Annotated in this window: 67 protein-coding genes and 1 riboswitch (2 of these 68 only partly in view); of the genes, 63 read left to right on the top strand and 4 right to left on the bottom strand. The window is 50.4% G+C overall.

Annotated elements, in window-relative coordinates:
* From ald to sigF, 11 genes are all read left to right on the top strand, one after another.
* A protein-coding gene (gene ald, locus WFJ73_RS03935; RefSeq protein WP_336771793.1) for an alanine dehydrogenase crosses the window boundary here: on the top strand, positions 1 to 38 show its 3' portion. 1,105 nt of this gene lie to the left of the window's left edge; 38 of the gene's 1,143 nt are visible here — the last part of the coding sequence; its start codon lies off the left edge, out of view; its stop codon occupies positions 36 to 38.
* Positions 39 to 134: 96 nt separating this feature from the next.
* A complete protein-coding gene (locus WFJ73_RS03940) occupies positions 135 to 359 on the top strand; it encodes a YqzK family protein (protein ID WP_015843931.1) in 225 nt (74 codons plus the stop codon).
* A gap of 142 nt (positions 360 to 501) precedes the next feature.
* Positions 502 to 1,392: a site-specific tyrosine recombinase XerD gene (xerD, locus tag WFJ73_RS03945; RefSeq protein WP_336771794.1), complete on the top strand. Its 891-nt coding sequence runs from the start codon at positions 502 to 504 to the stop codon at positions 1,390 to 1,392.
* Between the two features lie 106 nt (positions 1,393 to 1,498).
* Entirely contained in the window at positions 1,499 to 2,683 is a 1,185-nt protein-coding gene (gene deoB / locus WFJ73_RS03950) for a phosphopentomutase (protein WP_336771795.1), read from the top strand.
* 25 nt (positions 2,684 to 2,708) lie between these two features.
* Positions 2,709 to 3,539: a purine-nucleoside phosphorylase gene (locus WFJ73_RS03955; RefSeq protein ID WP_336771796.1), complete on the top strand. Its 831-nt coding sequence runs from the start codon at positions 2,709 to 2,711 to the stop codon at positions 3,537 to 3,539.
* Positions 3,540 to 3,649: 110 nt separating this feature from the next.
* Entirely contained in the window at positions 3,650 to 3,814 is a 165-nt protein-coding gene (locus tag WFJ73_RS03960) for an aspartyl-phosphate phosphatase Spo0E family protein (RefSeq protein WP_336771797.1), read from the top strand.
* 27 nt (positions 3,815 to 3,841) lie between these two features.
* Positions 3,842 to 5,170 (top strand): pyrimidine-nucleoside phosphorylase, encoded by a 1,329-nt coding sequence (locus WFJ73_RS03965; protein ID WP_336771798.1) that lies wholly within the window; start codon positions 3,842 to 3,844, stop codon positions 5,168 to 5,170.
* 187 nt (positions 5,171 to 5,357) lie between these two features.
* Positions 5,358 to 6,575 (top strand): D-alanyl-D-alanine carboxypeptidase family protein, encoded by a 1,218-nt coding sequence (locus WFJ73_RS03970; RefSeq protein WP_336771799.1) that lies wholly within the window; start codon positions 5,358 to 5,360, stop codon positions 6,573 to 6,575.
* 121 nt (positions 6,576 to 6,696) lie between these two features.
* A complete protein-coding gene (spoIIAA, locus tag WFJ73_RS03975; RefSeq protein ID WP_015843938.1) occupies positions 6,697 to 7,050 on the top strand; it encodes an anti-sigma F factor antagonist in 354 nt (117 codons plus the stop codon).
* Entirely contained in the window at positions 7,050 to 7,493 is a 444-nt protein-coding gene (gene spoIIAB, locus WFJ73_RS03980) for an anti-sigma F factor (RefSeq protein WP_127494291.1), read from the top strand. Before spoIIAA ends, spoIIAB begins: the two co-directional genes overlap by 1 nt.
* 19 nt (positions 7,494 to 7,512) lie before the next feature.
* Positions 7,513 to 8,268, top strand: a complete 756-nt coding sequence (sigF, locus tag WFJ73_RS03985; RefSeq protein ID WP_015843940.1) for an RNA polymerase sporulation sigma factor SigF — start codon at positions 7,513 to 7,515, stop codon at positions 8,266 to 8,268.
* Between the two features lie 75 nt (positions 8,269 to 8,343).
* Here the strand turns inward: sigF and WFJ73_RS03990 are convergent, their stop codons facing one another.
* The gene (locus WFJ73_RS03990) at positions 8,344 to 8,847 is read right to left on the bottom strand and encodes a hypothetical protein (protein ID WP_336771800.1); all 504 of its coding nucleotides are present in this window, start codon (positions 8,845 to 8,847) and stop codon (positions 8,344 to 8,346) included.
* A gap of 187 nt (positions 8,848 to 9,034) precedes the next feature.
* Here WFJ73_RS03990 and WFJ73_RS03995 point away from each other — a divergent pair, with 187 nt between their 5' ends.
* The 26 genes from WFJ73_RS03995 to WFJ73_RS04120 all read left to right on the top strand — a co-directional run bounded on the left by WFJ73_RS03995 (position 9,035) and on the right by WFJ73_RS04120 (position 34,728).
* On the top strand, positions 9,035 to 9,685 hold the full coding sequence (locus WFJ73_RS03995) for a stage V sporulation protein AA (protein WP_336771801.1): 651 nt from the start codon (positions 9,035 to 9,037) through the stop codon (positions 9,683 to 9,685).
* Positions 9,672 to 10,106 (top strand): stage V sporulation protein AB, encoded by a 435-nt coding sequence (locus WFJ73_RS04000; protein WP_336771802.1) that lies wholly within the window; start codon positions 9,672 to 9,674, stop codon positions 10,104 to 10,106. Before WFJ73_RS03995 ends, WFJ73_RS04000 begins: the two co-directional genes overlap by 14 nt.
* Before the next feature lie 25 nt (positions 10,107 to 10,131).
* The gene (locus WFJ73_RS04005) at positions 10,132 to 11,790 is read left to right on the top strand and encodes a spore germination protein (protein WP_336772125.1); all 1,659 of its coding nucleotides are present in this window, start codon (positions 10,132 to 10,134) and stop codon (positions 11,788 to 11,790) included.
* A 138-nt stretch (positions 11,791 to 11,928) separates the two neighbouring features.
* The gene (lysA, locus tag WFJ73_RS04010; protein WP_336771803.1) at positions 11,929 to 13,257 is read left to right on the top strand and encodes a diaminopimelate decarboxylase; all 1,329 of its coding nucleotides are present in this window, start codon (positions 11,929 to 11,931) and stop codon (positions 13,255 to 13,257) included.
* Positions 13,258 to 13,310: 53 nt separating this feature from the next.
* On the top strand, positions 13,311 to 13,742 hold the full coding sequence (locus WFJ73_RS04015) for a peptidylprolyl isomerase (RefSeq protein WP_127494281.1): 432 nt from the start codon (positions 13,311 to 13,313) through the stop codon (positions 13,740 to 13,742).
* 31 nt (positions 13,743 to 13,773) lie between these two features.
* Positions 13,774 to 13,981: riboswitch (FMN riboswitch) on the top strand.
* A 264-nt stretch (positions 13,982 to 14,245) separates the two neighbouring features.
* Positions 14,246 to 15,352, top strand: coding sequence for a bifunctional diaminohydroxyphosphoribosylaminopyrimidine deaminase/5-amino-6-(5-phosphoribosylamino)uracil reductase RibD (gene ribD, locus WFJ73_RS04020; protein WP_336771804.1), 1,107 nt, complete (start codon positions 14,246 to 14,248; stop codon positions 15,350 to 15,352).
* A 15-nt stretch (positions 15,353 to 15,367) separates the two neighbouring features.
* Positions 15,368 to 16,039: a riboflavin synthase gene (gene ribE / locus WFJ73_RS04025; protein WP_336771805.1), complete on the top strand. Its 672-nt coding sequence runs from the start codon at positions 15,368 to 15,370 to the stop codon at positions 16,037 to 16,039.
* A gap of 38 nt (positions 16,040 to 16,077) precedes the next feature.
* Positions 16,078 to 17,235 (top strand): 3,4-dihydroxy-2-butanone-4-phosphate synthase, encoded by a 1,158-nt coding sequence (ribB, locus tag WFJ73_RS04030; RefSeq protein ID WP_336771806.1) that lies wholly within the window; start codon positions 16,078 to 16,080, stop codon positions 17,233 to 17,235.
* 42 nt (positions 17,236 to 17,277) lie between these two features.
* A complete protein-coding gene (gene ribH, locus WFJ73_RS04035) occupies positions 17,278 to 17,748 on the top strand; it encodes a 6,7-dimethyl-8-ribityllumazine synthase (RefSeq protein ID WP_015843951.1) in 471 nt (156 codons plus the stop codon).
* Positions 17,749 to 17,824: 76 nt separating this feature from the next.
* Positions 17,825 to 18,604, top strand: coding sequence for a segregation and condensation protein A (locus WFJ73_RS04040; protein WP_336771807.1), 780 nt, complete (start codon positions 17,825 to 17,827; stop codon positions 18,602 to 18,604).
* The gene (gene scpB / locus WFJ73_RS04045) at positions 18,573 to 19,193 is read left to right on the top strand and encodes an SMC-Scp complex subunit ScpB (RefSeq protein WP_336771808.1); all 621 of its coding nucleotides are present in this window, start codon (positions 18,573 to 18,575) and stop codon (positions 19,191 to 19,193) included. Before WFJ73_RS04040 ends, scpB begins: the two co-directional genes overlap by 32 nt.
* Before the next feature lie 225 nt (positions 19,194 to 19,418).
* The gene (locus tag WFJ73_RS04050; RefSeq protein ID WP_336772126.1) at positions 19,419 to 20,414 is read left to right on the top strand and encodes a methionine ABC transporter ATP-binding protein; all 996 of its coding nucleotides are present in this window, start codon (positions 19,419 to 19,421) and stop codon (positions 20,412 to 20,414) included.
* A complete protein-coding gene (locus WFJ73_RS04055; RefSeq protein WP_336771809.1) occupies positions 20,411 to 21,088 on the top strand; it encodes a methionine ABC transporter permease in 678 nt (225 codons plus the stop codon). Before WFJ73_RS04050 ends, WFJ73_RS04055 begins: the two co-directional genes overlap by 4 nt.
* 45 nt (positions 21,089 to 21,133) lie before the next feature.
* Positions 21,134 to 21,982 (top strand): MetQ/NlpA family ABC transporter substrate-binding protein, encoded by an 849-nt coding sequence (locus tag WFJ73_RS04060; RefSeq protein WP_336771810.1) that lies wholly within the window; start codon positions 21,134 to 21,136, stop codon positions 21,980 to 21,982.
* Positions 21,983 to 22,189: 207 nt separating this feature from the next.
* Positions 22,190 to 22,879: a DUF2953 domain-containing protein gene (locus WFJ73_RS04065; RefSeq protein WP_336771811.1), complete on the top strand. Its 690-nt coding sequence runs from the start codon at positions 22,190 to 22,192 to the stop codon at positions 22,877 to 22,879.
* Positions 22,880 to 23,013: 134 nt separating this feature from the next.
* Positions 23,014 to 23,490: a GerW family sporulation protein gene (gene ytfJ / locus WFJ73_RS04070; protein WP_336771812.1), complete on the top strand. Its 477-nt coding sequence runs from the start codon at positions 23,014 to 23,016 to the stop codon at positions 23,488 to 23,490.
* Positions 23,491 to 23,656: 166 nt separating this feature from the next.
* Positions 23,657 to 24,784 carry a D-alanyl-D-alanine carboxypeptidase family protein gene (locus WFJ73_RS04075; protein WP_442955923.1) on the top strand — a complete coding sequence of 376 codons (1,128 nt, stop codon included), beginning with the start codon at positions 23,657 to 23,659 and terminating at the stop codon, positions 24,782 to 24,784.
* A 98-nt stretch (positions 24,785 to 24,882) separates the two neighbouring features.
* A complete protein-coding gene (locus WFJ73_RS04080; protein ID WP_336771813.1) occupies positions 24,883 to 25,581 on the top strand; it encodes a nucleoside recognition domain-containing protein in 699 nt (232 codons plus the stop codon).
* The gene (locus WFJ73_RS04085) at positions 25,574 to 26,107 is read left to right on the top strand and encodes a spore maturation protein (RefSeq protein ID WP_336771814.1); all 534 of its coding nucleotides are present in this window, start codon (positions 25,574 to 25,576) and stop codon (positions 26,105 to 26,107) included. The genes WFJ73_RS04080 and WFJ73_RS04085 overlap by 8 nt, the downstream gene beginning before the upstream one ends.
* Positions 26,108 to 26,162: 55 nt before the next feature.
* Complete coding sequence (locus WFJ73_RS04090; RefSeq protein ID WP_336772128.1) at positions 26,163 to 26,906, top strand: pseudouridine synthase; 744 nt, start codon at positions 26,163 to 26,165, stop codon at positions 26,904 to 26,906.
* 91 nt (positions 26,907 to 26,997) lie between these two features.
* Entirely contained in the window at positions 26,998 to 27,525 is a 528-nt protein-coding gene (locus tag WFJ73_RS04095; protein WP_127494251.1) for a redoxin domain-containing protein, read from the top strand.
* 21 nt (positions 27,526 to 27,546) lie between these two features.
* Positions 27,547 to 29,214, top strand: a complete 1,668-nt coding sequence (resB, locus tag WFJ73_RS04100) for a cytochrome c biogenesis protein ResB (RefSeq protein ID WP_336771815.1) — start codon at positions 27,547 to 27,549, stop codon at positions 29,212 to 29,214.
* Positions 29,211 to 30,470 (top strand): cytochrome c biogenesis protein CcsA, encoded by a 1,260-nt coding sequence (gene ccsA / locus WFJ73_RS04105; protein ID WP_336771816.1) that lies wholly within the window; start codon positions 29,211 to 29,213, stop codon positions 30,468 to 30,470. Before resB ends, ccsA begins: the two co-directional genes overlap by 4 nt.
* A 38-nt stretch (positions 30,471 to 30,508) precedes the next feature.
* Entirely contained in the window at positions 30,509 to 31,225 is a 717-nt protein-coding gene (locus tag WFJ73_RS04110) for a response regulator transcription factor (RefSeq protein WP_336771817.1), read from the top strand.
* Positions 31,225 to 32,685, top strand: coding sequence for a HAMP domain-containing sensor histidine kinase (locus tag WFJ73_RS04115; protein WP_336771818.1), 1,461 nt, complete (start codon positions 31,225 to 31,227; stop codon positions 32,683 to 32,685). The genes WFJ73_RS04110 and WFJ73_RS04115 overlap by 1 nt, the downstream gene beginning before the upstream one ends.
* A 705-nt stretch (positions 32,686 to 33,390) precedes the next feature.
* Complete coding sequence (locus WFJ73_RS04120) at positions 33,391 to 34,728, top strand: arsenic transporter (RefSeq protein WP_336771819.1); 1,338 nt, start codon at positions 33,391 to 33,393, stop codon at positions 34,726 to 34,728.
* 201 nt (positions 34,729 to 34,929) lie between these two features.
* Here WFJ73_RS04120 and serA read toward each other — a convergent pair whose 3' ends face one another.
* Entirely contained in the window at positions 34,930 to 36,522 is a 1,593-nt protein-coding gene (gene serA / locus WFJ73_RS04125) for a phosphoglycerate dehydrogenase (protein ID WP_336771820.1), read from the bottom strand.
* Positions 36,523 to 36,911: 389 nt separating this feature from the next.
* On the opposite strand from serA, the gene WFJ73_RS04130 reads away from it, so the two are divergent.
* Positions 36,912 to 37,238 carry a rhodanese-like domain-containing protein gene (locus WFJ73_RS04130; protein WP_336771821.1) on the top strand — a complete coding sequence of 109 codons (327 nt, stop codon included), beginning with the start codon at positions 36,912 to 36,914 and terminating at the stop codon, positions 37,236 to 37,238.
* A gap of 11 nt (positions 37,239 to 37,249) precedes the next feature.
* Here the strand turns inward: WFJ73_RS04130 and WFJ73_RS04135 are convergent, their stop codons facing one another.
* Positions 37,250 to 38,155, bottom strand: a complete 906-nt coding sequence (locus WFJ73_RS04135) for a hypothetical protein (protein WP_336771822.1) — start codon at positions 38,153 to 38,155, stop codon at positions 37,250 to 37,252.
* 105 nt (positions 38,156 to 38,260) lie between these two features.
* Here WFJ73_RS04135 and WFJ73_RS04140 point away from each other — a divergent pair, with 105 nt between their 5' ends.
* Both WFJ73_RS04140 and WFJ73_RS04145 read left to right on the top strand, forming a co-directional pair.
* Positions 38,261 to 38,863, top strand: coding sequence for a CPBP family intramembrane glutamic endopeptidase (locus WFJ73_RS04140; RefSeq protein ID WP_336771823.1), 603 nt, complete (start codon positions 38,261 to 38,263; stop codon positions 38,861 to 38,863).
* Entirely contained in the window at positions 38,860 to 39,093 is a 234-nt protein-coding gene (locus WFJ73_RS04145) for a hypothetical protein (protein WP_336771824.1), read from the top strand. Before WFJ73_RS04140 ends, WFJ73_RS04145 begins: the two co-directional genes overlap by 4 nt.
* On the opposite strand, the gene WFJ73_RS04150 is transcribed toward WFJ73_RS04145, so the two are convergent.
* A complete protein-coding gene (locus WFJ73_RS04150) occupies positions 39,083 to 39,949 on the bottom strand; it encodes a polysaccharide deacetylase family protein (RefSeq protein WP_336771825.1) in 867 nt (288 codons plus the stop codon). The genes WFJ73_RS04145 and WFJ73_RS04150 overlap by 11 nt on opposite strands.
* A gap of 128 nt (positions 39,950 to 40,077) precedes the next feature.
* Here WFJ73_RS04150 and WFJ73_RS04155 point away from each other — a divergent pair, with 128 nt between their 5' ends.
* From WFJ73_RS04155 to WFJ73_RS04265, 23 genes are all read left to right on the top strand, one after another.
* A complete protein-coding gene (locus WFJ73_RS04155) occupies positions 40,078 to 40,443 on the top strand; it encodes a hypothetical protein (RefSeq protein WP_336771826.1) in 366 nt (121 codons plus the stop codon).
* 202 nt (positions 40,444 to 40,645) lie between these two features.
* Complete coding sequence (locus tag WFJ73_RS04160) at positions 40,646 to 41,260, top strand: genetic competence negative regulator (RefSeq protein WP_015843976.1); 615 nt, start codon at positions 40,646 to 40,648, stop codon at positions 41,258 to 41,260.
* Positions 41,261 to 41,397: 137 nt separating this feature from the next.
* Positions 41,398 to 42,642 carry a Glu/Leu/Phe/Val family dehydrogenase gene (locus tag WFJ73_RS04165; protein WP_336771827.1) on the top strand — a complete coding sequence of 415 codons (1,245 nt, stop codon included), beginning with the start codon at positions 41,398 to 41,400 and terminating at the stop codon, positions 42,640 to 42,642.
* Positions 42,643 to 42,688: 46 nt separating this feature from the next.
* Entirely contained in the window at positions 42,689 to 43,387 is a 699-nt protein-coding gene (gene prsW / locus WFJ73_RS04170) for a glutamic-type intramembrane protease PrsW (protein WP_336771828.1), read from the top strand.
* Positions 43,388 to 43,439: 52 nt separating this feature from the next.
* The gene (locus tag WFJ73_RS04175; RefSeq protein ID WP_336771829.1) at positions 43,440 to 43,595 is read left to right on the top strand and encodes a hypothetical protein; all 156 of its coding nucleotides are present in this window, start codon (positions 43,440 to 43,442) and stop codon (positions 43,593 to 43,595) included.
* A gap of 73 nt (positions 43,596 to 43,668) precedes the next feature.
* Positions 43,669 to 45,027 (top strand): germination protein YpeB, encoded by a 1,359-nt coding sequence (gene ypeB / locus WFJ73_RS04180; protein ID WP_336771830.1) that lies wholly within the window; start codon positions 43,669 to 43,671, stop codon positions 45,025 to 45,027.
* Between the two features lie 60 nt (positions 45,028 to 45,087).
* Positions 45,088 to 45,741 (top strand): flagellar brake protein, encoded by a 654-nt coding sequence (locus WFJ73_RS04185; protein WP_336771831.1) that lies wholly within the window; start codon positions 45,088 to 45,090, stop codon positions 45,739 to 45,741.
* Positions 45,742 to 45,808: 67 nt separating this feature from the next.
* A complete protein-coding gene (locus WFJ73_RS04190; protein WP_336771832.1) occupies positions 45,809 to 45,991 on the top strand; it encodes a hypothetical protein in 183 nt (60 codons plus the stop codon).
* A gap of 334 nt (positions 45,992 to 46,325) precedes the next feature.
* Positions 46,326 to 47,030, top strand: a complete 705-nt coding sequence (gene cmk, locus WFJ73_RS04195) for a (d)CMP kinase (protein WP_336771833.1) — start codon at positions 46,326 to 46,328, stop codon at positions 47,028 to 47,030.
* A gap of 4 nt (positions 47,031 to 47,034) precedes the next feature.
* Entirely contained in the window at positions 47,035 to 47,610 is a 576-nt protein-coding gene (locus WFJ73_RS04200; RefSeq protein ID WP_336771834.1) for a lysophospholipid acyltransferase family protein, read from the top strand.
* Positions 47,611 to 47,688: 78 nt separating this feature from the next.
* The gene (gene rpsA / locus WFJ73_RS04205) at positions 47,689 to 48,927 is read left to right on the top strand and encodes a 30S ribosomal protein S1 (protein WP_336771835.1); all 1,239 of its coding nucleotides are present in this window, start codon (positions 47,689 to 47,691) and stop codon (positions 48,925 to 48,927) included.
* Positions 48,928 to 49,104: 177 nt separating this feature from the next.
* A complete protein-coding gene (locus tag WFJ73_RS04210) occupies positions 49,105 to 49,713 on the top strand; it encodes a YphA family membrane protein (protein ID WP_336771836.1) in 609 nt (202 codons plus the stop codon).
* Complete coding sequence (locus WFJ73_RS04215; RefSeq protein WP_336771837.1) at positions 49,710 to 50,624, top strand: YIEGIA family protein; 915 nt, start codon at positions 49,710 to 49,712, stop codon at positions 50,622 to 50,624. Before WFJ73_RS04210 ends, WFJ73_RS04215 begins: the two co-directional genes overlap by 4 nt.
* Complete coding sequence (locus tag WFJ73_RS04220; RefSeq protein ID WP_127494205.1) at positions 50,617 to 50,796, top strand: capping complex subunit for YIEGIA; 180 nt, start codon at positions 50,617 to 50,619, stop codon at positions 50,794 to 50,796. Before WFJ73_RS04215 ends, WFJ73_RS04220 begins: the two co-directional genes overlap by 8 nt.
* An 80-nt stretch (positions 50,797 to 50,876) precedes the next feature.
* Positions 50,877 to 52,199: a ribosome biogenesis GTPase Der gene (gene der, locus WFJ73_RS04225; protein WP_336771838.1), complete on the top strand. Its 1,323-nt coding sequence runs from the start codon at positions 50,877 to 50,879 to the stop codon at positions 52,197 to 52,199.
* A gap of 12 nt (positions 52,200 to 52,211) precedes the next feature.
* Complete coding sequence (gene plsY, locus WFJ73_RS04230; RefSeq protein WP_127494200.1) at positions 52,212 to 52,817, top strand: glycerol-3-phosphate 1-O-acyltransferase PlsY; 606 nt, start codon at positions 52,212 to 52,214, stop codon at positions 52,815 to 52,817.
* 8 nt (positions 52,818 to 52,825) lie between these two features.
* A complete protein-coding gene (locus WFJ73_RS04235; protein WP_336771839.1) occupies positions 52,826 to 53,860 on the top strand; it encodes an NAD(P)H-dependent glycerol-3-phosphate dehydrogenase in 1,035 nt (344 codons plus the stop codon).
* A gap of 94 nt (positions 53,861 to 53,954) precedes the next feature.
* Positions 53,955 to 54,227: a stage VI sporulation protein F gene (locus WFJ73_RS04240; RefSeq protein WP_336771840.1), complete on the top strand. Its 273-nt coding sequence runs from the start codon at positions 53,955 to 53,957 to the stop codon at positions 54,225 to 54,227.
* A 132-nt stretch (positions 54,228 to 54,359) separates the two neighbouring features.
* Positions 54,360 to 54,539: a DUF2768 family protein gene (locus WFJ73_RS04245; RefSeq protein ID WP_015843993.1), complete on the top strand. Its 180-nt coding sequence runs from the start codon at positions 54,360 to 54,362 to the stop codon at positions 54,537 to 54,539.
* Between the two features lie 45 nt (positions 54,540 to 54,584).
* Positions 54,585 to 54,881 (top strand): 2Fe-2S iron-sulfur cluster-binding protein, encoded by a 297-nt coding sequence (locus WFJ73_RS04250; RefSeq protein WP_336771841.1) that lies wholly within the window; start codon positions 54,585 to 54,587, stop codon positions 54,879 to 54,881.
* Between the two features lie 28 nt (positions 54,882 to 54,909).
* Complete coding sequence (locus WFJ73_RS04255) at positions 54,910 to 55,521, top strand: hypothetical protein (protein ID WP_336771842.1); 612 nt, start codon at positions 54,910 to 54,912, stop codon at positions 55,519 to 55,521.
* A complete protein-coding gene (locus WFJ73_RS04260) occupies positions 55,518 to 55,865 on the top strand; it encodes a 2Fe-2S iron-sulfur cluster-binding protein (protein ID WP_336771843.1) in 348 nt (115 codons plus the stop codon). The genes WFJ73_RS04255 and WFJ73_RS04260 overlap by 4 nt, the downstream gene beginning before the upstream one ends.
* Positions 55,866 to 55,931: 66 nt before the next feature.
* Positions 55,932 to 56,375: the 5' portion of a hypothetical protein gene (locus WFJ73_RS04265; RefSeq protein ID WP_336771844.1), read on the top strand. Its footprint extends 276 nt past the window's final position; the window shows 444 of its 720 coding nt (coding positions 1-444); the start codon lies at positions 55,932 to 55,934; its stop codon lies beyond the right edge, outside the window.

The raw sequence follows: 56,375 nt of genomic DNA on the forward strand, positions 1-56,375 counted from the left end.
GGCTGGACAGCATCGCTTTCGACAATCTGGAGCCCTGACTTTAGGCGAGCTAGGCGTGATTAAAGGCATAACCACAATTCCTCCTTCATAAATTGTTACGGATGGACAACCGTAAAAATAAAGGAGGAAGGCAGATGGTCCTCTCCCTGCGCAGATGGTTAAGCCGTATCTTGTTTGTTGTGATATTCACCTTGTTGCTTCTGATCGTGACGGGCAGCTATCGCTGGCTGGTTGACGTGATTGCGCCCGTCCACCCTTATAGAGAGCCTAAAGGGGCTGCGTTGAAGGTTTTTCAGGCTGATGCGGAGAAAGGGAGCATTACGGATCGGCTGAGATGGTTTTATTGGTATGGGGAATGATATAACCTGTTATAAAATAAAAGCGAAAAAGCAGGATTTGAACGGCCGGTTGTGGAATAGTTGTTTAGCAGGATAACTTGCCCGCAGACAAGGGCCATAGTCCTATGGCCTTGATCATCCTTCTGGAACGAAAGGAACCGGCATGAAAGCTCAAGTAGAATCCTTTATACAATATTTAATGAACGAGCGCGCCTTATCCAGCAGTACGCTGGAGTCTTACGGACGCGACTTGCAAGGCTTGCTCGACTATCTGGAACAGCAATCGATTGCGAATGTGGCCGACGTAGGGCGTCACCATTTGTCGCATTATTTACTGCGTCTGAAAGAAAGCGGACGCAAGGCTTCGACGGTATCGCGGCATATCGCGTCCATACGCGCCTTTTTTCATTATTTGGCGGTAAACGGTTATATTCAGCTTAATCCCGCCATCTACATAGAGTCCCCCAAGCAGGAAAAGAAAGAACCAAGCGTGCTGTCGATGGAGAACGCCGGCCAACTGCTTGAAACGCCTCAGTCGGTTACGGCTGCCGGGAAGCGGGACAAAGCGATGCTGGAGCTCCTGTATGCTACCGGGATTCGGGTGTCCGAGCTGATTTCGCTAAATGTGGACAGCGTAAATTCGCAATTAAACATCATTCGGTGCGTAGGCAGCGGCATGAAAGAACGGATCATCCCGTTTGGGCGAATGGCGGCAGCTGCCCTTGACGATTATTTGGCGAATGGCAGAGCGGAGCTGCTCCGGCAATCGGAGGACGAGCCCGCTTTGTTCCTCAATCAGCTTGGTACCCGGATGACGAGGCAGGGCTTCTGGAAGATGGTTAAGAAATACGCGAAGGAAGCCGGAATTTCCGAAGAGATTACACCGCATACCCTTCGCCATTCGTTTGCTGCGCATCTGCTGGAGAACGGGGCTGATCTCCGGGCCGTCCAGGAGCTGCTTGGCCATGCGGACATTTCGACCACCCAGCGTTACACGAAGGTCTCCAAGGTGAAAATGAAGGATATCTATTCGAATGCCCATCCCCGGGCTTGATTTACAAGAATTGCAACCAAAAGCGTGTTGCAATTCTTTAGGTTTACGCTTACGAAGCAAGAATTGCAACCAAAAGCGTGTTGCAATTCTTTTTAGGAGGATACCCATGAAATTTGATCGTATTGCAGTAATCGTATTAGACAGCGTCGGCATCGGCGAATTGCCGGATGCGCCGTCCTTCGGAGACAGCGGTTCCCATACGCTAGGCCATATTATCGAACGCGTGCCTTCCATTCAGCTTCCGAACCTGCGCCGCTGGGGACTTGACCGGATTGCCGATCTGGCGGACTGGAAGCCGGAAGGGAAAGCAGCCGCTTATTATGGCAAAATGGCTGAAGTCTCGGTTGGCAAAGACACCATGACCGGTCATTGGGAACTGATGGGGCTTAATATTACCGTACCGTTCCAGACGTTTCCGGAAGGCTTTCCGGCCGAATTGATTCAGGCGTTCGAAGAACGTACCGGCCGCAAGGTGATTGGCAACAAGCCGGCCAGCGGCACCGAGATCCTGGATGAGCTAGGCGCCGAGCAGATGGAGACAGGGGCATGGATCGTTTATACGTCCGCCGACAGCGTGTTCCAGATTGCGGCTCACGAGGACGTTATTCCGCTCGAGGAGCTGTACCGCGGCTGCGAGATCGCCCGTGAATTAACGATGGACGAGCGGTTTGCCGTGGGACGGGTTATCGCCAGGCCGTATCTCGGTTCACCCGGCGCCTTCAAGCGTACGCCTAACCGTCACGATTATGCGGTAAAACCGCCCGAGCCTACCGTCCTGAACCTGCTGAAGGATAACGGGCTCGACACCATCGCCATCGGCAAGATTAACGATATCTTTGACGGCGAAGGCATTGCGGCAACAACGTCGACCAAAAGCAATGCCGACGGAATTGCACGTACGGTTGAAGCGTTGAAAAGGCCGTTCAAAGGCTTGTTGTTCACCAATCTTGTGGATTTTGATTCTTTGTACGGACACCGGCGCGATCCGGAAGGGTACGCGAAAGCTCTGGAGGAGTTCGACCGTGCGGTTCCGGAGCTCGAAAGCACGCTTGGAGAACGGGACCTATTGATCGTTACAGCCGATCACGGCAATGATCCAACCCATCCCGGAACCGATCATACACGCGAATACGTACCGATTCTGCTATACAGCCCTGCATTCGCAAATCCGGAGCGGCTTGACACAAGAGCAACCTTCTCGGATCTAGGCGCTACAATTGCCGGCAATTTCGGCGTGCCGACACCGCCAAACGGCGCAAGCTTCTTAAGCTTGCTGAAGACAAAAGAGTAATAAGGATTAAGAGGAGGAACTAACGATGAGTTTAACTACAATGACAGCAGCGCAGATTAAAGAGGCTGCTTCCTTTATCGCCGGCAAAGTACAGGTGAAGCCGGAGATTGGCTTGATTATGGGCTCCGGCCTTGGCGTGCTTGGCGATCATATCGAAAACCCGGTTACGATCGACTACAGCGAGATTCCGCATTTCCCGGTTTCTACGGTTGAAGGCCATGCGGGAGAGCTGGTAGTCGGAACCTTATCCGGCAGAGCGGTAGTGCTTATGCGCGGCAGATTCCATATGTACGAAGGATACGGACCGGAGCTGACGGCATTTCCTGTTCGCGTCATGAAGGCGCTTGGCGTGTCGTCCTTGCTGGTAACAAATGCTGCAGGCGGCGTGAATCTCGGTTATGAGGCAGGCAACCTGATGTTGATCTCCGACCATCTGAACATGACGGGTAAAAACCCGCTGATCGGTCCTAACGATAATGAGCTAGGCGTAAGATTTCCCGACATGTCCGAGGCCTACAGCAAGCGTCTGCGCGCGATTGCCCGCGAAACGGCGGCTAAACAAGGCCTTAAGCTGCAAGAAGGCGTTTACGCAGGCCTGCTTGGGCCAACGTACGAGACGCCTGCCGAAATTCGCATGCTGCGCGTATTAGGTGCGGATGCTGTCGGCATGTCGACTGTTGCTGAAGTCATTGCTGCCCGCCATTCCGGCATTGAAGTTCTCGGTATTTCCTGTATCAGCAATATGGCGGCAGGGGTGCTTGACCAGCCATTGTCGCATGCCGAGGTTATGGAAACGACGGAACGCGTAAAAACTGAATTTTTGGCGCTGGTGAAGGAAGTTATCCGACTTTTTTAGTAGATCTTTGTAATAAAAATGTAACAATTGACTCGACGGAATATGACAGTATTTGATGGCGAGCTCGTCGTATAATGTCCATGATTATGCGATGATGGAGTGGAGATAAAGTGGACAAGCTATTACTCGTCGAAATCGAGCAACTTAGAGGGAAAATGGTTGAAAAAGCAATGAAAAAGAAAACATTTGTACATCGTGAGGTGCTCCAGCTGAGCCAAATGCTGGACGAACTGATCGTTCGGCAACAAATGCTGCGAGCGCATTCTAATAAATGACTGCGCGGCAGAAACGGAGTGAATAACATGCGAGCAGTAGATCTAATACAAAAGAAGCGGGACGGCGGAGAGCTGACTGCAAAAGAATTGACGTTTCTGGTGGATGGCTATTGCGATGGGGACATTCCGGATTATCAGATGTCGGCTTGGGCTATGGCGGTACTCTTTCGGGGGATGACCCCGGCCGAGACGGCGGCACTTACGCTTGCCATGGCGAATTCGGGAGACCAGGTAGATCTGGCTCCGATTGCGGGAGTAAAGGTGGACAAGCATAGCACGGGCGGTGTAGGCGACAAAACAACGCTGATTATTGCCCCGCTTGTCGCATCCGTTGGTGTTCCGGTTGCCAAAATGTCCGGCAGAGGACTTGGCCATACCGGAGGAACTATTGATAAATTGGAATCGATTGCAGGCTTCCAGACAGAGCTGACGAGGGAGAAATTCCTAGAACAAGTGAATGAGCTTGGATTGTCGGTTATCGGACAAAGCGGAAATCTGGCACCGGCGGACAAAAAGCTGTACGCGCTGCGGGATGTGACGGCTACCGTCGAATCCATTCCGTTAATAGCGAGCTCTGTCATGAGCAAGAAGATCGCGGCCGGTGCCGATGCCATCGTGCTGGATGTGAAGACGGGAAGCGGCGCTTTTATGAAGACCGTGGATGATTCCGAGAAGCTGGCCCAGGCTATGGTAGAGATCGGTACCCAGGTCGGCCGGCAGACGGCTGCCGTCATCAGCGATATGGATCAGCCCCTTGGCTTCGCTATCGGCAATGCGCTGGAAGTCCGGGAGGCTATTGAAACGCTGCAGGGCAACGGTCCCGCCGATCTTACCGAATTATGTCTTACCTTGGGCGCGCATATGGTTGTTCTTGGCGGAAAAGCTTCGACGGTTGCAGAAGCGAGAGGGCTCCTTCAAAGCAAGCTTGATAATGGTGAGGCCCTCGCCAAATTCAAGCAGTTTGTTGCCGCTCAGGGCGGGGATGTATCGGTCGTAGATGACGTTAATCGGTTACCGCAGGCTGCGGAGCTAGTAGAGGTAAAAGCCTCTTCCGCAGGGTTTATCGCCGCGATCGATGCGGAAGAGCTTGGAATCGCAGCGATGCTGCTGGGTGCCGGACGGGCAACGAAGGATGCGTCTATAGACTATTCCGTCGGCATCACGATCCGCAAGAAAGTTGGAGATTCGGTAAGCGAAGGCGACACGCTTGCCGTGCTTCATACGCGCGCCCAGGATTCTACCGTGGAGGAAGTAATAGATAAAGTCCGCGAAGCTTACACGGTAGCGGCTGATAAGCCTGAGGAACGTCCGCTTCTCTTGTCCGTTGTTACGGCAGAAGGAACGGAGCGCTACTAGTCCCATTTCATATACCGCCGTACTCCCTTAAGGAGTACGGCGTTTTTTGTTGTGTTTGCAATTTCGCAATCGATTTCCGTGGAATAATTTTCATGAAAGAGGTCAAGACTGGAGAAGACAATATAGCCCAATTGCGGTGTAAAACTTATGCGACAAAAACCGCATCATCTTTGAAGGAGACCTGCACATGAAAAAAGTTTGTACGAAGCTGTTCATTCTATTCGCTGCATTTGCCCTAACCGCAATGCCAGCTGCTGCTAATGCCAATGCCGTAACTAGCGCGAAAGAGCCCGTTCCCGGTGCTCAAGGCCAACAGCAGCAGACCGCATCGCTTGATCTAGCACCTTCAGCTCGTTCCGCGGTCCTGATGGACGCGGACAGCGGAACCGTTATTTACGAGAAGGACAGCAACGTCAAGCTTCCTCCGGCGAGCATTACGAAGGTCATGACGATGCTGCTGATCATGGAAGCATTGGACGACGGGAAGATCAAATTGACCGACAAGGTGCCAACTAGCGAATACGCGGCATCTATGGGCGGTTCTCAAATTTTCCTGGAACCCGGTGAAGAAATGACGGTTGACGAAATGCTGAAAGGGATCGCGATGGCTTCCGGCAACGATGCCTCTGTTGCCATGGCGGAAAAGCTCGCGGGAACCGAGCAGCAGTTTGTTGTGATGATGAATGAGAAAGCGCAGCAGCTTGGCTTGCAAAATACGCATTTTGCCAACTGTAATGGGCTGCCGGCTGCTGATCATTACACCTCAGCGCATGATATTGCCGTCATGTCGCGCGAGCTGCTGAAGCATTCCGAGATTACGAAATATACCGGGTCCTACCAGGATTATTTGCGCAAATCATCGGAGAAACCGTTCTGGCTCGTGAATACGAACAAGCTTGTAAGGTTCTACAGCGGTGCCGACGGTCTCAAAACAGGCTTCACGAATGAAGCGAAGTTCTGTTTAACGGCAACGGCTAAACGGGATAACCTGCGGGTGATCGCGGTTGTAATGGGCGAGCCAAACACCAAAACAAGAAATGCCGAAGTATCGCAGATGCTGGACTTCACATTCGCGCAATATATGACCCATCCGATCTTCAAAGAAGGGGACGCGATGGGAACGATCAAGGTCGAGAAGGGCGCAGTGCGGGAAATACCGCTTGTTGCGAAGCATCCTTATAGCATTTTGCTCAAAAAAGGAGCGGCTACGCAGGATATCCGTTACGAGCTGCAAATCAATGAACCGCTTAAAGCGCCGGTTGCGATCGGACAATCCATCGGCAAGCTTGTCGTCTATCAGGGAGACCAAGTTGTGAAGGAGTTCCCGGTAGACGCGCCTCAGTCGATTGATAAAGCCGGTTGGTTCAAACTGCTTAAACGTTCCTTCGGGGGGCTTTTCTCTTAGCGCATTTTGTCAGCTTCTAGCGCTTCTCTTCTAGTTTTGTCGCCGTGCAGGAAACCCGGGGATTCGCGGAGAAATCGTAGTGCGATCCAATAGCGAAGCCCAAAGGAGTTGAACGGCGATAATGAGTCTGCAAGCAGAACTGGAGCATTACCGTAATGTATTGATCGTGCGTCTCCGCGGAGAACTTGACCATCATACGGCGGATATTGTCCGCAATAAGATGGAGGCGGAGATCATGAGAGGGGAAAGCCACCACATTATTCTAAGCCTGAAGGATCTGCAGTTTATGGACAGCTCCGGATTAGGCGTCATTTTGGGCAGATACAAGCAGATTCGCAGCAAAGGCGGCAAAATGGTCGTATGCGACGTGAACCCGAGTGTCTACCGCTTGTTTGAAATGTCGGGCTTGTTTAAGATAATGAGCATTTACGACAATGAAAGAATGGCGATTTCTAGTCTGGAGGTGGTCTCGTAATGGGACGCAACGAAATGACGTTATCCTTTAGCGCCCGGTCGGAAAATGAGGCTTTTGCCCGTATTGCGGTGGCATCTTTCGTGTCGCAGCTGGACCCGACGCTTGAAGAACTGAACGATTTGAAGACGGCTGTGTCTGAAGCGGTTACGAATTCGATTATTCACGGTTATGACAGCGATCCTGCCGGCAAGGTAACCATTGAAGCCTCCATTGACGGCGACGTCGTTTCCATTGCGATTTGGGATAATGGCAAGGGGATCGAGGACTTGGAGCTGGCGCGTCAGCCGCTTTTCACCTCTAAGCCGGAAATGGAACGTTCGGGCATGGGTTTCACGATTATGGAAAATTTCATGGACCGTTTCGAAGTAACCAGTGAGCTGGGCCAAGGTACGCGGGTAGCGATGCTTAAGCGTATTGAATCGAAAAAAGCGCTGTATAACTAGCGTATAGGGGTTGAACCTCATGGATGTCGATTTGAAGCAAACGGCTCAGCCGTATTTGGATGATGCGGAAGTCAAACGCTTGATAGCGTTAAGTCAATCCGGCGACACGATCGCCCGGGATACGCTTGTTCAATGTAACATAAGATTGGTTTGGTCAGTCGTGCAGCGGTTCATTAACCGCGGTTACGAGCCGGAGGATTTGTTCCAAATCGGGTGTATCGGGCTGCTGAAGTCCGTCGATAAATTCGACCTGTCCTATGACGTGAAATTCTCTACCTACGCGGTGCCGATGATTATCGGCGAGATTCAGCGCTTTTTGCGTGATGACGGTACGCTTAAGGTCAGTCGTTCACTCAAGGAGACGGCGAATAAGGTTCGGAAAATGAAGGATGAGCTGTCCAAGACGCTTGGCCGTCTTCCGACGGTCAGCGAAGTGGCGGATCGACTTGGCATTACTCCGGAGGATGTGGTCTTCGCGCAGGAAGCGAACAAGCCGCCGACTTCCATTCACGAAACCGTATTCGAGAATGACGGCGACCCGATTACCTTGATGGATCAAATAGCGGACGACTCCCAAGAGCGCTGGTTCGACAAGCTTGCCTTGATCGAAGCGATTGAGGGCTTGAGCGAGCGCGAGCGTCTGATCGTATACTTACGTTACTATAGGGATAAAACCCAATCCGAAGTCGCCAGCCGCTTGGGGATATCCCAGGTTCAGGTGTCGAGGTTGGAGAAGAAAATTTTGCAGTCTATACGAGAACAGATCGCGCAATAGTTGCGATTTGTTCTTCGTAAAACGAGAACAGATCGCGCAATAACTGCGCAAAAAGACCAAATGGCCGCAGCCTTTTCAAGGTGCTGCAAAGCCATTTGGTCTTTTCTTTTTTGTCTCGCTGCAGCGGACAACCTTATCTCCATGCTCCTGCAGCTTGGCTTCAAACGCGGTTTTATTCCGCTCGAAATCGCTTGTCCACTTGAACATCATACGGAGCATATGAAGATCAGGCTTGTAATGACAAGGCTCCAGACCAAGCTTTTGTTTCAAGAAGCGGGATACGATTCTCCAGCGCCGTACCTTGAGCGGCGTATCCACAAAAATAATCTTCTCCGCCATCTGGTAAAGGAATTGGTAGGAGTCCCGGTCTGTCCCTTCCAATATCCATGATCCGTTACGGTCGATGTCCATAATGATTTGAAGCTGCTCTTCGGCCGTCCGCTTCGATCTCCCCGATTCAGTGCGATGATGAGCAATAGCATCAAGCTCATACCAGGGAATACGAAGCTGCTCGGATAATTGCTTGGCCAGCGTCGTTTTGCCGCTTGCCACGATGCCGACAATAAATATTTTGTTCATTCCCGTTCCTTCCCCAAATGGTTCAAAAAACAAAAGTTGTTGATGCTCTTTACTAATTCCATCCGGCTAAGGTTAATCCTTTCGGGGGTTTCAATTTTTTACCTCTATAAGCATGACTATCCGATATCTCCTTTTCTCATACTAACAGGGAAGTAAACCCTTAGCGGTAGCAAAGGAATGATGACAGATGGACGCAACTGAGCCATCCGCCCTCTATCTGCGACTAAAGAAGAAAGTAAGTATCCGGCCGGAGCGCAGCGTAACGCTGGGACAGGTGTCCAGGCTGCTGGCGCCTAACGAGAAGCTGGAACAGGAGCTTAGCGAGCTTGTGCTGTACCGCCATCACAAGGGGGACGGTAACCGGGTTGTCATTGATCTGCTTCAGATCGTGCGGGTAGTTAGGGAAGCGGCTCCTCAGCTGTCTGTGGAAGCTTACGGCGATCCGCAGGTACTTATCATGATATCTGCCAAACCGCAGAAGCCGCGTATTGCCGTGCTTATTTTCGCCTGGCTTCTGCTCTTTTTCGGAGCGGGACTCGCGATTATGAACTTCCACACGGATGTGAGCATGAAGGAGGTTCATATTCGGATCGTCGAGCTTCTGACCGGCAAGCGGACCGATCACCCTTTATGGTTCCAGATCCCGTATTCAATCGGAATTGGCCTAGGCATGATTCTGTTTTTTAACCATCTCTTCAAGAAACGGTTCAACGAAGAGCCCAATCCTCTGGAGGTGGAGTTGTATACGTATCAGGAAAATGTAAATGCCTACGTTATCGCGGACGAGATGCGCAAAAAAAACCGCCAGTACGGAGAGCGGTGCGATGACGATGAGTGATTGGCTGATGCATATATTCGTGATGCTGCTCGGTCTTTCCGGAGGGCTTGCGGTAGGGAGCGGACTGGTCGCGTTTCTGATCATACTCGATCTTATCCCTCGGCTTGCCCAGATGGCTTACGCCTATCGCGTATCCGTGTGGTTCGAGACGGCTGTTATTTGCGGTTCCATGTACTGGACGTTCGCTGATTTTATGGATTGGCGATTAATGCTGCCGAAGGCGATTATTCTGACGATTTCCGGTCTGATGACCGGCATGTTCGTCGGCATGCTGGCAGGAGCATTAACGGAAGTGATGAACGTGCTGCCTATTTTGGCGAAACGAATGAATCTATCCGATTATCTGGTTGGTCTAGTGATGGCAATGGTGCTGGGCAAAACACTGGGTTCTTTGTTTGATTGGCTGTATTTCCAGTGGTAGCAAATAAAACAGACACGAAAGGTTGATGACGATGACGGACCGGGAGAAGGACAGGGAGAAGGACCGGGAACATGCGAACGGGGCACCCCCGTTTATGTACATACCGGAAGCGCAAAAAAACGAAGAGCAAGGAATGGCGATCCCAACGCCTCCTTTTGAAATAACGAAAAGGAATTCGACGCCAGAGCAGATCATCACGAGGAAAGATAAACCGGATGGTAAGGATGATGCTATCCCGGGCGATCTGGACGAGGTCTACATACGGCTGGAGAACGAGGTGGGGTATAAAGTAAGCTTCGATATCGTCGTGCGGGAAATGACGTTTGGAGAGAGACGTGTGGCCTTTTTCTACATGAATGGCCTCGCCAAGGATACGATCCTGACCGAGATTCTCAAACGGCTCACTTATTTGCAGCCCGACGACGTTACGGGCGATGCCTTTCATAATTTCTTGCATTTGTATGTGCCTGCCGCGCAGGTGGAGAAGAAGGATAAATGGGATGAAATGCTGACCTTCGTCTTATCCGGAGCCACCGCGATGTTTATTGACAAAGAACCGCATGCCATCATTATCGATGCCAAGGCCTTCCCGGCGCGCAATCCGGAGGAGCCGACACTTGAACGCGTTGTGCGCGGCAGCCGGGACGGCTTTGTGGAAACCATGATGATGAACGTCTCGCTTGTCCGCAGACGCCTCCGTGATCCGCAGCTTCGTTATGAGCTTGTCAGGGTTGGAGAAAGGACGCAATCCGATATTTGTATTGCCTATATCAATGATCTGGCTGATCCGGAGCTGGTCAAATCGATCAAGGACAAAATCGAACTCGTGCATATAGACGGTCTGCCGCTCGCGGATAAGCAATTGGAGGAAGCAACCGTGCAAAGGGGCTGGAATCCTTTTCCGCTTGTCAGATACTCCGAACGTCCCGATGTTGTCGCCGCACATCTGCTGGAAGGCTCCGTTGTGGTGTTTGTGGATACTTCGCCAAGCGCGATGATACTGCCGACTACCTTTTTTGATCTGATCCAGCATGCAGAGGAAAACAGGCAGACTCCGTTTATCGGAACGTACCTGCGATGGGTCCGTTTTCTCGGGATATTCTCTTCTATATTCCTGCTTCCGCTATGGCTTTTGTTCGTTGTGCACCCGGAGCTGAAGCCGCAGGCGCTTGCTTTCCTAGGGCCTGAGAAAATCGGCAAGCTGCCGCTTATCGTGCAGTTTCTGATCGTGGAAGTAGGCGTTGATCTCATGAGGCTGGCCTCGGTTCATACGCCGTCGACGCTGGCGACCGCCGTCTCCCTCGTTGCTGCCATCATGGTAGGCGATATTGCGGTCAAGACCGGGCTCTTCATCAATGAAGTTATTCTATACATGGCAATTGCAGCTGTGGGAATGTTCGCCACGCCAAGCTATGAGCTTGGGCTTGCCAACCGGATAGTGAGGCTTGTGCTGATCATTGCCGTCTCCATGTTTAACGCGCCGGGGTTTGTTATTGCGACAACCGCGATTCTGATGATGCTGAGCATGCAGCGTTCGTTCAACCGCCCGTATATGTGGCCGTTTATTCCTTTTGATTACAGGGCGATGTGGAACATCATCGTGAGGAAGCCGGTGCTCAAAAACCGTACTCGTCCCAACCTGCTTCGCCCGCAGCAAAGCGACAAAATGCCGAGGACAGAATAGAGACCAAGAAATACAAATCAAATGTGAATTTATCCATTTCTCTCAAGAGTAGATTGCGATATACTGTGGCTATTGGTGCAAATCGTAATCAACTTCTATTACGTTCCTGTAGTAGATATCTGAGGGGGAGCATAATTCGTGTACTTACATGGCACAAGCAAAATTAATGCCCAGGGACATTTGGAGATTGGCGGAGTTGATGTAACGGATTTAGCGAAAGAGTACGGCACGCCGCTCTACATTGTCGACGAGACGCTTATTCGTCAACGGGCGAATGAATACGTATCCGCATTTAAGGAATCCGGCCTGAAATTCCAGGTTGCCTACGCTAGCAAAGCGTTCTCGGTTATGGCGATGTGCGCTATTGCCGATCAAGAGGGCTTGTCGCTCGACGTTGTATCCGACGGAGAGCTGTATACTGCTCTGCAAGCAGGCTTTCCTGCAGCCCGCATCCATTTTCACGGTAACAACAAAACGCCGGACGAAATCAACATGGCGCTGGACGCCAATATCGGGTGCTTCGTTGTAGACAACTTTGTCGAGCTGCACCTGCTGAACGCGCTTGCGGCAGACAAAGGCAAAAAAGTAAAAATCCTGTTCCGTATTACGCCGGGCGTAGAAGCGCATACGCATGAATATATTTCGACTGGCCAGGAAGACTCGAAGTTTGGCTTTGACCTCGGCAACGGCGCCGCGAAGCAGGCCATTCAGGAAGCACTTCAGCTTTCGAATCTCGAAATTTTGGGCGTTCATTCCCATATCGGTTCCCAGATTTTCGAAGTCGACGGTTTCCGCATGGCGGTTGACAAGGTTGTGGCTTTCGCCGTTCAAATCCGCGACGAGCTGGGACTAAGCTTCAAGGTGATCAACCTTGGCGGCGGCTTTGGCATCCGTTACGTGGAAGGCGATACTCCGCTTCCGGTAGCTCAATACGTGGCTGCCATTACCGACGCGGTTATTTCGAATTTCTCCGCCGCAAACTTCCCGCTGCCTGAAATTTGGGTTGAGCCGGGACGCAGTATCGTAGGCGATGCGGGCACAACTCTGTATACCGTCGGCACAATGAAAGATATTCCGGGCGTTCGCAAATATATCGCGGTGGACGGCGGCATGATGGATAATCCTCGTCCGGCTCTGTATCAATCCCGTTACGAAGCGATTCTGGCGAATCGCGCGAACGAAGCCAATACGGAAACCGTTACAATCGCGGGCAAAGCTTGCGAGAGCGGCGACAAGCTTATTATCGACCTTGAGCTGCCAAAAGCGGAAACGGGCGACCTGCTTGCCGTATCCTGCACAGGCGCTTATAACTACTCGATGGCGAGCAACTACAACCGTTTCCGCCGTCCTGCCGTTGTCTTCGTAAAAGACGGCCAATCCGACCTCGTTGTGCAGCGCGAATCGCTCGAAAATATCGTCGGCAACGACGTAATTCCGGCAAGACTTCTCAAATCGCTTGCTAAGTGAGGGAGATTTTTGGTAACGTAGTCTTATTCGACATAGAAAGGTAGATGTTAGACATGGCTAAACAAGCAAAAATCACACTTGAGAACGGCGCAGAGGTTATTCTCGATCTGTTCGACCAAGATGCTCCAAATACGGTAGCAAACTTCGAAAAACTTGCAAACGAAGGCTTCTATAACGGCGTGGTATTCCACCGCGTTATCCCTGGTTTCGTTGCGCAAGGCGGCTGCCCTAACGGCACAGGCACTGGCGGTCCTGGCTACACCATCAACTGCGAGATCAACCCGAACAAGCATGAACGCGGTACTCTCGCTATGGCACACGCAGGCCGTAACACAGGCGGAAGCCAATTCTACATCTGCTATCAGCCACAGCCTCATCTTGACGGCCAACATACCGTTTTTGGCAAAGTTGCTAAAGGCATGGAGCATGTTGACGCGTTCAAAGGACGCGATAAAATGCAAAAGGTTGAAGTTTACGAAGTTTAATGTTAAGATACTAACAAATTTATAGTTTGTGGCTTACCTTCGGGGCAGGGTGAAAATCCCAACCGGCGGTGATCGAGCGGCGCTTGCACAACAGGAATCACCTGCGTGCGGCGCTTACTCGTCAGTCCGTGACCCGGGCCATCCCATGCAAGAGCGATTCATCGCATTGCGCGGGAAGGAACGGTGGACCTGGTGCAAATCCGGGACCGACAGTATAGTCTGGATGGGAGAAGGGGACACATTTGATGCGTTTGCGTATGAGCGTTCATGCTTATTTTTCTTGTGCTTATTTTCACAAGAGAGATAGGTTTGTTTGAAATATAAGAAAGTATACATTCTTTATATTTTTATACTGGACTTATATTTCATCCGCGAAACGTTGCGGTTCCAAAATTGGGACTGCAGGGACGTTTGCGTTTGAACAGTTTCTTTTTGCAAGCATGAAATGGTTATTTTTCCCACCCCCGTTGGCTAAGCTGGCTAATGGGGGTGTTTTGCATTTTATGGAAATTTTAAACGATTCGTATTATATGAGTCTTGCTCTTGAACTAGCCGGCAAAGCCTCCGGGCAGACCGGCATTAATCCGGTTGTTGGCTGCGTTGTCGTGAAGGATGGACGCATTATTGGCGTTGGTACCCACCTTAAGCGGGGAACAGGTCATGCAGAGGTACACGCGCTGCAGATGGCCGGCGACGAAGCGGAAGGGGCAACGGTGTATGTAACGCTAGAGCCGTGCAGCCATTACGGCAAAACACCGCCATGCTGCGAGCGCATTATTAATGCGAAGGCTGCTCGCGTAGTTGTGGCGACAACGGATCCCAATCCGCAAGTTGCGGGCAGAGGGATCGCGCGTCTCCGGGAGGAAGGCATCGAGGTCGAGGTTGGACTGCTTGAGGAGCAATCCCGGAGCATGAACGAGAAATTCAACAAGTACATTACGTCCCGGCTGCCTTACGTAACGCTGAAGACGGCAAGCACGCTGGATGGCAAAATCGCTTCCCATACGGGAGACAGCCGATGGATTACGGGCTCAGCCGCACGCGAACAGGTGCATACGCTGCGCCACCAGCACGAGGCGATTATGGTGGGCATCGGGACTTTGCTGGCGGATGATCCTCAGCTTACGACCCGAGCGGCAGTTCCGGCGATTCATCCGGTTCGGATTATTGTGGACAGCAAGCTTCGGCTGCCGCTGGACGCAAGGATAGTGACGGACGGCTTATCCCGCACGATTGTACTCGCATCCGCGAAGGCTGATCCGGCGCGCGAAAAGGCACTGACCGATGCCGGCATTGAAGTCATCCGATGCGGCGACGGAGAACAGGTTGATCTGGCTGAAGCGATGCGCAAGCTTGGCGAGCTGGAGATCGGTTCGATTTTGCTGGAGGGCGGCGGCAAGCTTAACGGCGCTATGCTGGCAGCCGGATTGATCGATAAGATTATGATCTACATGGCAACCAAGATTATCGGCGGATTTGACTCTCCCGGCACCTTTACGTTCGCCGGGTTCGAGAAGATGTCGCAGGCCATTGAACTGGACAATGTGAAGGTGGAAATGGCAGGAGAAGATATTTGCATATCGGGATATCCGGTATACGGTAATGAATAGATTGGGGGAGTGCCCGTGTTTACCGGCCTGATTGAGGAAGTTGGCACTTTAAGACGGGTTAAGAAGCAAGGCGAAGCGATGGTTCTGACGGTAGAAGCTTCAAAGGTGACGGAAGGCGTTGCCCTTGGCGACAGCATTTCCGTAAACGGCGTGTGTTTAACCGTCATAGCTTTCGACCGGACATCGTTTGATGCGGACGTGATGCCGGAGACCTACCGGAAATCCAATCTGCATCAGCTCCGGCCGGGCCAGGACGTGAATCTGGAGAGGGCGATGATGGCCGGGGGCCGGTTCGGCGGTCATATCGTGCAGGGGCATGTCGACGGAGTCGGCATGATCACCGGCCGGGAGACGGATGCGAATGCGGTTGTGTTCGCCATACGGCTGTCTGACGACGAAATGATGCGGTATGTCATTCCGAAGGGCTCTATTACGATAGATGGAATCAGTCTAACGGTGGTCGGCACCAACGCCACTGGCTTCTCGGTATCGGTGATCCCGCATACGTTGGGGGAAACCGCGCTGATGAACAAGAAAGCCGGCGATTCGGTCAATATCGAATGCGATGTCATCGGCAAATACGTCGATCATCTGCTTCATTACAAACCAGCCGGCAGACCGGGTTCTTCCGGGCGGAGCGAATCAAAGCTTAGCGCAGCTTTTTTAAGCGAGAATGGTTTTCTGTAAATACGAGGGTAATAACCGGATAGCAGGGAGGGAAATTGATGAATAGGCAAGAGCTGGAACAACAAGAAAATGTGTTTGACTTGATGGAAGCCGCGCTGGAGGATTTGAAGGCCGGCAAGCCGATTATCGTAGTGGACGATGAGGACCGCGAGAATGAGGGAGATTTGATTGCCCTGGCGGAGACCGCGTCACCAGAAGTTATTAATTTCATGATTACGGAAGCACGCGGCTTGGTCTGTGTCCCTATCACGCGGGAGCGTGCAGAGCAGCTTGATCTGCCGCCGATGGTTCAGCATAATACGGACTATCACGGCACGGCTTTTACGGTATCCGTGGACCACGTATCCACCACGACGGGCATCTCGGCTTACGAGCGCTCGCAAACGGTCAAAGCATTGATTGACCCGGCAACGAAAGCAACGGATTTCCGCAAGCCGGGACATATTTTCCCGCTTGTTGCGAAGGATGGCGGCGTCATTCGCCGCGCGGGCCATACGGAAGCCGGAATCGATCTTGCCCGTATGTGCGGCTCGGAGCCTGCGGCAGTCATTTGCGAGATTATTAAAGAGGACGGGACAATGGCTCGCCTTCCGGATCTGATTGCTTTCAAAGAGAAGCATAACCTGAAGCTGATTACCATCCAAGGAATGATTGCTTACCGCAACGCCATGGAAAAGCTTGTCGACCGCATCGTAGAGGTTGACATGCCAACGGACTTCGGGGATTTTCGGGCGATTGCCTTCTCTAACCAGGCAGACGGCAAAGAGCATATCGCGTTTGTCAAAGGCCGGATTGCTTCTGATAAGCCGGTGCTTGTCCGCGTTCATTCGGAATGCCTGACGGGGGATGTTTTCCATTCGCACCGCTGCCAATGCGGTCCGCAGCTTCAGTCGGCGCTGGAACAAATCAATGAGGAAGGCAGCGGCATTCTTCTTTATATGCGCCAGGATAGCCAAGGACTCGTAAACAAGCTTAAGAATTATGCCCAGCTTGATCAAGGCGCGGACAAAGAAGAGGTTAAGCCTAAGATGGATCTTCGCGATTACGGCGTAGGTGCTCAAATTTTGCGTGATCTGGGTGTCCGCCAAATGCGGCTGCTCACGAATAACCCGCGCAAGATCAGAGGCCTGGAGGGCCACGGAATCGAGATCGTGGAACGGGTACCGATTGAAATCCGCGAAGGCGGCAGGAAGTAAAGCAAGCCAAAATAATAGACTTAATAACCAGGAGGGCTTATCATGCCAAACGTATTTGAAGCAAGCGTAGTATCGGAAGGACTTCGATTTGGGGTAGTTGTAGGACGTTTTAACGAGTTTATTTCGGGTAAGCTGCTCAGCGGTGCGCTTGACGGCTTCAAGCGCCATGGCGCGCAAGACAACGATGTGGATATCGCGTGGGTGCCGGGCGCATTCGAAATTCCCCTTATCGCGCAAAAAATGGCGGAAAGCGGAAAGTACGATGCCGTTATTACGCTTGGCGCCGTTATCCGGGGGTCAACTCCGCATTTTGATTACGTGTGCAATGAAGCTGCGAAAGGCGTTGCCGCGATCGCTCTGAAAACAGGCGTGCCAACGATTTTTGGCGTTTTGACGGTGGATTCGATCGAGCAAGCCATTGAGCGTGCGGGCACAAAAGCGGGAAATAAAGGCTATGAAGCGGCAGTTTCTGCAATAGAGATGGCAAATTTGTCGAAATTACTGCATAATTAGAGTAATAGCTCAAATTATGCTGCGTTACTTGTTATAGGACGTCAGCCATTTGCGCATGGCAGGGGGATCGTAAGAAGTGACGATGCACTACAAGTTGGAATCCTTTGAAGGACCGCTCGATTTGCTGCTTCATCTTATCGATAAGTCAGAAATCGACATCCACGAGGTTTCGATTAGTGAAATAACGGATCAATACATGGATTACTTGAATGCGATGAAGGAATTGGAGCTTGATCTGACAAGCGAGTTCCTTGTTATGGCGGCAACGCTGCTGGCCATCAAGAGCAATCAGCTGCTGCCCAAGCCTCCCGTATTCGAGGACTTCTATGAAGAGTGGCCGGATGACGGCCTTGATCCGAGGGACGAGCTTATTCAGAAGCTGGTCGAATATCGTAAATTCAAGCAAATTGCAGAGCAGCTTCGGGAGAAGGAACTGGAGCGCAGCCTTATTTATTCCCGCGAGCCGGATGATATGACGCCGTATATGAAAGAAGAGATCGTCAATCCGCTCGAGGGCTTGCATATTTCCGATCTGATTGCCGCATTCCAGCGGGCGCTGCGCAGAGCGGCGCGTCGCAACATCGTGGCAACCGTGCAGAGGGATGAAATCTCGGTTAAGGACCGGATTAAGGACATTGTTGAGGTCCTGAAGCAGTTCGAGACCGTACGGTTCTCCCGTCTGATCCGCGAGAATATGAACAAGCATGAGGTTGTTGTGACGTTCCTTGCTATTCTGGAGCTGATGAAGATGAAACATATTCGCTGCTTCCAGCATCAGCTGTTTGATGACATCGTCATTCATTGGAGAGGAGAAGCGGCGGACAATGGATTATCCGAAGTTGAAATCGATTATTGAAGGCCTGTTATTCATGGCAGGCGACGAAGGACTAAACAAACGTCAGTTAGCCGATATTTTGCAGCTTGAAGCTGATCTGGCAGCGGATCTTGTGTATGACCTTCACAGGGATCTGGCTCGCGAGCAGCGCGGGGTGCAGGTAACGGAGGTAGCCGGGGCGTACCGGATGACAACGAATCCGGACCATGCCATCTACTTTGAACGCATGGCGTATACGCCAACGCGTTCCCAGCTGTCGCAGGCTGCGCTTGAGACCTTATCCATTGTGGCTTACCGCCAGCCGATTACCCGTATCGACATTGAGGAGATCCGGGGCGTCAAGAGCGACCGGGCGATTCAATCGCTTGTATCCAAGGACTTAATTGAGGAAGTCGGACGGGCCGAGGCAATCGGCAGGCCGATTTTATACGGAACCACGAAATCATTCCTGGATTATTTTGGATTACCGAATATTAAAGCCCTGCCGGAGCCTAAACAAGTCGATATCGAAGAGGCGCTCGAGGAACAGACGCAAATGCTGTTCGAGCGTTTGGGCGAACGCCAAACAACGATTGACGAGTTTATTCCGGTACATGACGACAAGGAATAATCGGATTGTCAGGTTTTTCTAAAGAATGGTCGAAATGTTGAACAATTGGTCCGTTATTTCCCGCTGAAGCGGGATAACGGACTTTTTTACTTTTTTATCTAGTGACAATCGAGCTGAAAGTTGGTTATAATGGCGGTTGTTCTTTTTATTAAGGAAAGGATGAACCTGTTTGATCAGGGGATTCTAGCAGTAATGGCATACGATGGATAGCAGGAGGTAATACCACTGATTGAGCTTCTGGACATAAGAAAAACTTACGGAAATAGCGTGGAAGCTGTTAAAAATATAAGCCTGACCATTAATAAAGGTGAAATATTCGGCATTATCGGACATTCCGGGGCAGGCAAAAGTACCTTGCTCCGTTGCGTGAACTTGCTGGAGCGCCCGACGTCTGGGACGGTGAAGGTAGGCGAAGTGGAGCTGACCCGGCTGTCGTCCACGCAGCTGCAGAAGGAACGCCGCAGAATCGGAATGATTTTTCAGCACTTTAATCTCTTGTCGATGGCGACTGTGCGCGATAATATCGCATTCCCGCTTGAGCTTGCGAAGCTGCCAAGGGCTGCCGTCAAACAACGGGTAGACGAGCTGCTTAAGCTTGTCGGGCTGGAGCAGCATGCGGATAAATATCCGGCGCAGCTCTCGGGCGGTCAGAAGCAGCGCGTGGGGATCGCCCGAGCGCTGGCGAACAACCCGGATGTGCTGCTGTGCGACGAGGCTACCTCGGCGCTTGATCCGCAGACGACAAACGCGATTCTATCGCTTCTGATGGACATTAATCAAAAGCTGGGCATCACGATTCTGCTCATTACGCACGAGATGCATGTCATCCGCGCGATCTGTGACCGCGTTGCCGTTATTGACGGCGGCGAGATCGTCGAGATGGGGGATGTCCTCGATGTCTTCCTGAAGCCGCAGCATTCGATTACGAAGGATTTCGTCAGCCAGATTGCAGACTCTTTCGATCCGCGCGAGCTTATTAACACGAGGAGCGGCCGTCTTATCAAAATCAATTACGTTGGCGAGATTACGTACGAGCCGCTGCTGTTTAACGCAGTCAAATCTACTTCCGTTCAATTTACGATCCTGCAAGGAACCGTCTCCCGCATGAAGAATACGCCTTACGGTCAGCTTGTCATCGAGTTTATCGGCGATAACGGGGAAATTGACAAGGTGCTTGACGAGCTTCGGGCGAAAGGGCTGGAAGTAGGTGATTTGAAATGATGCTGAAGCAAAAAATTGACTGGAGCCAGGTGCGCTGGGAAGATATTTGGCCGGCAACCAAAGACACCTTGACGATGATTGGAGCTTCGCTGTTATTTACCGTCGTTCTCGGTTTGTTAATCGGGATTATACTTTTCCTGACCTCACGAAAGCAGGTATTGGAACAACCTGTCGTGTACGGTTTATTATCGTTTGTTGTCAATATCCTGCGATCGGTACCGTTTGTCATTCTAATGATACTGATCATGCCAATGACAAAGCTGCTGACCGGTACGACGCTAGGCGTACAGGGCACGATTCCGCCGCTTGTCGTTGCGGCTGCGCCGTTTTTCGCCAGATTGGTGGAAACATCTCTCCGCGAGGTGGACAAGGGCGTTATCGAGGCAGCGCAGGCGATGGGCGCTTCCAGATGGGACATCGTTAGACGCGTCCTTCTTCTTGAAGCAAGACCGGGCTTGCTGGCGGGAATCACGATTACGGCGGTTACGCTTGTGTCTTATACGGCTATGGCCGGCGTTATTGGCGGCGGCGGTCTCGGTGACCTTGCCCTGCGCTACGGTTATCAGAGATTCCAGCTGAGCGTTATGATCGTAACGGTAGCCATGCTCATTATTTTGGTTCAACTCCTGCAGATGGTTGGCGACCATTTGGTTCGCCGGTTTAGCCGGAAGTAAGGTGGACATCATAGAAGCAACATACAGAAGATGGAGGAAAAGGAAATGAAGAAATTTGGTTTTATCCTGCTTGCCCTTTCGCTTGTCATTGCGTTATCCGCATGCGGTTCTAAGAAGGAAGAGAACAACACAAACAACACTTCTGCCGGCAATGGCGGCAATGAAGTAAAAGAAGTAACCTTGAAAGTTGGCGCAACTCCGGTGCCGCACGCGGAAATTCTTAATTTCATCAAACCTGCCTTGAAGGAACAAGGCATTAATCTTGAGGTTGTGGAATTCAACGACTACATTCAGCCGAATACGCAATTGTACGAGAAAGAACTGGACGCAAACTTCTTCCAGCACACGCCGTACCTTGACCAATTCAACAAAGACAAGGGCTACGACCTTGTAAGCGTTGCGGGCGTTCACATTGAGCCAATGGGCGCTTATTCCAAAAAAATCAAAAGCGCGGATGAACTGAAAGACGGCGCTAAAGTGGTTATCCCAAACGATCCGACAAACGGAGGCCGCGCGCTTCAGCTGCTTGCCGCCAATAATGTCATCAAGCTGAAAGACGGCGTAGGCGTATCCGCAACCGTGCATGACATTACCGAAAATCCGAAAAACCTTAAAATTACCGAAGTCGAAGCTGCTACTCTTCCGCGCGTTTTGGGCGAAGTCGATCTTGCTCTGATCAATTCCAACTTTGCGCTCGAAGCGGATCTTGTTCCTACAAAGGATGCCATCTTCATCGAAGGCAGCGATTCGCCTTACGTGAATATTCTGGTTGCCCGTCCGGACAACAAAGATTCCGATGCCATGAAAAAACTGGCTGCGGCTCTGCAATCCCCCGATGTGAAGAAATTTATTGAAGACAAATACGCGGGCGCTATTGTTCCTGCGTTTAAATAATCGTTACGTTACAAACCGTACAGATTAATCTGTACGGTTATTTTTTGTCTATTAATCTAGAAGGTTACCAAACAGAGACCGCCTATTTTTAATTTTTTCGCATATTTACCCTTGGATCCTTGTGTCCTAGGGTTTTTTTGCATGAAATTCGATAGCCGAGCCATACTACAAGTAACCTATTTTTCATAAAGCTGGAGGAAGCATGGAATGATCGGTTATCCGTATATTTGGGTACTCGCGGCCGGTCTCATTATTGTGCTTTTCCTTCTCATTGCCTTGGTGTCGCCGGTTGTGATCCAGGGAGAGATGAGACGCGATGGGGAAAATGACGACATCGAGATCAATTTCAAGGCGCTCTTCGGATTATTGCGCTATAAGCTGAAGATTCGCTCGATTGATTTCAGCGGCAAGGCGCTCCGTCTGCATGAGCATTTAATGGGTACGAGCATCGGCATGAGCAACAAGGACGAGAAGAACGATGAAATTGACACTCACCGCGTAATGGTTGGAATCGAGAAATATAAACGAGCCGCTGCATTGACGTACAACCTCTCTCATTGGGCAAAACAAACGTTAGCGAAGATCAGGCTGGAAGAGTGGAAATGGTCGACTGCCGTAGGCACGGGAGATGCGATGTGGACAGCAATGGCGACGGGTGCGCTATGGTCGGTAAAAACAACGACCTTGGGTGTGTTATCCCAATTCGTGAAGCTGAGGGCCGAGCCGAGCGTGGATGTGCAGCCAGTGTATGCGCAGACCTGCTTCCGAACGGAATGGAATTGTATCGCCAAGATCGGATTGGGCAATGCCATCATGGCAGGCCTGCACCTCCTAGTCCGTCTCAGGAATGCCAAAGAAGGCGTACAGGCTTGGCGAAGCTTGCTGTTTAAAGTTTGAATGCTTAGGGCTAATTAGAGACTAACGTCTTGGTTTCATACATAGTCCGTTACCGGAATGAGCAGAATACCAAAAGTGTAGGCGAGTCCTCATCCTTAACGCACAAACACAAATTAACTTCAGGAGGAGTCACAATGCCAGAACATCCGATTCAAGGCCTCATGCAGACCGCAATGGAAAATATCAAAGAGATGGTCGACGTTAACACGATTGTCGGCGATCCTGTTCAAACGCCGGACGGCAGCATTATTATGCCGATCTCCAAGGTTGGCTTCGGCTTCGTGGCTGGCGGCAGCGATATCCGCTTTGACGGTTCTGCTTCGCATGATCACTCTTCGACGTCATCCGATGGCCATAACCATCATAATGCCGGGGTTGCAGGGCCGTTTGGCGGCGGCAGCGGCGGAGGCGTCTCGATTACCCCGATTGCCTTTCTTGTGGTTGGCACGCATGGCGTGAAGATTGTACCGCTTGATAACCAAACGCATCTGATGGAGCGCATTATCGATTCGGCTCCTGTCGTATTCGATAAAGTGCAGCATATGTTCAGGACATCAGCCAACAAACATGAACATGACTATATCACAGATGGTAACGACACCCTCATCTAGGGAAACTGCCCGCAAGGGCAGTTTTTCGTTTTAGGGCATGTCTTAATTTGCCCCTTCTAAGCATATACTGTACAAGGTGAGGGCTGACGATAGGAAAGGAGCAGCGAAAGACGTGATAGGAAGACAGCTTCGCCGGATAGGAATAGCCTTATGGGCAGCAAGTTTGATTTGGGGGACAAGCTTTACGGCATCCGTGCAAGCGGCGCCAAATCCGTATCGCACAAGCGCAAATGCCTCGGCGTTGGTTGATGTGAAGTCGGGCAGAATTCTATACAGCGAGAATGGAGACCAATCGATGCGAATTGCCAGTCTGACAAAAATCATGACTGCGATTGTTGCGATCGAGCATGGCAAGCTGTCAGATCAAGTGAAGACAAGCAGCAGAGCGGTTGGCAAAGAAGGCTCTTCCATTTATCTGCAGCTGGGTGAGGAAATGACCCTTCTCAATATGCTATACGGTCTTATGCTGCGTTCAGGCAATGATGCGGCAACGGCAATCGCCGAGCATGTAGGAGGCTCGGAGGAAGGTTTTGTCCACCTTATGAACGAGAAAGCCGAAATGCTTGGTTTGACGCATACTCAATTCAAAAACCCGCATGGTCTGGATGTGGACGGACATTACTCATCTGCCAATGACCTTGCCAAGCTGACGGCATACGCGCTCCGTAATCCCGTATTTTCCGAAATCGTGAGCACCAAGGTCAAAAGTGTCCCGAATCCTCATGAGAAGTGGCAATACAGCTGGACGAACAAAAACAAAATGCTGGCGATGTATGAGGGTGCGGATGGCGTTAAAACCGGTTATACCAAAAAAGCGCTTCGCTGTCTGGTAAGCTCGGCGACGCGCAACGGACAGCAGCTCGCTGCCGTTACATTGAATGACCGTGACGACTGGGTGGATCACCGTCAGATGTTGGATTGGGGATTTAAATATTATCCGCTGGTGGAAGTGGCAAGCAAAGGTCAATCGATTGCCGGGTACCCGTTAGCGGTTGGTAATTCCTTTTATTATCCGTTAGCCGAAGAGGAGCGGGGCAGTCTGCAATCCCGGCTGGTCGTTCTCGATATGGCAACGATGAACTATAAGCTTGGGGAACGCGGTGCGCTTGAATGGTATTTAAACGATCAGAAAATCGGATCCATTCCTGTTTACGATATCGGAAGCGCGAGAATGAGCTTGCCCGAACGCAAGCCGATGTCGGATGCCGCATTGCTTCTTGATTACAAAAAAGCTTCCAGAGGGCATGAAAGCTTCATACATTCGATAACTGCTGTTATCGGTGCACTATTTTGAAATATAGGCCATTTACATGGCATGTATTTCGCACGCGAAACGAATGCTGACCATCGGCAGCCGTTTACGCTTGGCTAATCGGGGGAGGTAAGCCAATTATGGTGAACTGGATATGGTTGTTTTTTATTGTAATAAGCGTGGTTGTGGCGGCTGTTAACGGACGGATTGATGCGGTGACGCAGGCGGCATTCGATGGCGCCAAATCCGGGGTAACCATCAGCTTCGGGTTAATCAGCATTATGGTATTTTGGCTGGGGATGATGCGCATTGCGGAGGATGCAGGGGTGCTGAAAAAAATGGCCAAGCTGTTGAGTCCGGTTGTGCGCTGGTTATTTCCGGACGTTCCGGCCAATCATCCGGCGATGGGCTATATAATGAGCAACCTAAGCGCTAATCTGTTCGGATTAGGCAACGCCGCCACACCAATGGGGATTAAAGCGATGCAGGAGCTGCAAAAGCTTAATCCCGACCAAGAGACGGCAACGCCTGCTATGTGTACGCTTCTTGCGTTAAATACGTCCAGCATTACGCTTGTTCCTACTACTTTAATTGCAATCCGGATGAATTACGGTTCGGCTAATCCTGCGGAGATCGTTGGTACGACGCTTGCGGCAACCATTGTTGCGACAGGTGCCGCTATTCTTGCGGACCGATGGTACCGCAGGAGGTCGGGGCCGCCTCCGGCCAATAAATTGACCTCGGGTAAAACATCCGGCAAGGCCTTGCCGGCTCATACCGCAATGGATCCTCCGATTTCGGCCGTCTCCACGGTTAAGGGAGGTGGCGACATTGTTTGAATGGTTTACCCGCGTTTCGGCTTGGCTTATTCCTGCTATTATCGTATTTATTCCTTTATATGCGGCGTTCCGGAAAGTCCCTGTATACGAAACCTTTGTCGAAGGCGCAAAAGACGGCTTTGGCACTGCCATTAACATTATTCCCTCCTTGGTTGGCATGATGGTAGCCATCAGTATGTTCCGCGCGTCAGGCGCCATGGATTTGCTGCTTGGCGCCGTGCGTCCATTGTTTGATTGGCTCAGCATTCCGACGGAAGTATTGCCTCTTGGCATTTTGCGGCCACTTACGGGAGCGGGCTCGCTTGCTTTTACGGCCGATCTTATCGCCACGCATGGACCGGATTCCATGATTGGCCGCATTGCGTCCACCATTCAAGGCAGCACGGATACAACCCTGTACGTGCTGACGGTTTATTTTGGCGCAATTGGCATCCGCAAGACCAAATATGCTTTAAAAGTGGGCTTGTTCTCGGATTTAGTCGGATTTTTGGCCGCAATTGTGATCTGCATGTACATATTCAAGTAGCTCGCGCTTGTGCTTTCCCTCCCATATCGTTATGATGGAGGTTGAGGTGAAAGCATTGGAACGTTTACAGAAAATATTAGCACAAGCGGGAGTCGCATCCCGTCGAAAATGCGAAGAGCTTATTCTTGCCGGTGCCGTTGAGGTGAATGGCGAGAAAGTGACGACTCTCGGAGTAAAAGCGGATCCGGCAACGGATGAAATTACGGTGAACGGCAAGCCGATCCGCAGCGAGAAAAAAATCTATTTGATGCTGAATAAGCCAAAAGGTGTCATCACAAGCGCCAAGGATCCGCAAGGGCGCAAAGTGGTGGCTGATTTTTTGCCCGGCATCAGAGAGCGCGTGTATCCGGTCGGACGTTTGGACTACGATACGGAAGGGCTGCTGCTTCTTACGAATGACGGGGAGTTCGCCAACCTTCTTACGCATCCGAGCCATCACGTGCCCAAGACCTATTACGCAACCGTAAAAGGAGTGCCGCACGGATCGCTGTTGGACCAGCTGAAGAAGGGCGTTATGCTGGAGGATGGCATGACGGCGCCTGCCGAGGTCGAATACCAGGATATTGACGAAGAGAAAAATATGTCGACTATCCGCATTACCATCTACGAAGGACGCAACCGTCAGGTGCGCCGCATGTTTGATGCGATCAAGCATCCGGTTCTGAAGCTGAGACGCGTAAAATTCGGCGAACTTGGACTTCGTACACTAGCCAGAGGACAGTTCAGACACCTTACTCCGGTTGAGGTTAAGGAGCTTAGAGACCAAGCGCGCAAGACACATAAAGTTCATAAAAAGTAAACGGCGGCAGCGGTTATTGCCGCCCATTTTTCGTTATAATGAGTGTATTATTAGCTGACATCAATGGTGAAATGTAGGTGATGGGACGGGAATGGGCAAGTATCGAAAAACGGTGCAAATTGTCATTCTGCTTGCCGTGCTTGTTGTAGGCGGATATGCCATTGGCAATACCCTTTTCGCCGCTAGGGACGAAGGGATCCCGAAGATCGGGGAACAGCCGCCTGAGTTTACGCTGGCCGATTTGCAGGGCAATACGCACAATCTTTCCGATTATAAAGGCAAGGCCGTTGTCATTAACTTCTGGGGGAGCTTCTGCCCGCCTTGCGTGAAGGAAATGCCGGAGTTCGAGCGCCAGTTCGAGAAATGGAAGGACTCGGGTCTCGAGGTGCTTGCGATTAACCTAAGCGAAGATACGCTCACGGTTAACAACTTCGTGCGCAGATTTGACCTGAGTTATCCGATATTGCGCGACGTGAACCGAAAGACGGAGCGGAAATACGGACTGGAATCCTACCCGACAACCTTTTTCGTCAAGCCGGACGGGACCATTCTGGATGTATTTGTAGGCGGGATGAGCGAGCAGGACATCGATTCCCGTGTAGACAAACTGCTGCAGTAAAGCTGACTAGGAGGTTTCACGGTGTTATCGCTACATAACACGAAATGCGAATGCGGGCATCAGAATGCGGTTGGAACGGTCTTATGCGAGAGCTGCGGCAAGCCGCTTATGGAAGACGCAGAGAACGATGCCCCTCTTGAAATGCGTTACGACGGTGTTGCTCGCCGGTCGCAGAAGAGCAATCCGAACCCGATTGATAAAATTTGGAATTTCTTCTCGTCCGTCAAAATCGCCGTTTACTTAATCGTAATCACGCTGGTAACGGCTATGCTGGGTACGATCTACCCGCAGGAAGGGTCCTTCCTGAACAATTTCAAGCCTTCCGTGTATTACGAGGAAACCTACGGGCTGCCCGGCAAGATTTATTATAAGCTAGGCTTGTCTCATACATACGACTCATGGTGGTTTATTACGCTGCTGGTTATGATCGGCACATCGTTAGTTATCTGCAGTCTCGACCGCGTGCTGCCGCTGTATAGAGCGCTCAGCAAGCAGCAAATCCGCAAGCATCTGCGTTTCATTACCAGACAAAAGGCGGTTTACAACGGTCAGGTTGAAGGTGACGCTGAAGAATGGGTCAAGCAGTTCTCCGCGCATCTGAAGAAAAAACATTACAAGATACATACGGATGGTACGGCCATGCTTGCCGAGAAGAACCGTTTTAGCCGCTGGGGTCCTTATATCAATCACATCGGTCTGATCCTGTTCTTGCTGGCTATCCTTGCCCGAAGTCTTCCAGGCTGGCAAATGGACAGCTATGTGAGTATTCCTGATGGGGATACCGTACAGATCGAGGGGACGAACTACTTCGTGAAGAACGAGAAGTTCACCGTCGAGTATTACACGGATGACGAGCTTCCGCCTGAGCTTAAAGGTACGGTCCGAGCAAAGCGTTACGAGACAAAGGCTGTATTATACAAGTGCACCGACAACTGCGGAGACAACGCAACGGGTGAGCCTGTACTGAAGCAAGTGAAGGAACAGGAGATTCGGGTAAACCATCCTCTTAAATACGACGGAATCAAGCTGTATCAATTCGATTACGACGTAACGCCTAAGCTGAAGAGCGTAAGTCCTGTTCTTATAAATAAGGAAACGGGAGATTCTTACGGGCCGTTTGAGCTTCCGATGAAGGATGCGCCGCTGGATTACACGCTTGGGCCGTACAAAATGAAGCTGGCCGCCAATTACATGGAATTCGGCATCGGTGAAGACGGGGAACCCGTTACGCTTAGCCGGGATCCGAATGCGCCTGCTTTTATCTTCTTGATTACGGGTCCCGGCTTGCCTGAGAAAGGCCAGCCTTATATCTATTTCCCGATGCAAAAGGATAAAGAAAAGTTTGATCAGGACAAGCTTAATGCTTCCATCTCGGACAAACTGGAGATCAAGGTAAACGGCATGGAAAATGTTCATTTCGCCGAAGCCTCCACTTATCTGAACGTCCGCAAGGATAAAGCTTTGACTTATGTCTGGTATGGCGCCGCCATTTCGATGCTTGGCCTGCTGCTTGGCTCTTATTGGCAGCACCGGCGGATTTGGCTGCGTATTGATGACGGCAAGCTGTCGCTTGGCGCGCATACAAATAAAAACTGGTATGGCATGAGAGCAGACGTGGCTTACGCACTCCGGAAATCCGGAATTGACGTAGATCCGAAGTCGCTCGATAACGGAGGGAATAACGCGTGAGTTATGTCGATTTCAGCAGCGATGCCTTTATCGCCGCCTTCTTCCTGTATTGCTTTGCATTCTTGTTCTATGTGGTAACGATTGCAGGGAAAAAATGGAGCAATCGCGATCCTATTAAGCATGAACAACGCTGGTCGCGAATCTCGTTCGTCACCTCGACGCTTGGCCTTATTGCTCATCTGACCTTCTTCTTCACACGCTGGATCGGAAGCGGACAAATCCCGACAAGCAACATGTATGAGTTTATTACCTTCCTTGGCATGGCTATTATGATCGCGTTTACAATCGTCTACGCGATCTACCGCAAGCCGCTGCTCGGAATGTTCGCTTTGCCGCTTGTCGTTCTGGTTGTTGCTTATGCCTCGGTATTCCCGCAGGAAGTGCAGCCGCTTATTCCGGCGTTAAGCTCAATCTGGCTGAAAGTGCACGTAACGACGGCCGCGCTTGGCGAAGCCTTCTTCGCTGTAGGTTTTGCTGCCGGTCTAATGTACTTGCTTCGGGTGGTCGATTTCAAGCAAACCTCGAAGGAAGCTAAACGGGATCAGTTTTGGGTAGAATTCTCTTTATATACGATTGTCCTTGTCATTGGATTCATCGCGATTGTATTTATTTTCAGAGGGGCAGGGTACCAGGCTACCTTTACTCAAGAGAATGTCACTATCGACAGCAAAGGCGTGGATCATTCCTCGACGGATACGGCGGAATATACGCTGCCGCCAATCGTAAAACCTTATAACAGCACGGCAGATCATATGGATTCTTTCCTGGGCATGGACAAGCCGCTGTTCGAGGCACCAAGCTGGATGAAAGGCGTTAACGCCGGACGCAAGCTTAATACGGTTATCTGGTCGGTTATCGCGGGTTCGATTCTGTACGGTCTTATTCGTCTCTTGTTCCGCAAACGGATCGGAGCCGTCATTCATCCGCTTATGGATGATATTGATCCGGATGATCTCGACGAAATCAGCTATCGGGCAATCGCCATCGGCTTCCCGGTCTTTACGTTAGGCGCGCTTATCTTCGCGATGATCTGGGCGAATATCGCCTGGGGCCGCTTCTGGGGTTGGGATCCGAAGGAAGTATGGGCGCTTATCTCCTGGCTGTACTACAGTGCTTATCTGCATTTCCGTTTATCGCGCGGCTGGCAGGGCAAACGTTCTTCTTGGCTCGCGGTTATCGGCTTTGTCGTTATTCTATTCACCCTGGTTGGGGTTAACCTTGTCATCGCTGGTTTACACTCCTACGCAGGCGTATAATAATTCTTATGAAATTGTTTTGAAAGGAGCAACACCGCATGTCCGACTATGCAAGCCGTATTCTTGTGGTAGATGACGAGGAACGGATTCGTCGTTTGCTGAAAATGTATTTGGAGAAGGAAGGCTATTTAATCGATGAAGCGGAAGACGGTGAGTCGGCGCTTCGGCTCGCTACCGTAACCGATTATGCGCTGATTCTGCTCGATGTCATGCTTCCGGGCATTGACGGCGTGGAGGTGTGCTCCCGTTTGCGGCAAGTAAAAGCAACGCCGGTTATTATGCTGACAGCCAAAGGGGAAGAGATGAACCGGGTGCAAGGATTTGAAGTTGGCGCCGACGACTATGTCGTGAAGCCGTTTAGTCCTCGCGAGGTCATCTACCGGGTGAAGGCGATTTTGCGCCGCTCGTCGGCTACGGCCTTTTTGACAAAAGAAGTGAACTCGAGCAACAACATCGTATTTCCTCACCTTGTTATCGAGCATGATGCGCACCGCGTATCGGCCGGCGGACAAGAGGTCAGCTTAACGCCAAAGGAGTACGAGCTGCTTCATTACCTGGCCGTATCGCCTGACAAAGTCTTCTCGCGCGAAGAGCTGCTGAAGGATGTATGGAACTATGAGTTCTTTGGCGATCTTCGGACGGTTGATACTCATGTGAAACGTCTTCGCGAGAAATTGAACAAAGTATCGCCCGATGCGGCTTCGATGATTACAACGGTATGGGGCGTAGGATACAAGCTTGAGGTGCCGAAGTAATGAGGCTGCTGAAGCGCTGGGGGCATTTCGCCCTGCATACGGTGGTCGGGAAGCTGTGGTGGACGATTATGTTTCTCGTCGCCCTTGTCCTTGTTATTCTCGGGACGTTCCTGCTCCAGTATATCGATATTGCCTTTAAAGATTCCCAGCATCAGATTAAAGTGCTGTTTATCGTGGTGGCGATTCTGGGCTTTCTGCTTTCAACCTTTTTTGCGTTCTTCTTGTCTTCGAGGATTCAACAGCCCTTGCTTCAGTTGAAGAGAGCAGCAGATTCCATCGCGGGAGGCAATTATAAGACGCGAGTACAAATCAGGTCTTCGGATGAGATCGGTGACCTGGCTAAAACCTTTAACCATATGACCGAGCAACTAGGTACGCTGATTGATGACTTGAATCATGAGAAAGAGCATCTGTCCAGCATATTGCGGAGTATGGGTGATGCGGTGATTACGTTCGATGCCGATGGGGAAGTCATTCTGACGAACCCGCCTGGTCATATGCTGGTAAGCCGGTGGTCCGATCTGGAGATGGACATCGATTGGGAAGAGGAAGAAGCACCTCCGTTTCACAGCGTGCCCGGGCCTCTGCGCGACACGTTTGAGCGCGTGATGCAATCCGGACGCGACTGTACCAATAAAGTACAGGTTATTAACAACGTATGGTCGGTAGTAATGGCTCCTCTGCAAAATGACGGCGTAGTCCGCGGTGCGGTTGCCGTCATCCGGAATGTAACGGAGGAGCATAAGCTCGAGAAGCTGCGCCGGGATTTTGTCGCGAATGTTTCGCACGAGATCCGAACGCCGCTCTCCATGCTGCAGGGCTACAGCGAAGCGCTGCTCGATGATATCGTTGCTTCGCCGGAAGAGAGAAAAGAGCTCGTCCAGGTTATCTACGATGAGTCCCTTCGGATGGGCAGACTCGTTAACGACTTTCTTGACATGGCACGGATGGAAGCCGGTCACGTTGAGCTTAGCCTGCAGGAATTCGATCTGCGCAATGTCATCCGCCGGGTTCACCGGAAGTTCCAGGTGTATGCGAAGGAACGGGACGTCAGCTTGATTGCCGATCTTCCGGATACGCCGCTTGCCGTACGCGAAGCGGATGAAGACCGGATTGAGCAGGTACTGACGAATCTGATGGATAACGCGCTTCGTCATACGCCAGCCGGCAAATCCATTAAGATTGCCGGCCAGACGGCGACGATCAACAACCTTAAGTTCGTTAAGCTGATTGTAGCGGATGAAGGGCAAGGTATCCCAAGCGAGGATGTGCCTTATATCTTCGAACGGTTCTACAAAGCCGACAAGGCCCGCAAACGCGGTGCATCGGGCGGCACGGGACTTGGACTTGCCATCGTAAAAAACATTATTACGCAGCATAACGGCCGCATTGAGGTCGACAGCGTCCTTGGAAAAGGCACGACATTCACCTTGCTGCTGCCTGTCGAATCCAATCAATAGATGTCAAAACGCTCCCTTCGGGGAGCGTTTTTTTGTTGAATGAGGGGGATTAATCTTGTTGTTCGTGGAACATGGCGTGGTTTTTGTTGTTTCGCGGCGGTGTGCTTGTCGTGCGGGAGGAGGGGCTGGATGGCTCGGGGAACGGGGGTATCGGCCGCTGTTGTCAGTCCATTGCCTTGGATTGGAATTGGGCTGAAGTAGGCAATGGACACGACAAAGGCGGACGCTGCGCTCCGAGAGGAGCGTTCCCCCTCACCCCTCGCGAGCCCCTCGGCCGTGCGCGCTTCGCGCTGGCCGCGAAAAGACAAATGCCACACCATGAAGTGGTGTGGCGGGGAAGAGCGAAGCAAAAGCAAAAGCAACTTCGCTTTTACGGTCGGAAGTACATTTTAGTTTTTTCTTATTCACAGCCAACTCGATGGCCAGTCCAATCACGAAACCGCTAACGAATCCGATCAGCCCCCAGATAAAATGGGATACCCGGTAAATATCATTAGGGGATATCTATCAATGACAGATAGAAGATGGTTTTCATAGAGCTCGGGTGATAGACCAGTACGAGCTATTTATCATGTACATATAAATACAGTATATCGTTACTTATAACCAATTCGAGTGAAGGGAGTGCATCTATGAAAGCAAGAAAAGCTAGATTTCTAGATTAATAATGAAATGAGTGAGTTGAGCATGAAGAGAGGTTAGAGCATGAATGATTTAATGACGATCATTACCATTTGTACCTTCTTCCTTACGATTGGTTTTATATTCTGGAAACCCAATATTAATGAAGCAATTCCGGCATCCGTGGGAGCCGTTATCGTACTTTTAACCGGAACCGTATCTTTGGCCAACCTGGGAGAGATCACGGAAACGATCAGTGGAGCAGCCATAACGATTATCGCAACGATCGTAATGGCAATTGTGTTAGAAAGCTTTGGTTTTTTTCAATGGGCTGCCGAGCTTTTGGTTCGGAAAGCAAGGGGATCAGGCATCCGGTTATTTTGGCTGACGAACCTATTTTGTTTTCTAATGACGCTATTCGTTAATAACGATGGCAGTATTCTCATTACGACACCTATTTTATTAATGCTGCTTAAAAGCATGGGACTTAAAAATCATCAAAAAATACCCTATTTGATTTCCGGCGCACTTATCGCGACAGCATCCAGCGCTCCGATCGGAGTCAGCAATATCGTCAATCTCATTGCTCTTAAGATCGTTCATATGGACCTCTATATGCATACGGCAATGATGTTTGTTCCTGCTTCCCTTGGCCTCGTACTGCTGACCGTTCTCCTCTTTTTGCTTTTTTATCGTACCCTTCCGAAAAAACTGCCTCCAGTAGCACCGTGGAACTTAAAACCAGGCGGTCATCCACTTAAGGGAGAATCCAACGAAGTTGTAGTAAGAAGCACGAAATTTATGCGCAATGTGCTGATATTCGTTTTTTTCGTGCGTGCAAGCCTGTTTGTTGCTTCATATATTCACTTCCCGGTATCTTTAATGGCGGTTATCGGATCTGCTATGCTGCTCGCTTGGCGATGGATTTATTTGAAGATTCCCCCTGTGGATATGATAAAGAAAACGCCTTGGTATATACTCATTTTTGCATTCGGGATGTACGTTATCATCTATGGCCTGCGAAATCTTGGACTTACGGAGTGGCTTATTCATTTCTTGCAGCCGATTGTCGCCGGCAGTCTATTGCATGCCAGCGTCCTGATGGGGGTGCTGCTAACGATCCTGTCCAACCTGTTCAACAATCACCCGGCATTAATGGTAGGAACCTTGACGTTAACGAATATGGGTCTTGATCCGATTACGCTTAAGATCTCATATCTTGCAAGTGTCATCGGCAGCGATATGGGATCGCTTATCCTTCCGATAGGCACGCTTGCTACGATTATGTGGATGCACATAATTAGAAAAGGCGGCGTTAAAATAAGCTGGGGCCAGTACTTGAAAGTTACGATAGTCGTCATACCGATTACCGTTATCGTCACGTTAATTTTGTTAAGCTTCTGGGTATCGTGGTTGTTCTGATGGCAGATTGGCGCAAGTACCCGGCGGAAAATAAAAAATGACCTTCGGGTAGGAAGGTCGCGGGATACACATCATCAGTTTATGAGAGCGGTAAGCCATAAGCTTGGGTTTTTACGGCATACGTCTCTCCTATAAATAAAAAGGCAAATAAAAACGCCGGGCATCAGCTGATTTCAGCTTCATGCCCGGCGTTTTTCTCTATTAGAACAATGTAATTTCTTTTGCTGTATTCAGTTCAGGCAGGCTAGTCAATTGTTCAAGGATGTCTTTGCCTGCGTTTTTATCAACAGTAAGAACCATGATCGCGGAACCGCCAACCAGTTGACGACCTACTTGCATCGTAGCGATGTTCACGTCGTTGTTGCCAAGAAGCGTACCAACGCGTCCGATGATGCCCGGTTTATCGTTGTGCGAGATCAGGATCAGGTTGCCTTCCGGCGTAACGTCAACAGGGAACTTGTCGATTTGAACAACGCGCTCGCCGTATCCGGTAAGCAGCGTGCCAGCTACGATACGCTCTTCTTGTTTCGTGCGGAGCGATACCGTTACCAGGTTCGTAAAGTCTTTGGAAGCCTGGGATTTTTGCTGTACGATATTCAAATCACGAACTTTGGCAAGGTGCATCGAGTTAACGACGTTTACTTGGTCAGAGCCAAGGTGATGCGAGAGCACGCCTTTTACAATGTAACGAGTCAACGGCTGAGTATCTACCTCCGCAAGCTCGCCGGAGTAACGTACGGTAATTTCCTGTACGGCACCCTCCGTGATTTGCGCAACCAGGCTGCCGAGTTTCTCGCCAAGCGAGTAGTACGGCTGCAGCTTGCTTTGCAGGTTAGCCGGGATAGGAGGCATGTTAACCGCATTGCTGAACGGTTCATTGCGCAGGATGTGCAAGACTTGCTCCGATACGTCGATTGCCACGTTCTCTTGAGCTTCAACCGTGGAAGCGCCAAGATGCGGTGTTACGATAATTTTAGGATGCTTCAGGAATGGATGGTCTTCTGTTGGAGGCTCCACTTCAAATACGTCAAATGCAGCGCCGGCTACGATGCCGGCATCGATTGCTTCAACAAGGGCAAGCTCGTCGATGATACCGCCGCGCGCACAGTTGATAATGCGCATGCCTGGCTTCATGACTTCGAATTGCTTTTTGCCGATCATGTGACGAGTTTCCGGAGTAAGCGGAGTATGGACCGTCATGAAGTCGGCGTTGCGAACGATTTCGTCAACAGTAGCCAGCTTAATGCCAAGCTTCTCTGCACGCTCTTCCGTCATGAACGGGTCGTAACCCATAATTTCCATGCCAAATGCTTTCGCGCGTTTTGCAACTTCGCTGCCGATACGGCCCATGCCAAGAACGCCAAGGGTTTTGTTGCGAAGCTCAACGCCAAGGAACGATTTACGGTCCCAAACGCCGCCAACCGTTTTCAGGTAGGCTTGCGGGATGTGACGGGCAACCGCCATCATCATGGCAAACGTATGCTCACAGGTTGTAATCGTATTGCCGTCTGGTGCATTGATAACGATAATACCGCGTTGCGTCGCTGCTTCCAAATCGATATTGTCTACGCCAACGCCTGCGCGGCCTACAACCTTCAGCTGCTTGCCTGCTTCCATAATGCGCGGTGTTACGCGTGTTTGGCTGCGCACGAGCAGGGCATCGTATTCGCCGATAATGCTCACCAATTCGTCTTCGCTTAGTCCGGGCTTTTTGTCGACTGCTACATCATCTGCGTCTACAAGCTGTTGAATGCCCAGATCACTGATGGGATCCGATACTAACACTTTAAACATATGTAGATTGCCTCCTAAAATTTTTGTGAAGTGCCGACATAAGGAGCAAACTGGGGTCTGCCCGATATGTCGGCACTTCACGTCCATTTGTATTCAAATCGTTTGTTGCTAAAACAAAAAACCCCGTCCCGGCACAGTAACGAGAGCGAGCCGGACGAGAGGTTCGTCTTAATTGCGGGCAATCGTAAATGGCAGTTGTTGTCTCCGATGTGTGAAAAAATGCACGCTTTATATCAATACGAAACGTGATTAAACCGATATGGACAACCGTTATTATTTTATAGCAAGGTGGTGGACAAATGCAATGTATAAACTTGATCAAATGTGAAATTTTCGTTATGATTCAAAGCATTGCAAGAGATATTAACAGGTCAGGGGAGAGAAAGGCATTGATTGAGTGGAAGGAATTGGATCCGGAGCTATTGCTGCAGATGCTTGCGGACGGACAGATTGAACCGGAGCAAATCATCGACGTACGCGAAACTTTTGAATGGGATTATTATCATTTGGAATCATCACGGTTAATACCCATGAATACGATCCCCTACAGTCTCGGAACCATTTCGGACGACAAACCGTTATATATAGTATGCGCGCATGGGGTACGCAGTGCGGCCGTTTGCAATTATTTAGAAGAACAAGGCTACGGCAACCTCCACAATGTTACAGGCGGAATGGCTGCGATAGCCTCGTTACAAGGGTTTCAATACGATTAAAGAAGCGTAAGTTAAGAGAAGAACGGAAGCTGAGGCAGAAGATCTTTATTGTAGAGCTTCGAGCGATTCTCGGTGAAGTCGCCGCTTCGGACGGCTTCCGTATCAATCAGCAGATCTGCAATCGCGGATACCGTCTTCAAATTGAGCTTTGCGGCCTGGCCGGAAGCGATAAAATCATCGATGCGGCTTGTCAGATCCTGCGGATAATAAGCAGTGAATTGCTGACGCGAAGCCAATTGATCCGCCATCAGCTTGTTTTTTACGATCAAGGGCAGGCTTGACCATTTGTTGATTTCGATTACCTTAGGCATTGTATAATTAGCAGGGATGTTTGGTTCAACCGTTGCTCCCCATTTCATCATGGCGGTGTAGTACGCTTGTTGGGCAGCCAGTGCTTGCTTGACTGCAGACCGGTAGGAACCTAATTGCTCAATGCTGCTTTGAAGCTTGGAATTATCCGTCGATTTCGAGCTTGCAGCCGCTGCTTTCGCGGCCTGTTCGAATTGCTCCAGACTTCTGATATAATTCGTTTGGGCATCGCCGAGAAGCGGGGACTTCTGCATATCGAAAGAGGAAGCCGCGGTTCTTTTAGAATGAGCGAGCTCCGCTAAATTTTTCAAGGTAGATGAAGCGCTGCCGCCTTGGCCTTTCGCGAAGTCGTCCATCGCATCATCCCATTCGGATTGAAATTCACGGTAAGACAAAAATACGGTATGATAGAAAGAGACAAGATCCTGCTGCTGATAGGGGCTGCTTTTTTGAACCGCTGCCGCCTGCAATTCTTTCATTTCGTACTTGGTTTCCGTTTTGGACGTTCCGAGCTTTACGCCGTAGAAGAATGCACCAACCGCGCAGACGAGCATAAAGACAAACCCCAAACTAAATATCATTGCGGAACGAGGTAAACGTTTCTCCATCACAAATCTCCTTCTATGTATTAGATATGCCGTCGTTTGTGCCCTATCAGTATAGGTGAAATGATCATAAAAGGAAATATGACCTTCTTAGACAGGCGGGAAGCTATGAAAAAATTCGATCTCCGTAATATCCGCGTGCGTCAACTATCCGTCGATGAGATTGACGACCGCATGCTGCTAGTAAATCTTTACGTTACGCAAGCGATTACTATTATTATCGGTTTGGTGTGGGCATTATTTCAGCGTTCCAATCCATTTCTGTTGTTACAATTTCCTGACAGCCTCTCTTTTTTATGGTGGGGACTGGGACTAGGCGCCGCCGTCATTGCGGTTGACCTGCTGATTTCCAGATGGGTACCGGAGGAAGCAACCGATGACGGCGGTATTAATGAACGGATATTCAAGAACAGACCGGTGTGGCATATTGCCGTTATTTCGTTAGTGGTTGCCATTTGCGAAGAACTATTGTTCCGGGGGGCTGTGCAGCACTCCTTTGGACCTTATTGGACAAGCATTATTTTTGCGGCCATTCATGTCCGTTATTTGAAGCATTGGATCCCAACGGGTCTTGTCTTTTCGATCAGCTATGGGTTAGGCTGGATTTATATTCAGTCAGGTACCTTGTGGGCACCGATTGTTGCGCATTTCCTGGTGGATTTCATTATGGGGCTGATTATCCGATTTAGGAGGGAGCAAACAGAGCAGTGATGAGCAGAGTGGAGAAATTCGGTAGCTCAAGAGGAAGAAGACAACATGAACAGGCGGAAGTTCAGCCTGGCATCGCGACCGACACGAATGCAGAGGCGCTGCCGCCTAGACGTAAAGTACACCCTTCCAGTTCATATAAAGTGACCAAATGGTATTATAATGTATTATTTTTATTATTCGTTTGTCTGGTGGCAGGGCTGTTCTGGTATGGCGTCCGGTTTACGGACTGACCTGAATCGTCTCGGGATCTATAAAGGAATACCCCTTATCCTCAAGCTTTGCGAGCAAGCCGTCGAGCGCGGCAGCCGTCCATTTTAATTCGTGCATCAGAATATTGGCGCCGGGATGAAGCTGCTCCAGCACATTGCCGATTACTTTGTCCGGATCGCCGGGAGCTTTCTGCTCCCAATCCAGTGAACCATTCGACCACGTCATGAACAGCATGCCGTGGTTTTTTGCTGCTTCCTTAACCGTGTCTCCGCCGGACCCGTAAGGCGGCCGGAAGAATCTCGGTTCTTTGCCGATTATGGCTTTGACCTCTGCTTGAACATCCGCAATTTGCGACTCCACCTTGCCAGGCTCTTCTTTCTTAAGATCGATATGATCCCAGGAATGATTGCCGATCGTCTGTCCGCGGTCATGGATCAGCTTCAACAGTTCGGGATGCTGCTTCACTCGATAGCCGTTAACGAAAAAAATCGCTTTTGCCTTATGCTTGTCCAAGGTATCGAGCAGGCTCTTTATTACCTCTTCATTATGAGGAGCATCGTCAAAGGTAAGTAACACGGCCTTTTTAGATGCTGTTGTCTCGTCAATAGGGACGAACCGGTAGGCTTTAGTCATTTTATACAGAGGTGCTATGACCTTGGGAGAAGGGCTTGGCTCTGCCGCGGGAGTTGCCGAAAGTGCTGGGGTTTCAGGGGAATGAGATATCTGCTGGCTCGAATGCGACTGAGCGGCTGCCGAACTGGCAGAAGGCAGTGCGTTCTCGTTTCCGGCGGTCGTTTTGGATGGTGAACCGCAAGAGGTCAATAGGGCTGTAAGGGCAAAAACGGCATAGATCGTATTCATCGTTGTTTTCGTCATTGTTATTCCCGCCTTGTTGTCAATTGTTGGATTGTCTAAGACCATATTACCATAACACGCGGTACCGATTCCTATTTTCGCTTTCCTTAATTTGTGGAGGATGCCGCAGGTTTTGAGGGAGAAAATATATGTTGCAACTATCCCCGAAGGAGGTAACGAAAGCCATGAGAATCGGCGGGTTTGTGTTAGGCGCCGTCGCAGGACTAGCGGCAGCCGTGTACGTATCACGCAAAAGACCAGGTATGGCGGCGTGGGCATCCAGCTCGCTTGCGGGCGCATGCTCATCCATTGGCAGAAGTGCCGCATCGATGATGATGAGACGAGGAATGAATAAAGCTATGGCGGCCAGCAATATGGCCCCAAAGCATTCAGACGATACCGCCGGAAAGCAAGGAGGAGGCTGGGAGCAGGTTGAGCAGCTGATCAACAACGATCCCGGACTTAAGGAGCAGGCGAGCCAGATCATGGCGGAATCGTCTTTCAAGCCGCATTAAATGAAGCTGTTTTTAGAATCGGTTGATGTACGCGCTTCAAGCCTAGCGCGGCACAAGCGATTCTTTTTTTGCCTATTTTAGGTGCAATCCGGGGACATACATGTTAAAGTAATTACATAGTACGATTTGATCATTTTGATCACATCCTGCTAAAAATTTCATACGCTGTTTACAACAGATGCTGCAGAGGAGGGATCCTGTCATGAAAATCGAACGGCTTAGTCAGGACAAGATACGGATTTTCCTGACGTTCGACGACCTGCTCGAGCGTGGGATCCAGAAGGAGGACATGTGGCGCGAAATTCCCAAAGTACACGATCTATTCAGTGAAATGATGGAACAAGCATACAGTGAACTTGGTTTCGATGCCAGCGGCCCTCTTGCGGTCGAAGTGTTTGCACTCCCCGCCCAAGGTATGGTGGTGATTGTCACCCGTGGCAAGATGAACGGTCATTCCGATGAACGGGCAACCGATGATGAAGACACGGAAGACGAGATATACGAGATGGAAGTTACGATGGAGCAGAGCGATATCGTGATGTATTCATTCCGGGATTTTGAGGATGTCATTAATGTATGCAAACAGCTCCAGGCAGCTTCGCTTACTGAGGATGGACGCTTGTATTCCTACAACGGAAAATGGATCCTGGCCCTTGAACCGGCTTTGATCGAGACGGCGCGCCATAACGCGGTTATCGCGCTGCTTGCCGAATACGGAGAAGCGACATCCGTTACCTACGCGATGCTGGAGGAGTACGGCAAGGTTATTATGCCATCTCAAGCTGTCCGGGAAATTTGCACTCATTTCTATAATTGAGCAGCACATGAATGTGGAGCATCGGCAGACAATATTGTCTGCCGGTGCTCTTCTTGCATGTTCTGGCCCCCTTTTGGAATATCGTGATGTATACACGCTCATATTACAAGTAGACAAAGGCGGGTGAATTTGAAATTATGGCGGATAACAATGATGTCCTCCTATCAACACAGGTAGTTATTGAAGAAGCCCTATTGAAGCTTGGCTATAAAGAAGATATGATTGAACTCTTGAAGGAACCGATGCGTATTTTGAGCGTCAGGATACCCGTGAAGATGGATGATGGGAAGACCAAGGTGTTTACCGGTTACCGGGCTCAGCATAACGATGCGGTTGGTCCAACAAAAGGCGGTGTCCGCTTCCATCCGGCCGTAACGGAGAATGAAGTAAAGGCGTTATCCATCTGGATGAGCTTGAAATGCGGAATCGCCGATCTGCCTTATGGCGGAGGAAAAGGCGGAGTTATCTGCGATCCCAGAAAAATGTCTTTTGGGGAGCTGGAACGGCTCAGCCGCGGATATGTTCGTGCCGTCAGCCAGATTGTGGGTCCGACGAAAGACATCCCGGCTCCGGATGTCATGACGAATTCGCAAATTATGGCATGGATGCTGGATGAGTACAGCCGGATTAGGGAATTCGACTCTCCAGGTTTTATTACCGGCAAGCCAATCGTGCTCGGCGGCTCCAGAGGACGGGAGACGGCTACGGCACGCGGCGTTGTTATTATGATTCATGAGGCGCTGGCCCTTAAAGGCATAGAGTTGAATAAGGCAAGAATTGTCATTCAAGGCTTCGGCAATGCCGGAAGTTACCTTGCCAAATTCATGCATGAGGCCGGTGCGCGCGTAATTGGTATATCCGATGTGAACGGAGCGTTGTATAATGAAGATGGATTAGATATTCCTTACTTGCTCGATCGTAGAGATTCCTTCGGCAATGTAACGAATCTATTCCACCAGACGATCTCCAACACCGACCTGCTCGAGCTGGAATGCGACGTGCTTGTTCCGGCTGCCATCGAGAATCAGATTACGGAGGATAATGCTCCGCGCATCAAGGCGACCATTGTCGTAGAAGCGGCTAATGGCCCAACGACACTCGAAGCGACAAGGATTTTAACCGAACGGGGAATTCTTCTTGTTCCGGATGTTCTGGCAAGCGCCGGAGGGGTTATCGTTTCTTATTTCGAATGGGTCCAGAACAATCAGGGCTTTTACTGGGATGAACAAGAGGTGGATGACCGGCTGCGCGTCATGATGATTCGCGGCTTTAACCAAGTATATGAGATTCATAAATCAAGAAATGTGAACATGCGGCTTGCCGCCTATATGGCAGGCGTACGCAAAATGGCAGAGGCGGTGCGTTATCGCGGCTGGGTGTAACCGGCGGCTGCGCAGCCGCCGGATGCCTGGGAGGTGAAACATCGAATTGCTATTGTTTTCTGTGCTGACTGCCGCGGTGGCCCCGGGTATATCGTTGCTTACGTATTTGTATCTGAAGGACCGTTACGACGCAGAGCCGATTCATATGGTCGTTCGCATGTTTCTGCTCGGCGTCCTCATTGTCGTGCCGATAGTAGTTATCCAGCGCGGGCTGCAGCTATGGTTCGGCGACCATCAGCCCATGCTGTTCTCTTTTGTGGAGTCGGCCGGCATTGAGGAATTTCTGAAATGGTTCGTGCTTTACCATATGATTTACAACCACACGGAGTTCGACGAGCCGTATGACGGGATTGTTTACGCGGCTTCGATCTCGCTCGGCTTTGCAACGCTGGAGAATGTATTGTACGCGATTTACTCGCCGTCCACGTTCGGAACTCTGCTCATGCGCGCGCTGCTGCCCGTCTCCGGGCATGCGCTGTTTGGCGTCATGATGGGTTATTACGTCGGCAAGGCGAAGTTCGCTACTTCTTCCAAGCGCAATATTTATTTGGCGATTTCGTTAGGACTTCCGCTGCTGCTGCACGGAACGTACGACTACATTATGATCTCGTTCAAGACCAATTGGATTTATGTCATCATCCCGTTTATGGTGGCCTTGTGGGTGTGGGGACTTCGTAAGATGAATCGTGCCAATTCACGCTCGCCGTTCCGCTTCATCAGCCGCGAGGATGAGGTTAAACTGTAAGCCTTTCGTCTATAATGATTAGTAATAATTGTTAAAATGACGGAGGCAAGGAATGGAACCGAGAATTAAGGTAACGATCCGGTGCAACGTATGCGGCGAGAAGTTTGTTCTTCGCGGCAGACGGGAAAAAGGAATGATCGACACCGGCTTCAAGCAATGTATTTGCAACAATACAAACGACCTCGATATCGAGGAACACAGCATTTGACACAGATGCATAAAGCTCCCTTCGGCAAACCAAACTAACGCTAGGTTTTGCAGAAGAAAGGAGCTTTTTTGTTATGTATAGACGTTTAAGCGCGGTGTTGTTCCCCATCATGACGCTTTTCTTAATCGGCTCAGTGTATTGGGGATATCAAGAGCACCAAGAGAAAAACTCGATTCTCATAAAGGCCGAAAACCAATACCAGCGTGCTTTCCATGATCTCACCTATCATGTCGAGCAGCTGCATCAGCAGCTTGGCAACACGCTGGCGGTCAATTCCACCTCCCAAAGCTACCATCGCAAAGGGCTTGTTAACGTGTGGCGCCTGACAAGTCAAGCGCAAAACGAAATCAACCAGCTTCCTTTGACAATGCTGCCTTTCAACGAAGCGGAAGATTTCTTGTCGCACATCTCCAATTTCGCCTACAAAACTTCCGTAAGGGATTTATCCAAGCAACCTCTGTCCCAAGACGAATTCAAGACGCTGAAGACGTTGTATGCCAAGTCGGAGGATATCTCCAAGGATTTGTATAAAATGCAGGAGAAGGTGCTGAGCGATCATCTGCGCTGGATGGATGTTGAGGTAGCTCTTGCCAAGCAGAATTCGCCAAATGACAATACCATTATCGACGGGTTCAAAACGGTGGACAAGAAGGTAAGCGAGTACCCTGAAATCAACTGGGGTCCTTCGGTCGCAAGCATGTACCAGAAGCGTACCATCAATATGCTTAGCGGCAGCATGGTTACGGCGGAGGACGTGAAGAAGAACGTAATCGAGTTCCTCGGCCGTGAGCCGGAGGAAATCCGCGTGGTGGAAAACGGCAAAGGCACGGAGTATTCTTCTTACTCCGCTACGGTAACCGAGCCGAAGTCCGGTCGAAAGCTTCAGATGGATTATACGCAAAGAGGCGGCAAGCTGATCTGGTTTATGGATTCCCGGGATATCGGGGAGAAAAAGATTGATCAGAGAGAGGCGCAAGCTTCTGCTGAGAAGTTCTTGGATGACCATGGTATAAAAGGCATGAGAGCAGTCAGCTACAACATGTTCGATAATACGGGCGCCTTTACTTTTGTCAGCACGCAAAACGGCGTTCTTATCTATCCGGAGAAGCTCACCGTCAAGGTCGCGCTGGATAATGGGGAAGCGGTGGGTCTTCAGGCGAATGACTACGTGTATGAGCAGCATAAGCGCAGCATTCCGAAAGCAAAGTTGTCCAAAGCGGAAGCACGCAAAGCGTTAAACCCGGAATTCAAGGTAGCAAATGACCAGATGGCCTTGATCACAAACGAATTGGGCGAAGAAACATTATGTTATGAATTTTTGGGCAGCATTAACGGCAGCGATTACCGGATTTACATCAATGCGGAGAACGGTGTCGAAGAAGCGATCGAAGAGCTGTCACCGCTCGACAAACGGACAAGTTCCGGCAAATAACGATATGGCTCCCCTCAAATTGACGTGTTATAATAAACACCAATATGGGAGGGGAGCCAATTGTTGCCTAGAGTAAACCAAATGTTGTTTTTCGAGATCGCGTCTGCTGATGAAGAAGAGGCAGCTGTAGAATACAAAGCGAGAATTGCGGATGAGCTGGAAGACGGTTTACTTATCGAGAATCCACTTAATATAACATCGGGTCGGATGAAACGGCTTTATTTGGGGGACGAGCTGTCGGTTTATTATGTATCCGATGACGGGATAAAGCATTATTTCGATTCGCATGTGATTGGCTTCCGGGATGATGTCGTTAAGCTGATCAAGATCCGCAAGCCTGATCCCGAACGGATTACGAAGATTCAGCGCCGGCATTTCCTTCGCGTGTCCGCTGATCTTGAGATCGCCGTAAACCTGTCGGGCAATATCCGCTTCGTCACGGTTACCGACGATGTAGGCGGAGGAGGGATTTCCTTCCTATGCGACGGGAAGTGGTCGATAACGTCCGGCATGGAAATGGACTGCTGGCTGCTGATTCCCTATAAGAACGGGACGCTTGAGCATGCCTCCTTCAAGGCGGAGGTTGTAAGGGTAGTTGATCTCGCAACGGGACGCAAGCAGGTCATGTGCAAATTTATTGCCATCAGCGACAGCGAACGTCAAAAAATAATCAGATTCTGCTTCGAAAGACAGCTGGAATTCCGCGGAAGATAACGCTGCATAAAGTAGACTCCGGATACGCATCCTATTCTGAAAAGACAGGAAAAGGATGGGAGCCGCGATGCGGATTGCAGAGGATGAAGAAGAGTTGAAAAAGCAAATGGATGCCGTGTCGAAACGGCTGGTCCGATTTGCTTTTATACTTATAATCGGCGTGGTATTAGCGCAAATTACGCTTCAAAATGACACGGTTCGACACTGGGTGACAGCCGTCGAGCATTGGGAAGGCGAAGCTTACCGTTAGCTTGTTAAGCCCCAAGAAACAACGGTTTTGGGCAATTGCCGTTTTTGCATCTGCGTATATTGTGTGGTATAATTTTCACGATCGCAGGCGGTGCCTGCTTTTTTCTTGAAATTCTAAGTTTTTCTTGGAATTCGCCGGAAATGATACATATTCCCGGTTATTTACAAATGGGCTACGGCCTTTTTGGACCGGCCAAGCCGTTTAATGCCTGAGAAGCAGAAGCCCGCATCAGCATTCGGCCAGCCGTTTGATTAAGCTTAGGCTATCGATGCAAGAATCAACACGAACAGCCTGAAGCGGGCTGCCAGTGTGTTAATTCTTTTGAGGAGGTAGAATGTTGGTGATGCAGCAAGACGGTGACAGCGACCGAATCAACATTGCGATAGACGGTCCTGCCGGTGCAGGCAAGAGTACGGTCGCACGCAAGGTTGCCGAACAGCTAGATTATATCTATATCGATACGGGCGCGATGTATCGGGCTGTTACACTAAGTGCCCAGAGGGCGGGAATCGAGCCACGGGACAATGAAAGACTGGCCGAGCACGCCAGGACGCTGGATATCAAGCTGGCGCCGGGTGAGAAAGGTCAAGCCGTCTTCTTGAATGGCGAGAATATAACGGATCTGATCCGTTCCAGGGAAGTCACGCTTGCCGTTTCGCATATCGCAGCAAATGAAACCGTAAGAGATCTGCTTAGCAAGCTTCAGCGTCAATTGGCACAGCGCAAAGGCGTTGTCATGGACGGCCGGGATATCGGGTCGCACGTGCTGCCGAACGCTGAACTGAAAATTTTCCTCACCGCATCCGTACAAGAACGTGCACAGCGGCGATACAAGGAGATTGCGGGAACGCAGTCGATTACCTTGGAGCAGCTTGAACGGGAAATCGCGGAACGCGACCGCCTGGATGAGCAACGCGAGATTTCACCGCTCATTTGCGCGAAGGACGCAATTGTTCTGGACAGTACGTCGATGTCAATCGATGAAGTTGCGGCTTCCATTGTGAAATTAAGCCGAACCAAATTGGCGGAGGCGAAGTAAACTAATGTTATATGGTATTTTCAAAGCAGTGTTTAATGTCCTCTACGGATTATTGTTCCGCCTTGAAGTCCGGGGATTGGAGAATATTCCGAGAGAAGGATCCGTTATCCTGTGTTCCAACCATATCAGCCTGCTTGATCCTCCTGCTGTCGGCATTAGAGTGCCGCGCAAGGTTCATTATATGGCCAAAGCCGAGTTGTTCAAGATTCCGGTATTTGGACCTTTGATTAGGGCTTGGGGCGCCTTTCCCGTAAAACGGGGCGTCGGCAAGGATGCGATCCGCTCCGCGCTTAACCTTCTTGGCGAAGGAAAAGTGATGGGGATTTTTCCGGAGGGCACGCGCAACAGCGACGGAGTCGCGGCAAAGAAGGGCGCAGCGATGATTGCTTACCGCAGCGGCGCGGCAATTATCCCCGTAGCGGTAGTGGGCCATTACAAGCTTTTCCGTAAAATGAGAGTTTTCTACGGCAAACCGGTTGATATTTCTGCTATCATAAATGAATCTTCGCCGGATAAGCTGGACCTTATTACGGATGCCATTATGTCTCGCATTTATGAGATGATTGAGAAGAACAAATAACAGGTGTTTTAAATACTGCTTTTCATCGTGAAAGCGGATTTAAATAAAGTTGGGGTATGAATTGAGGAGGTTATTTCCATGTCAGAAGAAATCAATGTTCAAGACCAAGCAGCAATGGACAACTTTGTGTCCTTGAAAAAAGGCGATACTGTAAAAGGTACAATCATCAAAATCGATGATAACCAAGCTTATGTAAGCCTTGGATATAAATATGACGGCGTCATTCCGGTTCGCGAGCTTTCCGCGGTGCAACTGGATAACGCAAACGATGCCGTTCAAGTTGGCCAAGAGGTTGAACTGAAAGTTGTCAGCATCGACGACGAGAAAGAAAAGCTTGTTCTGTCGAAGCGTCTGATCGACGGCGAGCGCGCTTGGGACGCTCTGCAAAGCCGTTTCGAAAGCGGAGAAGTATTCGAAGTAGCGGTTGCTGACGTTGTTAAAGGCGGCCTCGTGGCTGACGTTGGCGTACGCGGCTTCATTCCTGCTTCCATGGTAGAGCGTCATTTCGTTGAAGATTTCAGCGATTACAAAGGCCGTACGCTCCGCGTTAAAGTGAAAGAAATCGACCGCGAGAACAACAAAGTGATCCTGTCGGCAAAAGACGTGCTGGACGCTGAGTTCGAGCAAAACAAACAACAAGTCATTGCAGGCCTGCAAGTTGGCGCGCAACTGGAAGGTACTGTGCAACGCCTGACTCCGTTTGGCGCTTTCGTGGATATCGGCGGCATTGACGGTCTGGTTCACGTATCCGAGCTGTCCTGGCAGCATGTTGCTCATCCGAAGGATGTAGTATCCGAAGGCCAAAAGGTTACCGTTAAAGTACTTAAAGTTGATCCAGCGGCAGGCAAAATCAGCCTGAGCATCAAAGCGGCTCAACCAGGTCCTTGGGAATCCACTGCCGGCCAATTCAACGTTGGCGACATCGTAACGGGTACGGTTCGCCGTCTTGTTACTTTCGGCGCATTTGTAGAAATCGCTCCGGGCGTTGAAGGCCTCGTGCACATCTCGCAAATCGCTCACCGTCACATCGCAACTCCTTTCGAAGTTCTGAAAGAGGGCCAAGAAGTGCAAGCGAAAGTGCTTGATTTCAACCCTGCCGAAAAACGCGTAAGCCTGAGCATCAAAGAAACGGAAGAAGCTCCTGAGCAGCCGGCTGCTGCTGAGCAAGCTCCTAAATCGGGCAGACCTCAACGCGAGCGTACTCCTCAGGTTAAGCCAGAAGATCTGGGCAATAACCCGAATGTCAGCTTGAACAGCTCCAGCATGAGCTATTCGCTGGCTGAGCGTTTCGGCGATAAGCTGAGCAAATTGAAATAATTTAATATCGACGTAATAAAGAGGCTTTTCCTGATTAGGTGCTAATCAGGAAAAGCCTCTTTTTCTATTCCCGAATTGTCAAATACGGGAATAGCCCCTTTTATTTGGAGCATAATAGGTCAACGAGAGGTGATTCTGCAAGTGAATGCCGGATATATTTCAATCTGGATTATGTTAATGGCTTTTATCTTAATATCCACGGGCTGGTCGGATTTCGTCGGATTAACGATTAAGCATAGAAGATGGGTCTTTCTTACACTTGCCGCGTGTGCGGTACTTCAACCGATACAAGAAACTTTCCGGCTTGGATCCATACAACTTCATGTTTTTGCGGGTACGATCCTGCTTATGCTGATCAGCCTGCTTGCGATGCGAGGGCCGCTTGTATGGGATTCGCGCGGCTATCTTCTTATCTGTGCCTTGCTAGCCGGCATGATCTGGGGCAGCGTGAGGAAGATGTACAGCGTTGACCCTGTGTTCTTCTGGCTTGATCCGCTGCTTGACGGTCCAGTTGTTGCCGGCTTGCTGGCAGCGGCCTTCTCTTCCAAGGGGCAGCATCAATTAACCGTACTGCTGTATGCCGGCGCTGCAGCAGAGCTTGTTCATGCCTTGCTGCAGCGAGGGGTTTACGAGGCGTCCGTCGGTTCGCTGCAGTGGTGGGACAGCATCTGGATTGCATTTGTCGCTGCACGCTTGATCAGCTTACTGTTCTTGCTCGTGCGCACCGGCGTTACACGATTTATAGCCATCCCCTGGCGGAATAAAGGAGGAAGCTCACCCGAATGAATGCTTATCTTGTGGAGCACAAAATGCTGTTAGGCGTACTGCTCGGAATTGTATTTGGCATTGTATCACGGCTTCTTATGCTGACAACCGATTACAGGCAGTACCCGACTTATCCCCATGGACGGATTATCCATATCTCCCTTGGCGTCATTGCCGCTGCGCTAGGAGCAGTTGCCGTCCCCGCTCTCTATAACAAGGACTACACGGCGATTACCTTCCTGTCGCTGGCCGCCCAGCAATTCCGCGATGTGAGAAAGATGGAAAGAGATACCTTGACCAAAATCGACGAACTTGAGCTTGTCAGCCGAGGCTCCACTTACATTGAGGGCATTGCCATGGTGTTCGAGGGACGAAACTATCTAGTTATAATGACGGCTTTGGTAACAAGCTTGTTCTCAATCATTTGGAACATCTATTTAGGCTTTGCCGGCGGAATTCTATCCTTGCTCTTTGTCAGATTTCTGAAATCGGGCAAAACGATATCCCACATTTGCCGCACGGAGGGGGCGGAGGTTCGGGTTGACGGTCCGGACCTGTTCGTCGGGGACATTTATATCATGAACGTTGGCCTACAGTCGAATCAGGAGATCATCAAGGAGCGAGGAATGGGCTTTATTTTGACTCCCTATAATCCCAATGGCAAAGTAACGATCGGCAATCTGGGTCAAAGGCAGGCAATCCTGTACGATCTGTCCACGATTCTTGGCGTTTACCGGGATGACGGAGAGCCGGCGCTTATTCCGATGGCCAAGCTTGATATGAAGGACGGACGTCTTGCCGTATTTTTCCTGCCGCAGGAGAGAGATATGTCCAAAGCGCTCCAGATTATCAACAAGGTGCCGATCCTGGAGTCTGCCGTCCGCATGCCTACGGAAGCTTCGGTTAATAAGGAGGCTCCGAACAATGGCTAAGATCATCGCGGTTGTAACCACTCAGCACGAGAAGGTCGGCGGCGGCGCGCCTATATTTATTGAACCGGATGAGAAAGCGATGCAGCAGACCGCCTTCCTGCTCGAAAAAATATTGGATGCCAGCGCGCACGACCTGAAAAACGGCACGATTGTCATTGTAAACCATCATTAAAAGATGAAAAGTTCGCCAAGAACGTTGTTTTTTGCTATGATGATAGTCGTGAGTATTTCTGAAGGAGTGAGCATTGACCTATGGCAAGACCCGTTATTGCAATAGTTGGTCGCCCGAATGTGGGCAAATCCACCATTTTTAATCGGGTGGTTGGCGATCGGCTGGCAATTGTTGAAGATAAACCGGGCGTAACCCGGGACCGTCTTTATAGCCCAGGAGAATGGAATGGTAAAGCATTCAGCATCGTTGATACAGGCGGTATTGAAATTGATGGCGAAGATGAAATTATGAAATCCGTCCGCATGCAAGCGGAGCTTGCTATTGAGGAAGCGGACGTCATTATCTTTATGTGCGACGCGAAAACAGGCGTTACGCATGCGGATGACGAAGTGGCGCAAATGCTGTTCCGTTCCCATAAGCCGGTTGTTCTCGCTGTCAACAAAGTGGACAACCTGAACCGGATGGACGAAATTTACGAATTTTACGGCTTGGGCTTCGGTACTCCGATTGCGGTATCCGGCTCGCATGGCCTTGGAATCGGCGACATGCTGGATGCGGCGATTGAAAAGCTTCCTGAGCTTGAGGAAGACGGCTATGACGACGATGTTATCCGCGTAGCCTTGATCGGCCGCCCGAACGTCGGCAAATCGTCGCTTGTTAACGCGCTGCTTGGGGAAGAGCGTGTTATCGTCAGCAACGTTGCCGGAACTACCCGCGACGCGATCGATACGCCGTTCGAGCGTGACGGTCAGAAGTATGTGCTGATCGACACGGCCGGCATGCGCAAGCGCGGCAAGGTTTACGAGTCTACGGAGAAATACAGCGTAATGCGCGCGTTAAAAGCAATCGAGCGTGCCGATGTTGTGCTCGTTCTGATTAATGGCGAGGAAGGCATCATCGAGCAGGATAAGCATATCGCCGGTTATGCGCATGAAGCGGGCAAGGCTTCGATCTTTGTCGTGAACAAATGGGATGTTGTCGAGAAGGATGACAAGACCATGCAGGAGTTCACGCAAAATATCCGCGACCATTTCCTGTTTATGACTTACGCGCCAATCGTCTTTTTGTCTGCGAAGACAAAACAGCGCTTGCACAAGCTGCTGCCAGTCGTAAATCATGTATCGGAACAGCATGCCATGCGTATTCAGACCCATCTGCTTAACGATGTCGTGTCTGACGCGGTTGCTTACAATCCGCCTCCGACGGATAAAGGCAAGCGTCTCAAAATCAATTACGTGACCCAAGTTGCGACGAAGCCGCCGACCATCGTTATCTTCGTTAACAATCCGGAGATGATGCACTTCTCGTACGAGCGGTACCTCGAGAACAAGATCCGCGCGGCATTTGATTTTGAAGGAACGCCTGTCCGTTTGTTCACAAGAAAGAAATCGGATGAAGATTAGGGGAGAAGAAGCTTGATATACGCTGTAATCGCGGTTGTTCTGAGTTATTTGCTCGGCTCGGTATCGTTTAGCATCGTAATCGCAAGACTGGTGAAGGGCATAGATATCCGGGAGCATGGCAGCGGCAACGCAGGCGCTACCAATACGATCCGAGTTCTTGGAAAAGGGCCGGGCCTGCTTTGCTTCGTGCTTGATTTTGGTAAAGGGATTGCCGCGGTATTTATCGGTCGCTGGCTCGGATTGGACGGCGTTGACTGGACGCCTGCAATATGCGGCCTTGCGGCGATCATGGGGCATAACTGGCCGATCTATTTCAACTTCAAAGGCGGCAAAGGAATTGCGACTACGATTGGCGCAATTGCGGCGCTTGCCTTTGTACCGGCTCTAATCGCCGGGGTTGTTACGATTATCGTCATTGCCATTACCCGTTACGTATCGCTTGGATCGCTTATTTTCGCGGCTTTGACTCCCGTACTTATTTCGATTTTCTTTTATTCCGCGCCCGTATTAACGGTCAGTCTCATTCTATGCGTATTTGCGTTTGTACGGCATCGCACGAATATTGTTAAACTGCTGCAAGGAACAGAGAACAAGCTTGGTGCTAAGAAAGGGTCGTGATCAGAAGGATGTCGCAAGTAAAGTCGGAACGTAAAGGGCGTGCGGCGGTATTGGTGGCAGGCAGCTGGGGAACCGCGCTTGCCGCCGTACTGGCCGGCAATGGTTACGATGTACAGCTGTGGACACGGTCTGCCGAGCATGCGTACAAGATGAATGCCAGTCATAAGAACGAGAAGTATTTGCCTGGCGTCGCTCTGCCGGCGTCGCTCCATGCGACAACGGACATGCAGGAAGCTCTAAGGGATGTGGACCTGGCTTTATTTGTCGCACCTTCATCGGCAATGAGGGCGGTTGCGAAGCAAGCAGCTCCTTATTTGGCGGAAGATGCTCTGGTCGTTCACGCGACAAAAGGCTTTGAGGCAGATACGCTGAAACGGATGACAACCGTATTGTCGGAAGAGCTGAACCGCCCTGCCGAGAAAATTGTTGTATTGTCCGGTCCTAGCCATGCCGAAGAGGTAATTCGCAAGCAGCCAACTACCGTAGTGGTTGCTTCCGCGGATATGAATGCGGCGGAGCAGGCGCAAGACGCTTTCATGAGTACATATTTCCGCGTCTACACGAATCCGGACGTGGTTGGTGTGGAAGTGGCGGGCGCGATCAAAAATATTATCGCGCTTGGAGCAGGCTTGTCAGACGGCCTTGGCTTTGGCGACAACGCAAAAGCGGCCCTGCTCACACGGGGGCTTGCCGAGATCAGCCGGCTTGGAACGGCAATGGGCGCTAATCCGCTGACCTTTGCAGGTCTCGCTGGCGTAGGCGACCTGGTTGTAACCTGTACGAGTCAGCACAGCCGGAACTGGCGCGCAGGTTCCATGCTGGCGGACGGCACGTCGCTCGAGGAAGTGCTGGAGCGGATGGGCATGGTCGTGGAAGGCGTAAGAACGACCCGGGCAGCCAACGAGCTTGCGAAGCAATATGATGTACAAATGCCCATTACGGCAGAGTTGTACAGCGTGTTGTTTGCGAACAATTCTCCAAAGTCCGCGGTCGAGAATTTGATGGGCCGCTTAAAGACGCACGAAATTGAACAGTTAGGCTAAGACATGCGCCTATACCAAACATTTGCCCTCCTCATATGATGTTCCAAGGCTAACGCTTATGAGGTCTTCAGCGACATTGAAGGAGGGGAATGTAGTGGCAAAGGATCTTTCCAAAGATGTTCTTAATGCAATAAATAAAAAAACCGGAAAAAACATATCCGAAAATGCCGTAAAGAAACTGGCTGACGGTGTATCGGCTTCAACGATGAAGAACGAAGACGAGCTCCGCAAGCTGATTAAGAGTGTATCGGATATGGCGAAGGTTCCGGTATCGGACAAAACGATGAACGATATTGTTAAAGCCGTGAAAGCAAGCGGCATGAGTATAGGCGGTATCGAATCGTTGATCAAAATGATGATTAAGTAATGAACTAACGTTAAAGCCAAAAAATCTGCTTTCATAAAGCAGATTTTTTGGCTTTTTTTGTCCTTTTTTGAGCTTGATGTTATAATGAGTGTTGCATTTATTACCGTTTTCAACTAGGGAGTAGATTAGTTCATGGATCCAATGACGAAGATGTGGGTATCTTTAATCGGAATCGGACTTATGGCGATCGCCGCCGTAATCATTACGTTCGCCCGGTTAAAGACCAAAGGAATTATCAAGTTTACGTTATCCTTTGTTTCCTTTATTCTGCTTGTATTTGGTTTTCTATGCGGGCTGATTGCCATTGTCTAACAGAGAGGCCATACATATCGACAACGCGAAAGGAACCATAATCGCATGATTGAACTGAAGGGGAGAACAAAAACGGCGGTGGTTGAGCCAGAACTCGGGGCGACGCTCCTGAAGCACGCGCTGAAAGCAAAGGTAGATTGGTCATCCAATTGCACCCGCGGAACCTGCGCGAGATGCCGCTGCTTGATTGAAGAAGGGGCAGAGGCCCTTGAAGGAATTACGGATGCCGAATGGGACCGCATGGAGCCGGAGGAATTTGAAGACGGTTACCGGCTTGCCTGCCAAGCAGTCGTAAAGAACGGAGAGATCCCGGTAAAAGCCGTAAACAAGCCGTATTTCTAGCTAAAACGCTGGGGGAGGATGTGCAGTGATGAACAAAGATATAGCCATAGAGAACGCTCTTGCTGCCATCGTCCGGCTGCTCGAGGGTGCTCGCGCAGAATGGGTTCTTGGCGGAAGCGCAGGTCTAATGCTGCGCGGTTTGCCGCTGAAGGAAAAACCGAATGATATCGACTTGTATGCCGACGATGAAGATTACGATCTGATTTACGAGCGGTTGAAGCCGTACGCTTCCGATACGAAGGAGCTGAGCGAATGCGGTAATTACCGGTCCATCCTCAGTCATTTTGTCATAGAAGGCGTTCCGGTAGAGCTGGTCGGCGGTTTTGTCGTCCGTGCGGAAGGCTCGCGTTATATAACCGAAGTCCGTAAATTGTTGAAACCGTATTCGGAGCAATTTGTTGTCGGGAACGGGCAAGAGGAGCTGTATGTTCCGGTTGTTCCGCTTGCGCATGAGCTTTGGTTCAATAAGCTGAGACAACGCGAAGACCGGCTTCAATTGATCGCGGATGATTACATTAAAGAGGAACCGCGGCATGAGGCAGCCCGACTGCTCCTTGAACAGCGGAATGTGTTCACGTTAGAGCTGAGAAAGCAAATGAAACAGCGGCTTTCCCGCAAACAGGCAGGTGCTGCCAAATGAGCGGAAGGATTACGTTCTGGCCTTCAGGCACTACGATTGAAGTAAAGCCGGGAACCCCGATCCTCTCGGCGGCGAGAAGGGCAGGTGTGCTCATTCAGACCCGCTGCGGCGGAAACGCGGCTTGCTTTATGTGCAAGGTGAAAATACGTCCGGATAGCGACCTGATGCCTATCGCGGATGAGGAGAAGCGTAAGCTTGCCGGTCTGGTAGAAGAGGGCTACAGGCTTGCATGCCAGGCTAAGGTAAGAGGAGTGGTTCAAGTGGACGTGCCGCTTGATCCGCTTCGCGCCGCCGTCCAGAAGCTTCTGGCGAAGCAGGCGGAAGAAAAAGACGAGTTGTGGTAGAACGAGGAGGAGCAGCAATTGATGCGGGTGAAAAAGAGAAATTCATTGCCTGGAGCTTCTGGCCGTATGGCAATGCTTACTATACTGATCGTGACCGTATTGTCCTTGAGCGGCTGCATGTACCCCAAAAGCGAGCTTAAGCAAAATCAGGCCGCGCCAAAGGAAGCCGTCCGGAATGTGCAGGCGGCTATCGATCAATACCAGTCGGAGACCGGGATGCTGCCTATGAAAAACAGCAGCGCCGATACGCCGGTCTATGAAAAGTTCCAGGTTGATTTCACGCAGCTGAAGAACAAGGGATATCTAAGCTCGATACCAACCGCAGCTTTCGAGAATGGCGGCAATTATTATTTCCTGATTATCAACGAAGAGACTAAGCCGCAGATCAAGCTGATGAATCTGGTTACCTATCAGCAGATCAACGATATTCAAAGCTGGGTGAACGATTATAAAAAGAACCACGATAACCGGCTGCCGAAAGGCGAACTCGCTTATCCGGGCTATGTCTAT

The organism is Paenibacillus sp. MMO-58 (assembly GCF_037146255.1).
GTDB lineage: Bacteria > Bacillota > Bacilli > Paenibacillales > Paenibacillaceae > Pristimantibacillus.

Bases quoted from the DNA above. Each gene is read 5' to 3' on its own strand.
- WFJ73_RS03940 (WP_015843931.1), top strand. From the start codon at position 135: ATGGTCCTCTCCCTGCGCAGATGGTTAAGCCGTATCTTGTTTGTTGTG.
- xerD (WP_336771794.1), top strand. From the start codon at position 502: ATGAAAGCTCAAGTAGAATCCTTTATACAATATTTAATGAACGAGCGC.
- deoB (WP_336771795.1), top strand. From the start codon at position 1,499: ATGAAATTTGATCGTATTGCAGTAATCGTATTAGACAGCGTCGGCATC.
- WFJ73_RS03955 (WP_336771796.1), top strand. From the start codon at position 2,709: ATGAGTTTAACTACAATGACAGCAGCGCAGATTAAAGAGGCTGCTTCC.
- WFJ73_RS03965 (WP_336771798.1), top strand. From the start codon at position 3,842: ATGCGAGCAGTAGATCTAATACAAAAGAAGCGGGACGGCGGAGAGCTG.
- WFJ73_RS03970 (WP_336771799.1), top strand. From the start codon at position 5,358: ATGAAAAAAGTTTGTACGAAGCTGTTCATTCTATTCGCTGCATTTGCC.
- spoIIAA (WP_015843938.1), top strand. From the start codon at position 6,697: ATGAGTCTGCAAGCAGAACTGGAGCATTACCGTAATGTATTGATCGTG.
- spoIIAB (WP_127494291.1), top strand. From the start codon at position 7,050: ATGGGACGCAACGAAATGACGTTATCCTTTAGCGCCCGGTCGGAAAAT.
- sigF (WP_015843940.1), top strand. From the start codon at position 7,513: ATGGATGTCGATTTGAAGCAAACGGCTCAGCCGTATTTGGATGATGCG.
- WFJ73_RS03990 (WP_336771800.1), bottom strand. From the start codon at position 8,847: ATGAACAAAATATTTATTGTCGGCATCGTGGCAAGCGGCAAAACGACG.
- WFJ73_RS03995 (WP_336771801.1), top strand. From the start codon at position 9,035: ATGGACGCAACTGAGCCATCCGCCCTCTATCTGCGACTAAAGAAGAAA.
- WFJ73_RS04000 (WP_336771802.1), top strand. From the start codon at position 9,672: ATGACGATGAGTGATTGGCTGATGCATATATTCGTGATGCTGCTCGGT.
- WFJ73_RS04005 (WP_336772125.1), top strand. From the start codon at position 10,132: ATGACGATGACGGACCGGGAGAAGGACAGGGAGAAGGACCGGGAACAT.
- WFJ73_RS04015 (WP_127494281.1), top strand. From the start codon at position 13,311: ATGGCTAAACAAGCAAAAATCACACTTGAGAACGGCGCAGAGGTTATT.
- ribD (WP_336771804.1), top strand. From the start codon at position 14,246: ATGGAAATTTTAAACGATTCGTATTATATGAGTCTTGCTCTTGAACTA.
- ribB (WP_336771806.1), top strand. From the start codon at position 16,078: ATGAATAGGCAAGAGCTGGAACAACAAGAAAATGTGTTTGACTTGATG.
- ribH (WP_015843951.1), top strand. From the start codon at position 17,278: ATGCCAAACGTATTTGAAGCAAGCGTAGTATCGGAAGGACTTCGATTT.
- scpB (WP_336771808.1), top strand. From the start codon at position 18,573: ATGGATTATCCGAAGTTGAAATCGATTATTGAAGGCCTGTTATTCATG.
- WFJ73_RS04055 (WP_336771809.1), top strand. From the start codon at position 20,411: ATGATGCTGAAGCAAAAAATTGACTGGAGCCAGGTGCGCTGGGAAGAT.
- WFJ73_RS04060 (WP_336771810.1), top strand. From the start codon at position 21,134: ATGAAGAAATTTGGTTTTATCCTGCTTGCCCTTTCGCTTGTCATTGCG.
- WFJ73_RS04065 (WP_336771811.1), top strand. From the start codon at position 22,190: ATGATCGGTTATCCGTATATTTGGGTACTCGCGGCCGGTCTCATTATT.
- ytfJ (WP_336771812.1), top strand. From the start codon at position 23,014: ATGCCAGAACATCCGATTCAAGGCCTCATGCAGACCGCAATGGAAAAT.
- WFJ73_RS04080 (WP_336771813.1), top strand. From the start codon at position 24,883: ATGGTGAACTGGATATGGTTGTTTTTTATTGTAATAAGCGTGGTTGTG.
- WFJ73_RS04095 (WP_127494251.1), top strand. From the start codon at position 26,998: ATGGGCAAGTATCGAAAAACGGTGCAAATTGTCATTCTGCTTGCCGTG.
- WFJ73_RS04110 (WP_336771817.1), top strand. From the start codon at position 30,509: ATGTCCGACTATGCAAGCCGTATTCTTGTGGTAGATGACGAGGAACGG.
- WFJ73_RS04115 (WP_336771818.1), top strand. From the start codon at position 31,225: ATGAGGCTGCTGAAGCGCTGGGGGCATTTCGCCCTGCATACGGTGGTC.
- WFJ73_RS04120 (WP_336771819.1), top strand. From the start codon at position 33,391: ATGAATGATTTAATGACGATCATTACCATTTGTACCTTCTTCCTTACG.
- serA (WP_336771820.1), bottom strand. From the start codon at position 36,522: ATGTTTAAAGTGTTAGTATCGGATCCCATCAGTGATCTGGGCATTCAA.
- WFJ73_RS04135 (WP_336771822.1), bottom strand. From the start codon at position 38,155: ATGGAGAAACGTTTACCTCGTTCCGCAATGATATTTAGTTTGGGGTTT.
- WFJ73_RS04140 (WP_336771823.1), top strand. From the start codon at position 38,261: ATGAAAAAATTCGATCTCCGTAATATCCGCGTGCGTCAACTATCCGTC.
- WFJ73_RS04150 (WP_336771825.1), bottom strand. From the start codon at position 39,949: ATGACGAAAACAACGATGAATACGATCTATGCCGTTTTTGCCCTTACA.
- WFJ73_RS04155 (WP_336771826.1), top strand. From the start codon at position 40,078: ATGTTGCAACTATCCCCGAAGGAGGTAACGAAAGCCATGAGAATCGGC.
- WFJ73_RS04160 (WP_015843976.1), top strand. From the start codon at position 40,646: ATGAAAATCGAACGGCTTAGTCAGGACAAGATACGGATTTTCCTGACG.
- WFJ73_RS04165 (WP_336771827.1), top strand. From the start codon at position 41,398: ATGGCGGATAACAATGATGTCCTCCTATCAACACAGGTAGTTATTGAA.
- WFJ73_RS04175 (WP_336771829.1), top strand. From the start codon at position 43,440: ATGGAACCGAGAATTAAGGTAACGATCCGGTGCAACGTATGCGGCGAG.
- ypeB (WP_336771830.1), top strand. From the start codon at position 43,669: ATGTATAGACGTTTAAGCGCGGTGTTGTTCCCCATCATGACGCTTTTC.
- WFJ73_RS04190 (WP_336771832.1), top strand. From the start codon at position 45,809: ATGCGGATTGCAGAGGATGAAGAAGAGTTGAAAAAGCAAATGGATGCC.
- cmk (WP_336771833.1), top strand. From the start codon at position 46,326: ATGTTGGTGATGCAGCAAGACGGTGACAGCGACCGAATCAACATTGCG.
- WFJ73_RS04200 (WP_336771834.1), top strand. From the start codon at position 47,035: ATGTTATATGGTATTTTCAAAGCAGTGTTTAATGTCCTCTACGGATTA.
- rpsA (WP_336771835.1), top strand. From the start codon at position 47,689: ATGTCAGAAGAAATCAATGTTCAAGACCAAGCAGCAATGGACAACTTT.
- WFJ73_RS04210 (WP_336771836.1), top strand. From the start codon at position 49,105: ATGGCTTTTATCTTAATATCCACGGGCTGGTCGGATTTCGTCGGATTA.
- WFJ73_RS04215 (WP_336771837.1), top strand. From the start codon at position 49,710: ATGAATGCTTATCTTGTGGAGCACAAAATGCTGTTAGGCGTACTGCTC.
- WFJ73_RS04220 (WP_127494205.1), top strand. From the start codon at position 50,617: ATGGCTAAGATCATCGCGGTTGTAACCACTCAGCACGAGAAGGTCGGC.
- der (WP_336771838.1), top strand. From the start codon at position 50,877: ATGGCAAGACCCGTTATTGCAATAGTTGGTCGCCCGAATGTGGGCAAA.
- WFJ73_RS04235 (WP_336771839.1), top strand. From the start codon at position 52,826: ATGTCGCAAGTAAAGTCGGAACGTAAAGGGCGTGCGGCGGTATTGGTG.
- WFJ73_RS04245 (WP_015843993.1), top strand. From the start codon at position 54,360: ATGGATCCAATGACGAAGATGTGGGTATCTTTAATCGGAATCGGACTT.
- WFJ73_RS04250 (WP_336771841.1), top strand. From the start codon at position 54,585: ATGATTGAACTGAAGGGGAGAACAAAAACGGCGGTGGTTGAGCCAGAA.
- WFJ73_RS04255 (WP_336771842.1), top strand. From the start codon at position 54,910: ATGAACAAAGATATAGCCATAGAGAACGCTCTTGCTGCCATCGTCCGG.
- WFJ73_RS04260 (WP_336771843.1), top strand. From the start codon at position 55,518: ATGAGCGGAAGGATTACGTTCTGGCCTTCAGGCACTACGATTGAAGTA.